Raw genomic sequence first — 44,252 nt, 5'->3', positions numbered from 1 at the left:
TCATGGAGTTGTTATTGACCTCTATACAGGCGGGTGATTATACGGCGTTCGCCGGAGCTATGCTGTATTTTTGTTAAATTAGCGTGAAAGAACGCTGAAATTTAGTTTTCACCCGCAATGATTTCGCGATCGTACCGGGCTTTTGTTATGCTTGCAGCTAGTAGCATTGGAAAGAGTCATTATGCAAGCCTGGTACTTACTTTATTGCAAACGTGGGCAACTTGAACGTGCCCAGGAACACCTTGAACGGCAGGCCGTCAATTGCCTGATGCCAACGATCGAGCTGGAAAAAATCGTCCGCGGTAAACGCACGACGGTCAGCGAGCCCCTGTTCCCAAATTATCTGTTTATCGAGTTCGACCCGGAAGTGATTCATACCACTACCATCAGCGCTACGCGCGGCGTGAACAGTTTTGTGCGTTTCGGCGCGCTGCCCGCTATCGTGCCATCTGCCGTCATTCATCAGCTGTCCATCTACAAACCGGAAGGCATTACCGATCCTGAAACGCCGCACGAAGGCGACAGCGTGCTGATTACCGATGGCGCTTTTGAGGGTCTGCAGGCTATTTTTACCGAACCGGACGGCGAAGCCCGCTCGATGCTGCTGCTGAATCTGCTTAACAAGCAGGTGCTCCAGAGCGTTAAAAACACTGACTTTTATAAAATCTGACGGCGCTTAAAAACCCACGCCAAAAAGTCTTCTGACGTTAGCATCAGTCACGTCTTCCAGCCATTGCGCCTCCTCCCCACGCCATTGCGCGATACGGGTCAGAATATGCGGCAGGTAGGCGGGCTCATTGCGGCGGGAAGCGGGTTTTGGCAGCATATCTCGCGGCAACAGGTACGGCGCATCGGTCTCAATCAGCAGGCGCTCTGCCGGAATATCGACCAGCAGCTCTCGCAGCTCCAGCCCCCGACGCTCATCGCATACCCAGCCGGTGATGCCAATAAATAAACCGTGCTCCACGCATTCGCGCATCTCTTCGCGGCTACCGGTAAAACAATGCACAACGGCCCCCGGGAGCTTATCAAGCCAGGGTAACAGCAGGGCCAGGAAGCGCTCGTGCGCATCGCGGCAGTGCAGAAATACCGGCATCGACAGCTCCGCGGCCAGCGCCAACTGAGCGCTAAACGCCGCTTCTTGCTCCTGAGGCGTCGAAAAATTGCGGTTGAAATCCAGCCCGCACTCACCCACCGCAACGACTTCCGGCTCGCGAGCCAGCGCATAGACCGCTGCCGCCGCCGAGTCCGTCCAGCTGCGACTGTCGTGAGGATGAACGCCGGCCGTTGACCAGCACCCGGAATAACGGCGCGCCAGCTGCTGCGCCTGCGCGCTTTCATGCAGGTTGGTTCCCGTCAACAGCATCCCGCTGACGCCCGCCGCCCGGGCCCGGGAAACCACCTCGTCGCGATCGCGAGAAAACTGCGAACTGGTCAGATTTACGCCGATATCAAACATCATCGCTCCCATACGGCAACCGCCCTGGCGGGCGGTTGAGCGTTATTCTTCTTTGCCCTGCGCCTCTTCGGCAGCGGCATCCTCATCACGCGTCAGGCGTTTACCGGTGTAGAACCGCGCGAAGAAGACCCCGACCTCAAACAGACAGTACATCGGAATCGCCAGCAGGGTTTGCGAGAACACGTCCGGCGGGGTCAGCAACATCCCGACAACGAATGCGCCAACCAGTACATAGGGACGTTTCTTACGCAGGTCGTCCGGCGTGGTGACGCCCATCCAGCACAGCAGGACGATGGCCACCGGAACCTCGAATGAGACGCCAAAGGCGATAAACAGCGCCATCACAAAGTCGAGGTAGCTGCGAATATCGGTAGAGACCTGTACGCCTTCCGGCGCCGCGTGGGTCAGAAAACCAAACGCCAGCGGGAAAACGACGAAGTAGGCAAAGGCCATGCCGATATAGAACAGCAGCGTACTGGAGACCAGCAGCGGCATAACCAGCCGACGTTCATGCTTATACAGCGCTGGCGCCACAAAGGCCCAGACCTGATACAAAATGACCGGAACCGACAAAATTATCGATACCATAAAGGTCAGCTTGATCGGCGTGAAGAAAGGCGAGGCCACATCCGTGGCGATCATGGTCGCACCAACCGGCATCTGCCGAATCAACGGCGCGGAAACCAGCTGATAGATATCGTTGGCGAAATAGACTAACGCCAGGAAAATCACCAGAATCGCAAGAATGCTGTTGATCAAGCGCTTGCGCAGCTCAATCAGATGCGTAATTAGCGGTTGAGTATCGTCTACGCCCATTTTTACTGTTTATCACTCGGTACAGGAGAGGAGGAATCGGAAGCCGACACGGCAGCTTTCACTTTCATCGCCGGGATTTCACTCTGCGAAGCGGGGAGTTCTTCAGACACGGAGTCAGGCGCATGCTCTGGCGCACTGGCCTGATGTTCAGCCGTCGCCGGCGTCACGTCCCTGCGCTGCTCTTCACTCCCTTTTACAACCGGGTTGTGAATGGTATTGGCTTCATCGCTGGCTTTTTCAGGATCGTGGGCGGAGTAGGATCGCTTCATAGATTCAGCCGCTTCACGCAGCTCATCCATTGAAGCTTTTAGCTCGGGCGTCAGGTTGTCCAGGCTGGCCTTTTCCACCTTTTTAAGGCTTTCCTGAAACTCCTGCAGTTTTAATTCCTGGGTAATTTCATTTTGTACGGTAGCCGCAAGCGACCGCAGCGTGCGGATCCAGCTCACCACCGTCTTTACCGCTACCGGTAGTCGCTGTGGCCCCAGAACGATGAGGCCAATCACGAATACCAGCAGCAGCTCACTAAAACCGATATCGAACACGAATTACACCTGCTCTTTGTCGTGGCGTTTAGTCTCGTCTTTCTTTGCATCATCCGGTTTATCAGCAAGGGTCTTCGCCGCAAAATCTGCATCCGGCGCGGATTTTTCCGGTTTCTCTTCGTCGCTCATGGCCTTTTTAAAGCCTTTGATCGACGCCCCTAAATCTGAACCGAGCGAGCTCAGCTTTTTTGTCCCAAAAAGCAGAACCACGATGACGACAACAATGAGTAACTGCCAAATACTGATACCACCCATACACATTCCCCTATGACAGATGATGAATTATTAGGACGCATTATACACATTATGCGCAGTGATAAAGGCGGCCGCCGTCAGTTCGTCTTTCGCCAGCCGATAAGCCAGGTTACGACCCCTGCGGCCATCAGCCAGCCTGGCATCATGCCCCACTCGGGACGATGAATGAAAAGCAGCGTACCACTCAGTAATAAAACCGCGCCTATACCGAACAGATAGCGGGACTGACCCTGGCGCACGTGCCGCACCTGGATGTCGCGCACGATGGTATCGACGCTATTCTGCAGCTGCTTGCTTTGCTGCAGGCTCTGGTACACCAGCTCAGGTATTTCCGGCATTCTTTCGATCCAGAACGGCGCTTTTTCTTTAAACGCCCGCACCAGAGCCGGAATGCCCACCTGATCTTTGATCCACGACTCAAGAAACGGTTTCGCCGTTTTCCACAAGTCTAACTGAGGATAGAGCTGGCGACCTACACCTTCTACGTAAAGTAATGTCTTCTGCAGCAGAACCAGCTGCGGCTGCACTTCCATATTGAAACGTCGCGCCGTATTAAACAGGTTCAACAACACGTGGCCAAACGAGATTTCCGCCAGCGGTTTTTCAAAGATAGGCTCGCAGACGGTACGAATAGCAAACTCGAACTCTTCAACATTGGTATCCGCGGGAACCCAGCCGGAATCAACGTGCAGCTCCGCAACTTTGCGATAATCGCGGTTGAAGAAGGCAATGAAGTTCTCCGCCAGATAGCGCTTATCTTCTTTGTTCAGCGAACCGACGATACCGCAGTCAATACCAATGTACTGCGGATCTTCCGGATGGTTACGGCTGACAAAAATATTGCCCGGATGCATGTCAGCATGGAAGAAGCTGTCGCGGAAAACCTGCGTAAAGAACACCTGCACGCCACGCTCGGCCAGCAGCTTCATGTTAGTCCCCTGCGCTTCCAGCGCGGCGACGTCGGACACCGGGATCCCGTAAATCCGCTCCATTACCATCATGCCTTCGCTACAGTAGTCCGAATAAACTTCCGGGACATAAAGCATTGGGCTCTCGTCGAAGTTGCGGCGAAGCTGGATAGCGTTAGCCGATTCACGCAGCAGGTTGAGCTCATCCAGCAGCGTTTTTTCATATTCGCGAACCACTTCCTGCGGGCGAAGGCGACGGCCGTCCGGTAACAGACGCGGCACCCAGCGGGCAAGACGGTAGATGAGCTTCATATCCGCTTTGATAACCGGCACGATATCCGGGCGGATCACCTTAATGACCACCTCTTTGCCGTTCTCTTTCAGACGCGCGGTATGCACCTGGGCAATAGAAGCGGAAGCGAGCGGTTCAACAGAGAAGTCATCAAACCAGGCTTCTACCGGCAGGCCGCCCATGGCTTGCTCAATCTGCTTTTTGGCCTGCAGACCGTCAAAGGGCGCGACGCGATCCTGCAGCATGGCCAGCTGATCGGCAATGTGCGGCGGAAACAGGTCGCGACGGGTCGAAAGCATCTGGCCAAACTTGATCCACACTGGCCCAAGCTCCTGTAATGCGAGGCGCAGTCGCTCGCCAAGAGGACGATCTTTATGGCGATTGGGCATCCAGAACAGCATCCGCCGCCAGATTCGCAGCGGCAGCGTGATACGCATTTTGGGAATGAGCTCATCAAGCCCGTAGCTCAAAAAGGTGTGGACGATAAAATACAGGCGCCGTAATTCTCCTGGCGTCATTTGCCCTCCAGCGTGTCCAGCCGTTTTTCCAGCGCGGCCAGGGTTCGTTCTACCGCAGCGGTTTCCTCTGCAAACCAGGCCAGCTCCAGCGGCCCCGGCGCCAGGCGCCACTCTTCGGTAATCGCTTCCGCGACATAGCGCTGCTGGCGTTGAGCGCCATGCAGAAGAAAGCGAGCACCGCCGCGGAATACTTTACTAAAGCCTTCCGCAACCACATCACCGGTATACGGGGCGAGCAGTTCAGCCGGATCGAACTCTGCCAGATCGCACAGCGTGACGGTATTTTGCACCACCTGCAGGTCGCCCTGCACTTCAAGATCGCCGCTGCGAATCAGCGCGGTAAGCTGCTGGCGATTGCGCAATTGCGGAAGCACGCTAAGGCGGGTACGTACGGTGCAGTCAGCCTCACCTTCCCACGCGCCCAGCACGTCCAGCTGACGTTCGCTAAAAACCAGCACCACAGGATCGGAAAACTCTTGCAGCTCGATGCGCAGCACTTTCCCCAGCAGGCGCTGGCGCGCGGGTTTCAGCGCCCGATCGCGCCAGAGGAAGGTGTTAAGGACCGTCTCAAGACCGGCGGTAACCAGTGGTTTGAAAGGCATAGGGACCCTCCTGTCAGAACTTATATCCGCGGTGTAGCGCAACGATGCCTGCCGTCAGGTTGTAGTAGTCGACGCTTTCAAACCCTGCGTCCTGCATCATGCCTTTCAGCGTGTCCTGATCGGGATGCATTCGAATAGATTCAGCAAGATAACGATAACTTTCGGCATCTTTAGCAACCAGCTCACCCACGCGCGGCAGGATATGGAAGGAATAGGCGTCGTAGGCTTTACTGAGCGGCTCAATAATCGGTTTTGAGAATTCCAGCACCAGCAGGCGGCCGCCCGGCTTTAATACGCGATACATTGAGCGCAGCGCTTTTTCTTTGTCGGTCACGTTACGCAGACCGAAAGAAATCGTAATGCAATCAAAGGTATTGTCCGCAAAAGGCAGCGCTTCAGCGTTTGCCTGGACGTATTCTACGTTGCCGACAATACCAATGTTACGCAGCTTTTCGCGGCCCATTTTCAGCATAGAGTCGTTGATGTCCGCCAGCATCACGCGGCCGGTTTCACCCACCAGGCGAGAGAATTTCGCCGTCAGATCGCCGGTACCACCAGCCAGATCCAATACGGTTTGCCCGCGGCGGACGCCGCTGCAGTCGATGGTGAAACGCTTCCACAAACGATGAATACCGAACGACATCAGGTCGTTCATTACGTCATATTTTGCGGCCACAGAATGAAATACATGCGCCACCATGTCAGCTTTCTGCTCTTTGGCGACAGTCTGAAAGCCAAAATGCGTCGTTTCTTGTGAATCCTCAACCATCTCAATGCCTGCTTGCTTATCAAGAAAATGTTCGTTGAGTGTAACAGGTTTAGCGCACTTCCCATACGCTTCAACGTGGCCGGGAGCCGCCCCCAAACATGGCAGTTGCCGTAGGATCGGATGAAATATCGTTATCTTCCGGCGGGTTACCCCCCTGCGCAAGGCGGTATTCTTCATCCTGGGCCGTCGCCTGTTCAACTAACTCAGGATTAATCTCACGCTTAACCTCGACGCCCAGTTCACGGAATGATTCCGCCTGTACCAGCAGGTTACCTCGTCCGGAGGCGAGCTTTTTCATCGCCTGACGGTAGTTATCCTGGGCTTTATCCAGGCCCTGTCCGATGGCGGACATATCATCGACAAACAGGCGCATCTTGTCATACAGCCGCCCCGCTCTTTCGGCAATTTTCTGCGCGTTACGGCTCTGATGCTCATAGCGCCAGAGATTGGCGATCGTACGCAGCGCCACCAGCAGCGTGGTTGGGCTCACCAGCATGATGTTGTTCTTCAGCGCTTCGCTAATGAGTTCAGGCTGACGATCGATAGCCAGCAGGAAGGCGGGCTCCACCGGGATAAACATCAGAACGTAGTCGAGCGAACGCAGCCCCGGCAGTTGCTGGTAGTCTTTACGCCCCAGCAGGCGCATATGGTTGCGTACCGAAGCGATATGCTCCTGCAGCGCCGCTTCACGGGTGTAATCATCTTCGGCGTTGAAATAGCGCTCATAGGCCACCAGGGTCATCTTGGCATCGATCACCACGTCTTTCCCCTGCGGTAAACGGACAATCACATCGGGCTGCATCCGCGAGCGGTTGTCCGTTTCGATGCTGACCTGGGTCTGATATTCATATCCTTCCCGCAGTCCGGACGCTTCCAGCACGCGGGTCAACACCACCTCACCCCAGTTGCCCTGGGTTTTGTTATCGCCTTTGAGCGCGCGAGTCAGGTTCAGCGCCTCCTGGGCCATTTGTGCATTCAGCTGCTGAAGATTGCGGATTTCATGAGCCAGAGTATGGCGCTCCCGCGCTTCCTGGCCAAAGCTATCCTGCACCTGCCGACGAAAGCCATCCAGTTGTTCGCGAAGCGGCGTCAGCAGGCCGTGCAGGCTCTGGCGATTCTGCTCATCCACCCGCCGGTTGCTGTGCTCAAAAATACGGTTCGCCAGATTCTCAAACTGTTCGCTAAGACGCTGCTCGCTGTTCACCATCTGGCGAATTTTGTCTTCCGCATGCAGCTGAGTGGATTCAAGGCGGGTGGTCACTTCGCGAAGATCGGCTTCCAGCGAGGCGTTGATATCGCGCAGGCTGCGCAGTTCGTTATTGAGCAGTTCACACTCTTCTCGCCAGTGTGACTCCTGCACCAGACGTTGGCGGGCCGCGCTCAGCTCAATATCCAGTTCGCGCCGCTCATCGATAAGATCGGCGCGAATTTGATCGGCGTGCGCTTTGGTCGCCAGCCAGCCGACAATCAGCCCGACGGCCAGCGCCACAACGGCACTAATAATAATTGAGATATCCACAACGCCCCCTGCGGCAACGACTTACGGCACAAAATAGAATTGTGCTGTACAAACGTCCAGTTTGAAAGGGTTTTCCTGCGAGGCGCTACGCAAAAAAGAAGGGCCGGAGAGTCCGACCCCTGGCAGAAGAAAGGGTAACTACAGCAGGCGGCGCGCCGCTTCCACGACAATTTTCACCGCGTGGCTTTCGGTTTGCTTCATGGTTTCCGCGTTCGGAATTTCCTGCTGGGTACGGTTGACGATAACTCCGGCAACCATCCCGGCGCGCAGGCCCTGGCTGGCGCACATCGTCAGCAGCGTGGCGGATTCCATTTCATAGTTCATCACGCCCATCGCCTGCCACTCTTCCATCGAGCCTTTAAAACGGCTCACAACGCGGCCGGAGAAGGTATCGTAACGTTCCTGGCCCGGATAGAAGGTGTCGGAAGAGGCGGTGACACCAATATGGGTGGTCGCACCGATAGACTTCGCCGCTTCAACCAGCGCGGTAGTACATTCAAAGTCAGCCACCGCCGGGAACTCCATTGGTGCAAAGTGCAGGCTTGCGCCGTCCAGACGGACGGACGCGGTCGTCACCAGAACGTCGCCGACATTAATATGTGGCTGAATGGCGCCGGTGGTACCGATGCGCAGGAAGGTACGGATGCCCAGCTGGGCCAGTTCTTCCACGGCGATAGAGGTCGATGGGCCGCCGATACCGGTAGAGCAGACAATCACTGCTTTACCATCCAGCTCAGCGCGCCAGGTGGTGAATTCACGGTGAGATGCCAGCTTAACCGGCTTATCCATCAGCGCGGCGATCTTTTCCACACGCTCCGGATCGCCAGGGACGATAGCCAGCGTAGCCCCTTGTAAATCGTTTTTGGTGAGGCCGAGATGAAAAACATCAGACTTGGACATAAAAAACTCCTCTGTGGGTCGAATTATCAGCAGAAGCAAAACGGTACTTTACAGAAGCTGTCGGCTCAATTTTGTGACTACAATCACCATGAATGAAATTCATTGCAATAACTTTCCATAAAAGAGTGATATACATCACATTAACAAGCTAAATCGCAGAAGCCTGAACAAAAGATAGCCTGTTTCGGGCACTGTGTTTGGTTAACGTCCTGTCCAGAGCAGCTATAGTTATTGATGCGCTAATAAATTGAGGGTACGGAGAATACCATGACGACAATTAAGCAAACCGGCTTTGCACCTGCAGCCACGCCGCACGCCTCAACTGCCGTTCACACATCAGATGAGAACATCGTCTCCGGGGAGACATCCATCCCTTCACAGGGAGATAACATGCCGGCGTTCCATGCTCGCCCGCGCGGCGTCGACGGTCCGCTGCCGGTCGTTATCGTGGTCCAGGAAATTTTCGGCGTGCATGAACATATCCGCGATATCTGCCGCCGTCTGGCAAAGGAGGGGTATCTGGCTATCGCACCGGAGCTCTACTTCCGCCAGGGCGATCCTAATGATTACAGCGACATCCCTTCTTTGTTCCAGGGACTGGTCAAAAAGGTGCCGGATTCTCAGGTGCTGGCCGACCTCGATCACGTGGCCAGCTGGGCCTACCGCCACGGCGGCGATGCCCATCGCTTGCTGATTACCGGCTTCTGCTGGGGCGGGCGTATTACCTGGCTGTACGCTGCGCATAATCCGCAGTTAAAAGCCGCCGTCGCCTGGTACGGCAAGCTGGTTGGCGAGAAAACGCTGAATTCGCCGAAGCATCCGGTCGATATTGCCGTCGATCTTAACGCGCCGGTGTTAGGGCTTTATGGCGCGAAAGACGACAGCATCCCGCAGGACACGGTGGAAACGATGCGTCAGGCGCTGCGGGCGGCCAACGCCACGGCGGAAATCGTGGTTTACCCGCACGCCGACCACGCTTTTAATGCCGACTATCGCGCCAGCTATCATGAAGAATCGGCAAAAGACGGCTGGCAGCGGATGCTGGCCTGGTTTGCGCAGTATGGCGGTAAGCGCGGTTAACGATCAGCTATTGCCGATATGGCGGCTCACCATCCCGGCAATAGTACCGTCCGCTATCCAGGAAGAGAGGCGGCGGCAAATAAATTCATAGTGCTGCGTCGCGTTGCGCGGTACGCATATCGCCTGGTGTATCTGGCTAAAGCTGTCGGGCAGAACGCGAAACTGCGGATTCTCCTGCGCGGCTTTCTCCAGAGGCTGGCGAATACCGGCCACCCAATCGCCTTCGCCGTTGATGAACGCCTGAATAGCCTCCTGTGAGGTGGCGTACTGGCGCATCGTCGCATGCTGCAGCGTGCGAATCAGATACAGCTCGTAGGCTGCGCCTTTGCCCACGTTAATCACCGCACCTGCGTGGTCCATCTCCTGCACCGATTGAATCTGGCTCTCTTTTTTCACCATCAGCGAGCTTTCGATAGTGACGTATGACGGCGTAAAGCGAAGCTTATCTTCCCGCGCCGGGTCGATAGCCAGAAAGGCGATATCCCATTGATCCTGCAGCGACGCGTCCACTACCTGCCCGGCCGTCGGCCAGGTCACAAACCGCGCTTCGCGCTGGCTCTCTGCCGCCAGTTTCTTTGCCAGCTCGACGGTGATCCCCCCCGGCGCCCCATCCGGCAGCAGTGTCGTAAGCACCGGATTACCCAGATTAATGGCAAAACGCAGATACCCTTTTTGATCGTGGTGTTCAATCATCTTTCACCTCAGGAGAGTTATCATAGCTTCGGTTCAGGGAACGCTTAACTGTAGTCAAAGACATCCGTCCTGAGCAACCGCCGGGAGCGGGTGAACGTTGTCCAGACGCTGCCGCCTCACGCCGAACAGCTCTTCACATTCGGTTTTGCCAGCAAAGAGAAGAAACCAAAAAAGGAGGCCGGGGCCTCCCACAAGTGTGATTTATATTACGCCTGGCGCAGATTTTGCGCGGCCTTGACCATGTTGGCCAGCGCGGCACGCGTTTCCGTCCAGCCGCGGGTTTTCAGGCCGCAGTCCGGGTTCACCCACAGGCGCTCTGCCGGGATACGCTGCGCGGCTTTTTCCAGCAGCGCTTCAATCCACTCCACGCTCGGCACGTTCGGGGAGTGAATGTCGTACACGCCCGGCCCGATTTCATTCGGGTAGTCGAACGCTTCGAACGACTCCAGCAGCTCCATATCAGAGCGCGAGGTTTCGATGGTAATCACGTCCGCATCCAACGCGGCGATGGAATCCATGATGTCGTTGAACTCGCAATAGCACATATGGGTGTGGATCTGCGTGTCGTCTTTCGCCACCGCGGCATTGATACGGAAAGCTTCCACCCCCCATGCCAGATACGCATCCCAGTCGCTACGCTTCAGCGGCAGGCCTTCACGCAGGGCCGGTTCGTCGATCTGGATGATACCGATACCGGCGGCTTCCAGATCCGCCACTTCATCGCGCAGCGCGAGGGCTATCTGTTTCGCAATCGTTTCACGAGAGACGTCCTCACGCGGGAAGGACCAGCAAAGAATGGTCACCGGGCCGGTCAGCATGCCTTTTACCGGTTTGTCGGTCAGGGACTGAGCGTATTTTGCCCACTCGACGGTGATCGCCTCCGGGCGGCTGATATCGCCGATGACCACCGGCGGTTTGACGCAGCGGGAGCCGTAGCTCTGTACCCAGCCGTTCTGCGTGAAAATAAAGCCGTCCAGGTGTTCGCCGAAGTATTCCACCATATCGTTACGCTCGGCTTCACCGTGTACCAGCACGTCCAGCCCCAGTCGCTCCTGCTCAACGATCGCCTGCTTAATGTGTTCGGCGATGCCGGTGCGGTAGCGGTTAGCGTCGAGATTGCCCTTTTTGAAGTCCAGACGCAGGCCGCGGATCTCGGTGGTCTGGGGGAAAGAGCCGATGGTGGTGGTTGGCCAGGCCGGCAGCTTAAAGCGGGCGCGCTGCGCTTCGGCGCGAACTTCGTAGACGCTTTGGCGCTGGCTGTCCTGAGCGGTAATGGCCGCCAGACGCTTCTCTACCGCAGCGTTGTGCACGCGGGTTGACTGGCGACGTGCCTGGATCGGCGCGCTCCAGTCAGCAATCGCCGCGGTGTCGCCGCTGTTCAGCGCATCGCGCAGCAGCGCCAGCTCCCGGCATTTTTGCAGGGCGAAGGCAAACCAGCTCTTCACTTCGGCATCGAGCCGCGTTTCCACGTTCAGATCGATCGGGCTGTGCAGCAGGGAGCAGGAAGAGGCTACCCACAGTTCACGTTTGCCGACGATATCTTTAACCTGCGCGTATTTCTCGCTCAGGTCGGCGCGCCAGACGTTGCGGCCATTGATCAGCCCCGCGGAGAGCAGCCAGTCGGCAGGCAGGCGCTTATGCAGTTCGGCGACATCATCCTGGCCGTGGACCAGATCCACATGCAGGCCCTGTACTGGCAGTGCGGTGATGGTGTCGAGGTTATCGGTAATGCCTTCAAAGTAGGTAGTCAGCAGCAGCTTAAGCTGACCGCTAAGGGCCGCGTAAGCCGGTTTGAAGGCGTCCAGCCACGCCTGCGGCAGCTCGAGCACCAGCGCCGGTTCATCAATCTGCACCCACTCAACGCCGCGTTTTGCCAGTTCAGTCAGCACCTGCTGGTAAACAGGCAGAATATCGTTCAGCAGGCTCAGGCGGTCGAACGGCTCGCCTTTTACCTTACCGAGCCACAGGTAAGTGACCGGCCCCAGCAGAACAGGTTTCACCTTGTGGCCCAGCGCCAGCGCTTCGTCCACCTCATCCAGCAGCTGGGTCCAGCTCAGTTTGAACCGCTGGCCCTTCACAAATTCCGGCACTATGTAGTGGTAGTTAGTGTTAAACCATTTGGTCATTTCCGCCGCCGCGGCCGGTTCGCCGGTCGGCGCGCGGCCGCGGCCTATGCGAAAAAGGGTATCGATATCAACGGAGCCGTCTTTGTTCTGATGACGAGCCGGCACGTTGCCAAGCCACAGGCTGGTGGTCAGAACATGGTCGTACCAGGCGAAATCGCCCACCGGTAGCAGGTCAATGCCCGCCTGCTTCTGTTGTTCCCAGTGGCGAGCGCGCAGTTCGCGGCCAACGGCCAGCAGTTCTTCGCGGCTGGTATTGCCCGCCCAGTAGCTTTCTTGCGCTTTCTTCAGCTCGCGGCGCAGGCCAACGCGAGGGAAACCGAGGGTGTGGTTAATAATTGTCATTTTTTGAGCCTCATAATTGCAATCCGAAAGATTTCGGATTTAGGGAGGGCGGCAAACTTGCTCATCCCCAGGAGCTTACTGAAGTAAGTGAGTGGGGTGAGGAAGTGCAGCCAACGCACCATAAATTCGAAAGATAAAGGATTTAGACGTCCAGATGTTTACACTTCTATATTTGGCAGTTACTGTATATTCCTCAAGCGCAAATTATTCATGCCGAAGTGAAGGACTTTCATGATCGAAATTAAACACCTGAAAACGCTCCAGGCGTTGCGGAATAGCGGTTCTCTGGCAGGCGCGGCGGCGGCCCTGCACCAGACCCAATCCGCCTTGTCCCACCAGTTCAGCGATCTGGAACAGCGCCTCGGCTTCCGTCTGTTTGTACGTAAAAGTCAGCCGCTGCGCTTTACGCCGCAGGGAGAGATCCTGCTGCAGCTGGCCAATCAGGTCCTGCCGCAAATCAGCCGCGCCCTGCAGGATTGCAATGAGCCGCAGCAAACCCGGCTGCGTATCGCCATCGAATGCCACAGCTGTATTCAGTGGCTCACTCCGGCGCTGGAGAGTTTCCGCGCCCGCTGGCCGCATGTGGAGGTGGACTTTCAGTCCGGGGTGATCTTCGACCCGCAGCCGGGCCTGCAGCAGGGCGAGCTGGATCTGGTGATGACCTCCGATATCCTGCCGCGCAGCGGACTGCACTATTCGCCAATGTTTGATTTCGAAGTGCGCCTGGTGATGGCGCCGGATCATCCGCTGGCGACAAAGGCGCGCATCGCGCCCGAGGATTTAGCGACTGAAATGCTGCTGATTTATCCGGTCCAGCGCGCACGTCTGGATATCTGGCGCCACTTCCTGCAGCCTGCCGGGATTAGCCCGCAGCTGAAGAGCGTCGACAATACGCTGCTGTTAATTCAGATGGTGGCGGCGCGAATGGGCATCGCCGCCCTGCCGCACTGGGTCGTGGAAAGCTTTGAGCGCCAGGGTCTGGTGGTCACCAAAACCCTGGGCGAAGGACTGTGGAGCCGACTGTACGCCGCGGTGCGCGACGGCGAGCAGCGTCAGCCGGTCACCGAAGCGTTTATTCGCTCAGCGCGGAATCACGCTTGCGACCATTTGCCGTTTGTGCGGAGTGCGGAGCGACCCAGCGTCGATGGACCCATAGCGAGGCCAGGATCACCAGAGCGCCAATAATAAAGCTCGGCCAGCGGGGCTGCGTCTGCCAGATGGCCAGGTTCACCAGCAGCCCGGCGGGCACGTGCATATTGTTCATGATGCCGAGCGTACCGGCATCGACCTGGGTGGCGCCGTAGTTCCACATAAAGTAACCAATCCCGGATGCCGCCACGCCAAGAAAGGCCAGGATGCCCCACTGTAGCGAAGTTTCCGGCATTTTCTGCGCGTTACCCAGCATCGACCAGGCAACCGCCGCCACCAGAAACGCCCCGATGTAGAACCAGGCGAAGGCGTTATGCTGCGGCATCGGACGCGTTTCCATCAGGCGCTTGTATCCCACCATGCCAATCGCGAAGCTGATGTTGGAGAGTTGAACCAGGATCAAACCGGTCCAGAAATGGTTGGTCACCTGGTCATAACGGATGATGCCCGCGCCGATTACCGCCAGCAGAGCGCTGCAGGCGTAGCCCCAGCGCAGGCGACGGCGGCTCATCACATCGTAAATCAGCGTGATATAGAGCGGCGTCAGGACGGTAAACAGCAGAAGCTCAGATACCGTCAGGTACAGATAGGCCTGGAAACTCAGCATATACATAATGCCGAGCTGCATCGCCCCCACCAGCATATACAGGCCGATGGTTGACAGGCTCTGCCCGCGGGTGCGCAGGAAGGGCAAAAACACCAGCGCCGCCAGGCCAACGCGCGCCAGCACAGCAAAATAGCTATCGACGTGGCCTGCCAGGTATTCGCCATACAGGCTAAAGGAAAAGGCCCACAGAATGGTGGTGATAATCAGTAGCGCCACAATGAATGTCTCATAGAGTAAAGAACACGCATTGTAGCGAAGTGACAGGTTGACGACTGCTCATTAATCAAACAATCGTCAATCTTTTTTAGTCAAGATAGAGTTTACGCAGGTAGTGGGGAACGGCGTCATCGACGTTGCTGCCAATCACTTCCAGCTCAGGATGCAGGTCTTTCAGCCGCTGGTGCGCGTTGGCCATAATGCAGCCCTTGCCCGCCATCGACAGCATTTCCGCATCGTTCATACCGTCGCCGAAGGCGATACACTCTTTCAGGCTATAGCCGAGCATTTTCGCCACGGCCTCCAGCGCATGCCCTTTCGACACGCCGCCCGCCATCACTTCGAGGCAGGTAACGGTAGAGAAGCTCACGTTCACCCGATCGCCCCAGCGGGCGTTGATCGCCTGCTCCAGCGGCAGCAGATGCTCATGCTTATCGCAGGTGAAAAAGACTTTGCTGATCCCTTCAGGATCCAGCTCGCCCGGCTCGTACAGCTTGTAGTTAAACACCGCCTCTTTGAAGAAGCGCATCTCTTCCGGACGATGGCGATTCATATACCACTCATCTTCACGATAGACGTTGGTCACAATCGCCGCATCGTTACGCATCATTTCGAACAGGTCGGCGGCGATATCGCGGTCAAGGTTGTGGGCGAAGATCTGCTTCCCTTCGCTATCGTGCACGCGAGCGCCGTTCGAGGTGATCATATAGGATTTAATGCCGAGATTATCGCGAATTTGCCCAACATCGATGTAGTGGCGGCCGGTCGCGAACACGAAGTTGATACCGCGAGCGGTAAGCAGCTTCAGCGTCTCTTTGGCGTAGGGAGTTAAGCAGTGATCGGGAGAAAGCAGCGTGCCATCTAAATCAGACGCAACAACCTGGTACATAAAAATTTTAACCTCTAAGCAGGGCGACGAGCGTTTCGCCGGATTAAGTGTGTCGACCAAAAAAATCGACGATAGCGTTTAGCGCGACCGAGCGCATTGCGTCCTTTTCAAAAAGGATCTCATGGTATGCCCCTTCTATGACAAACGGCTTATCCCCTTCACAGGGATGACCGCCAGCGGCGCGAAGTTCACAGTAGCGATCGTGCATACGGTTATCGACCACCCGTTCTTCTTCCGCCTGGAGCAATAATGTTGGCGTGACGTCTTTCTCCGCACCGGCCAACACCTCTTCGCCGGCGAGGATCCCCTCGCGCACCCAGTGGAACGTCGGCCCGCCGACCCGCAGCTGCGGCTCATCGGCGTAAAAGCGCAGGTTGCGGCGATAGCGTTGACGGCTGTGCGTCAGTACGTTAACCGCAAAGGGCAGCGCCCGCCAGCGGCCGGTACCGAGGGCATACTCTTCACGAATGCGCTGATGGCCCTCAGCCCAATCGAGAATATGGCGCACCATCCAGTCAGGCAGGCGCATAACGATGCCGAACATCGGCGCACAGAGCGCCATCGCGTCGCAATGCTGGTGGTAGCGCTGCAAAAATAGCGTCGCAATGGCGCCGCCCATGGAGTGTGCCAGTATAAACCGTTTCCGCCAGCGTCCGGGCGCCACTTGCTGCTGCCAGAACGCGGCGAGATCGTCGACGTAATCGCTGAAATTAACGACGTGCCCGCGGTGGGTATCTGAAAGCATGCGTCCGGAGCGCCCCTGGCCGCGATGATCGATAATCATCACGTCAAAACCGCTGCGGAAAAGATCGTAAGCCAGTTCGGCGTACTTAACGTAGCTTTCAATGCGACCCGGACAAATAACCACGACCCGGTCATGACTTTTGGCGCAGAAGCGAACAAAGCGCACCGGAACGTTATCCACGCCCGTAAATTCAGCCTCTTCCCGCTGACGCCAGAAATCGGTCAGTGGCCCCATGGTAAAGGCCGCAAACGCGTTTTCTCGTGTTTCCCAGTCCTTTTGCTGCAAAAACATCGGGCTTACACCCCTGATAACCGCTGAAAATCGTTTTTTTATCGTGCATCACACAATGCTTACACAATAGCGTATTGTGGCATAAAAACAGACAATCAGGGAGTTTCTCATGACGTTCGAGTGGTGGTTTGCCTATCTGCTGACATCTCTTATTCTCAGCCTGTCGCCGGGATCCGGGGCGATAAATACCATGACCACCTCAATTAACCACGGTTATCGCGGCGCGGCGGCTTCTATTGCCGGGCTACAGACCGGACTCGGCATTCATATCGTGCTGGTGGGCGTTGGCCTGGGTACGCTTTTTTCCCGTTCGCTGTTGGCCTTTGAAATCCTGAAATGGGCGGGCGCCGCTTATCTTATCTGGCTCGGCATTCAGCAGTGGCGAGCCGCGGGTTCTCTCGATCTGAATATCCTTGCGCAAGCGCAGAGCCGCGGCAAACTCTTTAAGCGCGCGGTGTTCGTCAACCTGACCAACCCAAAAAGCATCGTGTTCCTTGCCGCGCTCTTCCCGCAGTTTATCGTGCCGCACCAGCCCCAGGTGATGCAGTACCTCGTGCTCGGCGTCACCACCATCGTTGTCGATATTATCGTGATGATTGGCTACGCCACGCTGGCTCAGCGCATCGCCGCGTGGATCAAGGGGCCGAAACAGATGAAAGCGCTAAACAAGGTTTTTGGATCGCTGTTTATGCTGGTCGGCGCCCTGCTGGCCTCCGCGCGCCACGCGTGATGTACAGATAAACAGCAAATTACCGTACTGATAAAATATATGGCCCGCCCATAACCCTTGGGCGGGCCGCAGAACGCTTAGCGCGAAATAATCAGGTGAATACCAAACCCGGCAAATAGAGTACCGGCAATGCCGTCTATCCACTTCGCCATCCGCTGATAGCCGCGGCGCATGCCCGGTAGGGCGAACAGGCTGGCGACCACCGTAAACCAGGCCAGCGTCTCCAGAACAATCAGCAGGAAAATCCCCCAGCGCGCGCCGGAACTGACGCTGTCGCCGACAAACAGCGAGAACACGGAGCCAAAATAGATAATCGCTTTTGGGTTCGCCAGATTAGTCAGCAGCCCTTTCAGGAAGCTCCGGCCGCTGCGCGCCAGTTCGACCTGAGGCTCTACCGCCGCTGCCGCTTCGCTTTTTTTCAACGCGCCGCGCAGCATCTGGAAGCCCATCCAGCACAGATACAGACCGCCGCCGACCATAATAATGGTATGCAGCCAGGCCATCTTCTCGATAATCAGGTTCAGGCCGAGCAGCGCTACGCCCGCCCATACCATTACTCCGCAGGTGATCCCCAGCACGCCCATCATCGCCTCTTTGCGGGAGCGGCTAACGGCGGTTTGTGAAACAAAGAAGAAGTCCGGGCCAGGACTCATCAGCGCAATGATATGCACCAGCGCCACGGTGAAAAAAAGCGTCAACATAATTAACTCGCAGGGAAATAGTCAGGACGAAAACTATATTTACACTTTTTCGTCTGGCTGACTACTCATCATCGCCATCCACGTGCGCGCGGATCAGGGCCATAAACTCTTTACCAAAACGCTCGAGCTTACGCGTGCCAACGCCGTTGACGCTGAGCATCTCTCCGGCCGTCAGCGGCGTTTGCTCGGCCATTTCAATTAGCGTCGCATCGTTAAACACCACGTAGGGCGGGATATTCTCTTCGTCGGCAATCGCCTTACGCAGTTTGCGCAGCTTGGCGAACAGCTTGCGATCGTAATTACCGCCAAAGGATTTCTGCATCGCTTTCGGCTTCAGCGCCACAATACGCGGCACGGCAAGCTGTAGCGTCACGTCGCCGCGCAGAACCGGACGCGCGGCCTCGGTAAGCTGTAGCGCAGAGTGCTGGGCTATATTCTGCGTAACCAGGCCTAAATGAATAAGCTGACGGATAACGCTGACCCAATGCTCGTGACTCTGTTCGCGCCCAATGCCGTAGACCGGCAGCTTGTCGTGCCCCATATCGCGAATACGCTGGTTATTGGCGCCGCGCAGCACTTCCACCACGTAGCCCATACCAAAGCGCTGGTTGACGCGGTAAATCGTCGACAGCGCCTTACGCGCGTCCATTAAACCGTCGTACTGTTTCGGCGGGTCGAGGCAGATATCACAGTTGCCGCAGGGCTCCTGGCGCCCTTCGCCAAAGTAGTTGAGCAGCACCAGACGGCGGCAGGTTTGCGCTTCGGCAAAGGCCCCCATCGCGTTGAGCTTATGGCGTTCAATGTCCTGCAGCGGCCCGGCGGGTTTCTCCTCAAGGCAGCGTCTGAGCCACGCCATATCCGCCGGATCGTAAAACAGCATCGCCTCGGCAGGCAGCCCATCGCGCCCGGCGCGGCCGGTCTCCTGGTAATAGGATTCAATATTGCGGGGGATATCGAAATGCACCACAAAACGGACGTTCGGTTTGTTGATACCCATACCGAAGGCTACCGTAGCCACCACGATTTGCAGGTCGTCGCGCTGGAATTTCTCCTGCACGTCGGCGCGGATATGGTTTTCCAGACCGGCGTGATAGGCCGCGGCGCTGATACCGCGGCTTTGCAGGCGAGCGGCGGTGTCTTCCACTTTTGAGCGGCTATTGCAGTAGATAATGCCCGACTTACCGCGCTGGTCCTGCACGTAGCGCATCAGCTGATCCAGCGGCTTAAACTTCTCCATCAGCATATAGCGGATGTTGGGTCGGTCGAAGCTGCTGACCTGAATGAGCGGGTCGTTTAGATCCAGCAGGCGAACAATGTCGCGACGCGTCGTGTCATCGGCGGTGGCGGTCAGCGCCATAAACGGGATTTGCGGTATCCGCTGGCGCAGTTGCCCTAACGCGGCGTATTCCGGACGGAAATCGTGCCCCCACTGGGAAATACAGTGCGCCTCGTCCACTGCCACCATCGACAGATTCCAGTGCGTAAGATGCTCAAGGAAGTTATCCAGCATCAGGCGCTCCGGGGCGATATACAGCAGGCGAATCTGCCCGCTGCGGCAGCCGGCCATCACCTCCTGCTGCTGCTCCCGGCTCTGGGTTGAGTTCAGGCACGCCGCCGCCACGCCGTTAGCCAGCAGCTGATCGACCTGGTCCTTCATCAAGGAAATAAGCGGCGACACCACGACGGTGAGACCGCCCAGTACCAGCGCCGGAACCTGATAACACAGCGACTTGCCGCCGCCTGTTGGCATCACCACCAGGCAATCGCGCCCGGCCAACGCCGTATCGATAATGGTTTCCTGGCCCGGGCGAAACTGCTGGTAGCCGAAGGTCTCTTGTAAAACCTGCTTAGCCAGCGATTCCTGATTCAATACTTCCGCCTGCGCCACGTTGACCCCATATGCCTGAAAAGAAAACAGGCGCTATTTTCAGCGCCTGAGAGCCAGAGTGCAACGATTAAAACAGATCGTTGAGCATCAGCCCGACGCCGACGCGGGTCTGATTGAAGTTATAATCGATGAGCGACTCGCCATAACCGCTATAGACCTGAGTATAGACGCGCACGTGTTTGGTGATCGGATAGCTCACCCCAAGCTCGGCGCCGCCGTAGCCGGTATTCCAGTTATATTGCCCCTGGGCGCTGAGGATGGCGTCGCCCAGTTGATAGCCCACTTTCAGCCGGTAATACCCCATATATTTGGTGATATCCGGGTTATCGTCGGTGCTGCCAATCACGTACCAGGGCTTCACCTCAACCAGCCAGTTGCCGTTTTGCGCCATCAGCCGGGTATAGAGGCGGTTCCAGCTGCGGGAGGTGGGATCGGAACGGCCGTTAGAGTCGTGGTTATAACCCATCTCAACGTCGCGCAGCGTCCAGCCGGCGAACGAGTAATCGGTCGCAAACCCGAGGAACAGCTGCGGCTCATAGTTGGTTTCGCGAAACGGCGCGGACTCTTTGCTATTGGAGAGCTGCCACCAGGATTTTTGCGTATAAGAAGCGCCCAGCAGCGAATTCTCGCCGAGGATCCCTCGCCACAGCGGAAACGCCAGGCTGAGCTGGAACTTCACTTCATCTTTACGCGCATTTTCGGCCCAGTCGTAGCTACGAATCGCTTCTTTATTGAGATCGCTGGTCCACGTATAGAGCAGATAGTTGCTCTCGTAGGGATAGAGCAGGAACGGATTATCATGGTCCTGTAACAGATTGGCGATAATGCTCCCGCGAACGACCGGAGCGTCGTGGACCTGTTTATTCACCGGCGCGTCCTGCGCCAGAACGCCGGCCGGAAGCGCAACAAGCGCCAGCAGGCAGGCCAAAGAGATACGCATTGCTGTTCTCCTGGATGGATATTTATTATTTCTGTTTAACCCAGGCAGCATTCTACCTATTTATGCGGCATCTGACCTGTTATCCGTTCTTAAAGTAGAAATCAATATTTTAGAAGCATAAAATCAACATTTCATTAACTTATGGAAGTGTTGTTATGTCTGAACTGACCGCCGCCGCCGCCCTGAAGCTGGTGGGAGAGATCTTCGTCTACCATATGCCGTTTAATCGTGCCTTAGGGCTGGAGCTGGAGCGCTATGAAAAGGAGTTTGCCCAACTGAGTTTCAACAATCAGCCGATGATGGTGGGCAACTGGGCGCAGAGCATTTTACATGGCGGCGTGATCGCCTCAGCGCTGGACGTCGCTGCGGGGCTGGTATGCGTCGGCAGCACGCTGACTCGCCACGACACCATCAATGAAGAAGAGCTGCGCCAGCGCCTGTCGCGGATGGGCACTATCGATCTGCGCGTCGACTACCTGCGTCCGGGCCGCGGGGAACGCTTTACCGCCACCAGCAGCCTGCTGCGCGCCGGTAATAAAGTGGCGGTGGCCCGCGTCGAGCTGCATAACGAAGAGCAGGTATATATCGCCAGCGCCACGGCGACGTATATGGTGGGTTGATCGGCCTAAATCGAGTAACATCTCTCTCTTTGGCAATGGATTTGTACCGATGGACGCTAAACAAACGCGGGTGGGGATTCTTCTGGCCCTGGCCGCCTATTTTATCTGGGGTATCGCGCCGGCGTACTTCAAGCTTATCTACTATGTTCCCGCCGATGAAATTCTGACTCACCGCGTGATCTGGTCCTTCTTCTTCATGGTCGCGCTGATCAGCATCAGCCGTCAGTGGCCGCAGGTCAAAAGGCTGCTGAAAACGCCGAAAAAGGTGTTCCTGCTGGCGCTCTCTGCGGTGCTGGTGGGCGGCAACTGGCTGCTGTTTATCTGGGCGGTGAATAACCATCATATGCTGGAAGCCAGCCTGGGCTATTTTATCAATCCGCTGGTGAATATTCTGCTGGGGATGATCTTCCTCGGGGAGCGCTTTCGCCGGATGCAGTGGCTGGCGGTGCTGCTGGCCGCCTGCGGCGTGCTGGTACAGCTCTGGACCTTCGGCTCGCTGCCGATTATCGCCCTGGGTCTGGCCTTCAGCTTCGCTTTTTACGGCCTGCTGCGTAAAAAGATCGCCGTGGATGCGCAAACCGGGATGCTGTTTGAGACGCTCTGGCTGCTGCCGGTCGCTGCGATTTATCTGTTTGGTATTGCCGATAGCCCGACCAGCCACATGGGGCAGAATTCGTGGTCGCTGAACCTGCTGCTGATGGCGGCGGGCGTGGTGACCACCATCCCGCTGCTGTGCTTTACCGGCGCGGCAACCCGCCTGCGCCTCTCCACGCTGGGCTTTTTCCAGTATATCGGCCCGACGCTGATGTTCCTGCTGGCGGTGACCTTCTACGGCGAAGTGCCGGGCGCGGATAAGATGGTGACCTTCGCCTTTATCTGGGTGGCGCTGGCGATTTTCGTGATGGATGCGGTTTACACAATACGCCGGACGCGTAGGGCATAGAGCCAAACTGATACGCAAAAAAGGAGCCGAAGCTCCTTTTTTTTACAGCCAGTTTTTACGCTTAAAGTACAGATACGGCGCCAGGCCGGCGAGCATCATAAAGACAATCGCGCCGGGATAGCCAAAGCTCCAGTGCAGCTCGGGCATAAACTCAAAGTTCATCCCATAGCTGGATGCCACCAGCGTCGGCGGCAGGAACACCACGGAGACCACCGAGAAGATTTTAATGATGCGGTTCTGCTCGATGTTGATAAAGCCCATCGCCGCCTGCATCAGGAAGTTAACCTTCTGGAACAGCGATTCGTTGTGCGGCAGCAGGGATTCGATATCGCGCAGGATCTCACGCGCCTGCTCCAGCTGGCCTGCCGGCAGACGGGCTTTACGCACGAGGAAGTTCAGCGCGCGCTGGGTATCCATCAGACACAGGCGAACTTTCCAGCCGATATCTTCCTGCTCCGCCAGCGTCGAGAGCGCCTCGTCGTAGTCGTCCCCCTGACGGCCTTCCATGATCACCCGGCTGAGCTTTTCCAGGTCGCTATAGATGTTTTCAATTTCATCCGCCAGCTGCTCGATTTTGGTTTCGAACAGGTCCAGCAGCAGCTCGTAAGCGTTGCCGTCCACCATCGACTGGCTGCGGGCGCGCATGCGATACAGGCGGAAAGCGGGCAGCTCCCGTTCGCGCAGGGTGAACAGACGCCCTTCGCGGATAGTAAACGCTACGGTAGAGTTACCGGCGTGATCCTCTGCATCTTCAAAAAAGAAAAATGAGTGGATATGCAGGCCGTCTTCATCCTCAAAGAAACGCGCTGACGCTTCGATGTCCTCCAGCTCCGGGCGCGTCGCCAGGTTCTGGCCCAATTCCGTTTGCACGCGGCTTCGTTCATCGTCGTCAGGCTCGACCAGATCGACCCACACCGAACTGGCGAGGTGCTTGATCTCGTCGGCTTCAAGACGCGTTAAACGATTGTTTTCCAGTTGAAATGCGCTCAGCATGACCGGGACTCCCAATGCAAAAAATTATCGGACAGTTCGGTGGGCACACAGAAACAATTTGGGTTTCAGACCATTAAGCCTGACTCAGAGCGACGGGAATAGAACGGGTCGCCGACAACCGCTAAGGCTATCAGCATAAGAGGATAGCCTTAGGAGTTGTTCCTGATGGGCAGGAAATTGAGCCAGCATCTACTGGGTGTGTCCAAGGCGAATGTCCTCTTAGCGTAATCGTGCGCGCATGTTACGCCAGCGCAAAAACGGCGTCAACACGCAACGGAACGCTAAAGAGCAAATCAAGCTCCTTAACGTATAAAGGTAGCAGAATATTACAAAATAATGATACTTTTCTTACTGTTACACTGTTTCAAGCCGGGCATACGCCGCGACCAGCCATTTAATCCCCTGCCCCTGAAACGCAACCTGCAGGCGGCTGTGTTCGCCGCTGCCTTCGAGGTTCACGATGGTGCCTTCGCCAAACTTGGCATGGCGCACGCGCTGGCCCAGCTTATAGCCGGTGTCGTTTTCCGCCATCGGCGTGCCCATCCGCTGATGGCTGACCGGACGGCTCACCGTGGCGCGCAGCCGCACCTCTTCCACGCACGACTCCGGCAGCTCGCCGATAAAGCGCGACGGACGGTGATAAACCTCTTTGCCATACAGGCGGCGGGTTTCCGCATAGGTCAGCGTGAGCTTCTGCATCGCGCGGGTGACGCCGACGTAGGCCAGACGGCGTTCTTCTTCCAGGCGGCCGCCCTCATCAAGCGCCATCTGGCTCGGGAACATCCCCTCTTCCACGCCGACGATAAAGACCTGCGGGAACTCCAGCCCTTTCGCCGAGTGCAGGGTCATCAGCTGTACCGCATCCTGCCAGGTATCCGCCTGCCCTTCTCCCGCTTCCAGCGCCGCATGCGAGAGGAACGCCTGCAGCGGCATCAAATCTTCATCTTCTTCGTTGTAGCTGAACTGGCGCGTTGCCGTCACCAGCTCCTCTAAGTTTTCAATGCGCGTCTGGCCTTTCTCGCCTTTCTCCTGCTCGTACATCATGCGCAGGCCGGAGTCTTTAATCACCCGATCGGTCTGCACGTGCAGCGGCATATCGGCGGTTTCCTGCGCCATGGCGTCAATGAGCTCCATAAAACGCTGCAGGGCGCTGGCGGCGCGTCCGGCAAGCACTTTATCTTTTAACAGCTCACGACAGGCCTGCCACAGCGTCAGCTGACGGTCGCGCGAGGTCTGGCGCACCACGTCCAGCGTGCGATCGCCGATACCGCGCGTCGGGGTATTCACCACGCGCTCAAAGGCCGCGTCGTCATTACGATTGGCGATCAGGCGCAGATAGGAGAGCGCATCTTTGATCTCCTGGCGCTCGAAGAAGCGCATGCCGCCATAAATACGATACGGCATACTGGCCTGCAGCAGCGCCTCTTCCAGCACGCGCGACTGGGCGTTGCTGCGATACAGAATCGCGCACTGCTCCAGCGCCCCGCCGTTTTCCTGCCAGGTTTTGATGCGGTTGACGACAAAGCGCGCCTCATCAAGATCGTTGAACGCGCAGTAGAGCGAAATCGGCTCGCCGTCGGCGCCGTCGGTCCACAGCTTTTTCCCCAGGCGCCCGCTGTTGTTTTCAATCAGGGCGTTGGCCGCGCTGAGGATATTGCTGGTCGAGCGATAGTTTTGCTCGAGGCGGATAGTTTCCGCGCCGGGGAAATCGTTGAGGAAGCGCTGGATGTTCTCCACCTGCGCGCCGCGCCAGCCGTAAATGGACTGATCGTCATCGCCGACTATCATCACCTTGCCGGTATCGCCCGCCAGCAGGCGGATCCACGCGTACTGAATGTTGTTGGTATCCTGAAATTCGTCGACCAGGATATTGGTAAAGCGCTCGCGGTAGTGCTGAAGAATGTGCGGCTTGTTGAGCCACAGCTCGTGGGCGCGCAGCAGCAGTTCGGCGAAATCCACCAGCCCCGCCCGATCGCAGGCCTCCTGGTAGGCCTGATAAACCTTCTGCCAGGTCTGTTCAACCGGGTTACCGTAGCTCTGTATATGGTGCGGACGCAGCCCTTCATCTTTCTGGCCGTTGATGTACCACATCGCCTGACGCGGCGGCCACTGCTTCTCATCGAGATTCATCGCCTTAATCAGACGCTTGAGCAGGCGCAGCTGGTCTTCGCTGTCGAGGATCTGGAAGTCCTGCGGCAGGTTGGCGTCAAGGTGATGAGCGCGCAGCAGCCGGTGCGCCAGCCCGTGAAAAGTGCCGACCCACATACCGCCCTGGGTGGTCCCCATCAGTTGGCCAATACGATGGCGCATTTCCGCCGCCGCTTTGTTGGTAAAGGTCACCGCCATAATGGAGTAAGGGGAACAGTGCTCAACGCTCAGCAGCCAGGCGATGCGGTGTACCAGTACGCGCGTCTTACCGCTGCCCGCGCCTGCCAGAACCAGCATGTTAGTACGTGATGCCGCAACGGCTTCACGCTGTTTGTCATTAAGGCTGTCGAGCAGATAAGAAACGTCCATTGGCACCGCCGGAAATGAGACGCCCGGCAACGTTCAGTCCACCGGGCTACTGTTAATTTATACAGAACTACTGACGATTATATCAGCGAGGTCAGAGATGCCAACCGTGAAATTTCGATGTGCGGTAACAGGCGACTGTCGGCGGTGCGCATCAGGTCTGCGCCCTGCGGTTTGATCCAACAGGCCTGCATGCCGCAGCGAATGGAGCCCGCCACGTCGGTCGTCAGATCGTCCCCAACGTGCAGAACCTGCCCCAGCGGCAGCGCCAGCCGCTCGGCTGCGAGATGATACATATCGGCAAAAGGCTTAGAGCGCCCGTCCGGACCGGCGCGCAGCACGAAGCGGAAGTAGTCGCTCAGGCCAAAAAGCTCCGGCTGGGCATTACCGTTGGTAATGGCCACCAGCGGCCACTTTTCCGCCAGCTGCGCCAGCGTATCGTGCGTCTCCTGCGGGACATCGATCAGGCTGCGCCAGTGGGCGAAGTTCGCCATCGCTTCCTCGGCCCCCGTTTTCGCCATCGCCGCAGAAAGCCCGGCGTTGATCATCCCCAGCTCCAGCGCGCGGCGGCGCCACTCGGTGACATCGTGGTAAATTTCCGGCTCTGACGCCAGCAGCGTCTGGCGCAGCCGGTTGAGTTCGCTGGCGTCAAATTGACTCAGCGACGGGTGGTAGCTGCGCACAAAGCTCAGCGACTCATGCAGCGTTCGGTCAATCACCGAACGGTTGTCATAAAGGGTATCGTCCAGGTCAAATGTCAGTGCTGAAATCTGGCCCAGAGGTCGGTAAAAACGCATTATTTCCCCCGTTTGGCGCGCGGATGCGCCGCATCGTACACCGACGCAAGGTGTTGAAAATCAAGATGGGTATAAATTTGAGTAGTGGACAGATTCGCATGACCCAGCAGCTCCTGCACTCCGCGCAGATCGCCGCTCGACTCCAGCATATGGGTCGCGAAAGAGTGGCGCAGCTTATGCGGATGCACGTGGCTGTTGAGGCCCTGCTTAATGCCCCATTCGGCAAAGCGCTTTTGCACGTTACGCGCGGAAATTCGCTTACCCAGCTTTGATAAGAACAGGGCGTCTTCATCAGCGCCGAACAGGCCGCGCAGGTCGAGCCAGTGCTCAATCCACACCACTGCGTTGCGGCCAATCGGCAGGCGACGCTCTTTGCTGCCTTTGCCCATCACCCACACCTCGCCGGATTCCAGATCGAGGTGCTTAATGTCGAGATTCACCAGCTCCGAGAGACGCAGTCCCGCGCCGTACATCACTTCCAGCATCGCCCTGTCGCGTACCGCCAGCGGATCGTTAAGATCGATATCCAGCAGTCGGTTAACGTCGTCGACGTCGATATTTTTCGGTAAATGGCGCGGTGTTTTCGGCGCCGAAATCCCTTTCGCCGGATTCGCGGCCAGTTCGCCCTGGCTCACCAGCCAGTCAAAGAAGCTGCGTAAGGCGGAGAGACGTAAAGCCAGGCTGGCTGGCCCCAGCCCCTGGCGACGGCTGCGCACCGCCAGGCTACGGACCTGGGCAGCATCGCACTGCTGCCAGCTTTTCAGCCCGGCGCTATCCGCCAGCGCGATAAGCGTCTCGAGCTGGCGGCGGTAGTTCAACAGCGTTATCGGGCTCAGCTGACGCTCCACGCCGAGATAGCGTAAAAAGCGTTCTACGGGCGTAAACAGCGGCGAGTCGGTCATGCGCGCTCGATCCAGCGCTCCAGCAAACCCGGGAGCATCGACGCAATTTCATGCAAAAGCTGCGTTCCCTGACCTTGCTGATAGTGCTGAGGGTCGCGACTGCTGAACAGCATCACGCCGGGCGCTTCATCCCCCCCCAGCAGCGACATTGCCACCGAACCCACGGCTTTTGCTTCCGGCAACACCACCAGCAGTTCCGGGCCGTTTAATGGGCCAAGATAATGCCGCTGTTGCCCAAGCCGCTGGATGCGAATGGGCTCAAACGCCTGACGGCTTATCGCCAGATGGGTGAATTTGGAGGGCGCGCCGAGCCGCCAGCTGTCGGGAAACAGGCGCACCGTGGCGCCCGCCAGGCCCAGCTCGCGCGCCCAGCGATGAAAGCGGTTCAGCATTTCATCAAGGCTATCGGCCGCCGCCAGCCGCGTCTGCAGATCAAACAGGCGCTGAAACAGGCTTTCGTTAGCCGTCGCCTGGGCCATCAGCAGCGTCATATTCTCTTCCAGCACGTTGATATGGTTCCGCGCCCGCGCCATGTGCCATTCCACCAGCGAGACCGAACCACGTACCGGATGCGGCACCGACATATGCTCCACCAGCGCCGCATTACGAATAAAGAATTCAGGATGTTGCAACAGATAGTCCACCACTGCGCGATCGTTCAGCTCGCTGGCGAGTTCCTGCTGTTCTTCCCCGACTTGTTTCATAAATGAATAAATCCGTCATAGACATGTGCCGCCGGGCCAGTCATATACAGCGGTTGGCCCGGACCTTTCCAGGCGATATCAAGACGCCCGCCGGGTAATTCCACGCGGACCTCCTCGCCCAGTAACCCCTGCTGGATACCGACCGCCGCCGCCGCGCAGGCGCCGCTACCGCAGGCCTGCGTTTCACCCGCGCCGCGTTCATACACGCGCAGGCGAATATGGGAGCGGCTGACCACCTGCATAAAGCCGATGTTCGCCCGCTCCGGGAAGCGCTCGTGGTTTTCCATCACCGGACCGAGCGTTTCCACCGTCGCGGTTTCCACATCATCGACCTGAATAACGCAGTGCGGGTTGCCCATCGACACCACGCCGCACAATACTGTCTGTTCAGCGGCGCGCATGATATAGGTCTTTTCCGCTTTGTTGGCGCGGAACGGCACCTGCGACGGTTCGAAGTTTGGCTCACCCATATTCACGCGCACCAGATCGTCTTCCGTTACGCTTAATACCATACGGCCGTTCGAGGTACTGACGCGGATGTCACGTTTATTGGTCAGGCCTTTCAGGCGCACAAAGCGGGCGAAACAGCGCGCGCCGTTGCCGCATTGCGCCACCTCGCTACCGTCGGCATTGAAGATGCGATAGTGGAAGTCGAGCTCCGGATCGTAGGGCGGCTCAACCACCAGCAGCTGATCGAAGCCCACGCCAAGATGCCGATCCGCCAGGCGACGAATCAGTTCCGGTGAGAAAAAAACATTCTGAGTTACCGCGTCAACAACCATAAAGTCATTGCCAAGGCCATGCATTTTAGAGAACTGCATCATCTACTCCAGCAGCGCGGAACTGTCAGTAATTCACCTGGGTCGGACCACCGCTATCACCGCGATCGTTACGATCCGGCGTAGAGCTCTGGATACCGCTATCAACCGGTTTAGTCGGCGGAGGCGCCGTTTTATCCGCTGGCGGGAAATAGAGCGGCCCTTTCAGACCACAGCCGGTGAGGCTGAGGACCGCAAATAAAACGGCAAGCGCTGGGAAAACGTTTTTCATGGATAGTAGCCCGTAATTCATTCTTTCTGTTTTCTATCATCGCAGGAGAAGACGTAAAAGCAAGCGTTTAGGGCAGCTTTATGACATCTGTAAAGCGGCTTTCCACCAGGGTTACAGCGCAAACGCGTTGGTGGATATACGCTGAGGATTCATTTTAGCAGGGTCACTGCCAGCATTTTTTTAGCACCTGTATCGACTGCACAATATCCGCTTCCATCACGCCGGCAAATCCCAGCACCACGCCGTAATGATGGCGGCTTTCAGGCGTACCAGGGATCCACAATGCGCTCAGCGGCGTAATTTCCACGCCTGCCGCCTGGGCCTGGCTAACGAGACGGGTTTCTGTTTCAGCATCATCCAGGGTAATCGCCGCATGTAGCCCCGAGGCCACTTCCGGCATCACGCCAATATGGCTCAGATGCTGATTCCACTCGGCCAGCAGCAGATCGCGACGGCTTTTACTGATTCTGCGCATTCGCCGGATATGGGGCTGGAAATGACCCTCCGAAATAAAGCTCGCCATCACCTGCTGATCGTTCATTGGCGGCTGGCGGGTGGATAGCGTACGCAGCAGGTTCAGCGGTTCCACCAGCTGTTGCGGAACCACCATGTAGCCCAGGCGTAGCGCGGGATACATCACTTTGGAAAACGAACCGATATAAATCACCCGATGGCGGTTATCCAGCGCGGCGAGCGGCATCAGCGGCGTGCCGTTATAGCGATACTCGCCGTCGTAATCATCTTCCATAATCCACGCCTGATGCTTTCTGGCCCACTCCAGCAGCGTCATCCGCCGCGATAGCGAGAGCGTCGCGCCCGTCGGGTACTGGCATGACGGGCTCACATAGACCATCCGGGCGTCGGGATAGTCCGTCAACTGCGCTGTCTGAAGCCCCTCATCATCAACGTTAATCGCTTTAATATTCAAACCAAGGCAGGAGAATACGCCCGCCGCCGCCCAGTGGCAGGGGTTTTCCATAATGACGTCCTGCCCGGCGCGCAGCAGCAGCGCGGAACAGAGCATTATCGCCTGTTGTGCGCCAAGGGTAATAATCACCTGAGCCGGATCGCACTTCAGACCGCGCGAGGTATGCAGATAGCTGGCGATAAGCTCGCGCAGCTGTAAATCGCCCGCCGGAACGCCGTAACCCATTTGCGCAATAGGTCGCCGCCGCCAGAAGCGGTTTTGCAGGCGCGACCAGGTATCAAACGGGAAATGGTCAATCGCGGGCATACCGATGCGAAAAGCCTTCGGCGGGCCATCGTGCACAAAATGGCGATTAAACCGCGCCGTCAGCGGCAGGCGCGAGTCGACGCGTAAGGCAGGAATTTCAGGGACGTCGGGGCCTTCGTCAACCTCCTGCCCACGATAACGTATATAGGTGCCGTCTCCCTGGCGGGTTTCAATCAAATCATCGGCATACAAACGCTCGTAGACCGAGACCACCGTATTGCGAGAAACCCCCAGCAGCCGCGCCAGCTCACGCGTCGCGGGTAGTTTAGCCCCGTGAAGACCGGGCGTATTCACCATCTTCTCTCTCAGGGCGCGATAAAGCTGCTCGCTACGCTTTCTGCCAGCATCCAGCTTTATACCCGTTAAATCAAAAGGCAGAGCAACCGACAAATTGGCACCTTAATATCGTGGGTTTTTGGTCCTGTTATACATCCAATATGACAATTAGCATAGGCGCATTAATACTCATGATGAAAGCGACGCCTTTCATCGCTCTCTGAACCCTGAATGATTGAGCCTACTATGTCAGCATCAGAAATCACGATTTTTGCCGCTAAAAAAATCATTACGATGTGCCCGAACCGCCCGGAGACCACCCATGTCGCGGTGCGCGGCGACCGTATTTTAGGCACCGGCACGCTTGAAGAACTCACCGGCTTTGGCGAATACCAGCTGGACGAGACCTTTGCCGATAAAGTGTTAATGCCCGGCCTGATTGAAGCCCACTCGCACGTCACCGGCGGCGGTATGTGGCAATTCCCCTATGTGGGTTACTACGATCGCCCGGACCATACCGGTAAAGTCTGGAAAGGCTGCCGCTCTTTTGACGACGTCGTCAGCGCGCTGCAGGCGGTGGAACGTGAGATGACCGATCCGCACGCGCCGCTGATCGCATGGGGCGTTGATCCCATTTATTTCGGCAGCGAAAAGCTGGGCCGCGAACATCTGGACCGCGTCTCAACCACCCGTCCGGTCGCGGTTATCCATATGAGCATCCACCTGATGGGCGCCAATACCGCCGCGCTGCACGACTGCGGAATATTTGACGATTGCCAGATTGAAGGCGTGGTGAAAAATCAGGACGGTACGCTGCACGGCGAGCTGGTGGAGTTCGCCGCCATGGGGCCAATCCTGAATAAATATGGTTTCTGGGACGAACTCACCACCGAAATCGCCATCGCCAATTTCGGCAAGGAAGCGTTTCGCGCAGGCTGCACCAGCGCAGCCGATATGGGTCTGACCGATTTCAGCAATCCCGAGCTGATGACAAACTACATCCGCATGACCCGTGAAGAGGACTTCCCGATTCGTCTGCTGGTGGCCTACGGTCCTCCTTTCGTCAAAAAACCCTTCCAGGAAGCGCTGGATTTCGCCCCGGACGTCATGCGTCACGGGCACGAAAAAATGCACTTCGGCCCGATGAAAATCTTCCTCGACGGCTCTATCCAGGGTGGGTCAGGACGGATGCTGGAGCCCTTCTATTATCTGGATGGCCACAACGGCGCGTGGAACGCCACGCCGGAAGAGGTGGAGCAGCAGGTCTACGACATCATGTCCCGCGGCTACCAGGTTCACTGCCACTGTAACGGCGACGAGGCCTCGGAAGCGTTCATTAAAGCCGTCGAGAAAACCCTGAATCGTATTCCGGCAGTTAACCACCGCGCGGTGATGCAGCACGCGCAGATGCTGCGTGAAGATCAGTTCAAACGCATCAAAGAGATGGGCATGGGCGTGAACTTTTTCAGCAACCACATCTATTACTGGGGCGATCAGCACTACAGCAAAACCATGGGCCCGGAGCGCGCAATGCGTATGGACGCCTGCGGCAGCGCGGTGCGCCACGGTATTCCTTTCGCCTTCCACAGCGATTGCGGCATCACCCCCATCAACCCGCTGTTCACCGGCTGGTGCGCGGTGAACCGCCTGACGGCATCCGGGCGCGTACTGGGCGAAGCGGAGAAAATCTCCGTCGATCGCGCGCTGCACGCGATGACCCTCGGCGCGGCATGGACCATGAAAATGGACCATCTGATCGGCAGCATCGAATGCGGTAAATATGCCGACTTCACCGTGCTGGAAGACGATCCGCAGGCCATCGAGCCGGTTCAGCTTAAAGATGTGAAGGTATGGGGCACCGTGCTGGGCGGTAAGAAACAGCAAATCCAGTAATCCTGTTGCGAACATTATCCACCCGGCGGCGGCGTCGGGCGGATAGCTATTGCACAAAATCATTCACGTTGCATCAAGACAGCACCTAAGAGAATCCCCTGGAGCTTACTACAGGGGTGAACGCAGGCAGCTTGAAGGATGATATGTAGATTGCCTGAAATTAACCACAGAACACGATCATGACGACAAATTCAGTAATTAACTCTCACGGCATGTCGCGCAACGCGGCCGCCGATACGGCGATGAAATGGTTGCCGCTGCTGGTGCTGTGCCTAGCTCAGCTTTCGACATCCGGCGATAATGCCACGCTGAGCATCGCTACCGGCGCGCTGGTCAAAGACCTGCACGCGTCAATGGATCTCATCAGCATCGCCAACGCGATGTATTCGCTAGCCGCGGGCTCTCTGATGGTCGCCGCCGGGATGGCCGGGCTTATCGTCGGCTGGAAGAAAACCTTCCGCATCGGCTGCGCGCTGCTGTTTCTTGCCGAGCTGACCGCTTATTTCTCACCGAACATGCTGGTCTTCACCTACGGCGCCCGTCTGCTTTCCGGTATTGGCGGAAGCTTTATGATCCCTTCGGTGCTGGGGCTTATCGCCAGTAACTATAAAGGCCGCCAGCAGGCGATCGCCTTTGGCGCTATCGGCGCGGCAAGCGGCGTCTCCTTCGCCGCCGGTCCGTTGATTTGCGGCCTGCTGGTTGACCACTTCGGCTGGCGTGCGGCGTTTGCCGCTATTGCCGGCCTGTGCATCGTGATCTTCAGCGGCTCTTTCCTCGTCCCTACGCCGGCAAAACCTGAACGCAAAGTGGTGTTCGATCTGCCGGGCGTGGTCCTGACCGTTATCGGCCTGTTCAGCGTGATCCTCGGCTTCCTGAAAGTCTCGAGCTGGGGTCTGTTTACGCCGTTTAACGCGCCGTTCACCGTCATGGGTCTTAGCCCGGCGCCGTTCCTCGTCCTGTTTGGCCTGATCGTGCTGGCGATTATGCTGAAGTGGGAGCGCCATCGCGAAGCCACCACCGGCAGCGCGCTGATCCCGCTGTCGTTCCTCGCAACGCCGCAGGTGCGTAACGGTCTCTATCTGACGGCGTTTATCTTCCTCGCCTACGGTTCCGGTATTTTTGTGACCGTGAGCTTTGTACAGGTGGTTGCCGGGCTGAACGGTATTGAAACCGGTTTGCTAATCCTGCCGTTTGCGCTGGGCGTCGTGGTCTTTTCGCTGGGGCTGCCAATCGTCTGGAAAAACGCGAATCCGAAACGGATGTGCCAGAGCGCGCTGCTCATCGGCACGCTGGGCTCCGTGTTGTGCATCTTCGGCTTCGGCCCGTCCGATTTCAGCATGATCGTGCCGGTAGGGATGTGTCTGATTGGCGTCAGTATGGGCATCGTTTCCGCCTATTCCAGCTATATTGTTACCAGCGCCCTGCCGGCGCGCGATGCGCAGCAGTCCGGCGGCGTGCAGGCGACTTCGCGTAACGTCGGCCAGGCAATCGGCGTGGCGGTTTGCGGTATGGTGATGCTGACGGCGGTCACCATGACGGTACAGGATATGGCCAGCCACGACGCTTCGCTAAGCCAGGATACACAGCAGAAGGTGGCAAATCTTTCCGTTATTCCTTATCTCAGCGATACGGGTTTCTCAACGCTGATGCTGGACCAGGGCGTGAATCAGAAGGATGTAACGGAACTCAACCAGGTCTATAAAACCGCCCGCCTGAAAGCCACGCGAGCGGGTATGGTCGCCACCGCGGTCATGACGCTGCTGTTTTTATTCGGGACGCGCAATCTTCCCGTCCGCGCCAGGGGTTCTGATGACGCAGCAGGAGAAGAGCCGCGTGCGAAGAAGTCGAAAATCTGAGTTAAGATCGAAAGATAACTAACAAAAACGCGCCCCTCCCGCGAGGAAGGGCGCGTTTTGTCGTTTCTATCAAAAAGGAACACGCTGTGACCACCAACCCTACACCGACAAACTGGTTACCTTTGGTTGTCTTATGCTGCGCACAGTTTCTGGCTTCCGCCGATAACGTGACGTTAAGTATCGCCACGCAGGCGCTAATGAACGATCTGCACGCCACGCTTGGGCAGGTCAGTACAGCGAATACCATGTATCCGTTGATTGCCGGCACGTTTATGGTGGCAGGCGGAATGCTGGGGTGTATCTGGGGTTGGCGAATGCTGTTTCGCATCGGCTGCCTGATTTTTATCCTCGCCGAAGCCTGCGCCTTTTTTTCGCCATCGATCGCGCTCTTCACCTGGGGCGCGCGTCTGACCGCCGGGATAGGCGGTAGCCTGATGATCCCCGCCGTTTTTGGCCTGATCTCTGCCCTGTATCAGCAGCGACGACGGGTTGCCGCCTTTGGCGCGCTGGGCGCCTCCAGCGGCATTTCATTCGCCTGTGGTCCAATTGTATGCGGATATTTGCTGGACCACGTCGGCTGGCGCATCGCGTTTGCCTCGCTTGGCCTGCTGGCGCTGCTTATCCTGCTCTGCTCCGTCATCATCCCGGCATCAGAAAACAAACGCGCCGCTATCGCCTTCGATACCCCGGGCTTTCTGTTAGGCACCATCGGGCTGTTTCTGACGATTTTCGGTATTCTGCGCATCCCGGTCTGGGGACTGGTTATGCCCTTCGACCCGGCAGTGAGCGTTCTCGGCCTGAGCCCCGCCCCTTTCGTTATTCTCTGCGGCCTGATGGTGCTGGTGATGATGCTGCGCTGGGAACGTCATTTTGAAGCCACCACCGGCCACGCTCTGCTCCCCGCGGTTTTCCTGAAAACCCGCCTGGTGCGCCACGGGCTCTATCTCACTGGTTGGATATTTTTTGCCTACAGTTCGGCTATTTTTACCGTGGTGAGTTTTGCGCAGATTGTTAAAAGCGTATCGGCGATGGAAACAGGGCTGCTGATACTCCCTTTTGCGATATGTCTCGCTGCCTGTTCGCTGGGCCTGCCGCTGTTTATTCAGCAGCGAAACCCTCGCCGCCAGTGCCAGATGGGGCTGACGGCGGGGATCGCCGGCGCTCTGGTTGCCGCCGCGGCACTGCACGTGACGGGGTTTACCCCTGTACTGATGGCATCAGGGCTTTGTTTAATCGGCGCGGGAATGGGCACCATCGCGGCCAATGCCCCGATACTGGTCACCACTGGCGCAGGGAATCGGCACGCCGAACAGTCCGGCGGCGTTCAGGCCGCCTCGCGCGATATCGGGCAGGCATTAGGAATGGCGTTAATCAGTACCGTCATGCTCACGGTGTTGACCTTCCTGATGAAATATCAGGTACAGCACGACCTGGCTATGGGCCTGGCCGCCCGACAGGCCATCGGCCATCTCACGTTTATCCCCTGGACGAGCGATCGGACTTTCCATCAGCTTATCCAGACACAAAACCTGGCGCCCGGCGATCTCTCTGGCCTTCTTCAGCATTATCAACAGAGCCGGATGCTGAGCGCGCGTTACGGGCTGCTGGCGATGGCGATCGTGACGTCTCTACTGCTGATCCGCCTTCGCCATCTGCCGAAGTCATCGTAGATTGCGCTATACTGCCGCCACGATCAAAAAAGCGGGAAAGAACCATGAACGACAGTGAATTCCATCGCCTGGCCGATACCCTGTGGATGACCATCGAAGAGCGTCTCGACGACTGGGATGGCGACAGCGATATCGACTGCGAAATCAACGGCGGCGTGCTGACAATCAGCTTTGAAAACGGCAGCAAAATTATTATCAACCGCCAGGAGCCGCTGCACCAGGTGTGGCTGGCGACAAAACAAGGCGGCTACCATTTCGACTTGAAAGGCGACGAGTGGGTATGCGACCGCAGCGGCGAAACTTTCTGGGATCTGCTGGAACAGGCGGCGACCGCGCAGGCCGGTGAAGCGGTGAGTTTTCGCTAAACGCGCGTGATTCGAGTTCCCCGGATTGCGGCTAACGCCGTATCCGGGCGACAAAACCCATATCACCCCGTAGCCCGGGCAAGCGAAGCGCCCCCGGGAAATTTACCTGCGCCGAATGACAGGTCTACGCGGCGGGTCATGAGTAGTGCTGCAACATCGATGATGTCGCGGAATCCTCACCTGCAGCAAGGGTGGCCGCGGCAATCACCTGGCTGCGGAACGGGATCACCTGTTCGCGGCCGTCGACGTCGACGATTTGATAAAACTGCGGCAGGTTAAAGTTGATAAAGCTGGAGCCGTAGGTAAAGCGGTCATGCGACGAAGAGTAGAAGCGGCTGACGTCGCGTACCAGCTCTTCTTTGCTCCCTTCGCAGTGGTGATACACCTCGGCGCGGTTGCTCTCATCAAGGATATAGATGTTAAATCCGTTATCGTTATCCGCATCTTCAAAGAAGAACTGAATAATCCCTTCGCTGGCAAAACCATCCACCACCTGCGGCAGCCTGACGTGGTTGGTTTCCACCTGCACCGACAGGCCGTGCAGTTTGTTATGCGAAATCGCGCCATAGAATTCGATGGCGTTTTCCAGCTTCTGTACCGAGACGTTAAGACGCTCGAAGAAGAGCCCCCAGGTCTGCCCGGAAACGCGTAGCGCTTTAAAACGGCCGGTATCCTGGCGGGTGCTGGAAAGACGCAGCTCAACGCATTCAGACACCAGCTGCTGCACGCGAGTGCGGATCAGGCCGCGCAGATGCTGGCTATAGCAGAAAACTTCCACGCTATCCGGCGGCGCGGCGTCCTGGTGCATCTTGCCAAGAATGGTTTTCAGCGCTTCGATCATCGCCTGCTCGCCGTTAAAGTGCAGCGTACGCACCTCGTTCCACGAGTTGCGATACAGCAGATCGATGCTGCCAATCAGGCACTTTTGCTCTTCGCCGAAGCTGAAAACATCCAGCTTGCGGAAATCGAAATGCACTACCTGATTGCGGAAGGCCGCCGTCGGGTCATATTCGAGGTTGACGATAATCGCCAGGTGGCGAATTTCGCAGGGGCTATACAGCGCTTTCGGCGTCGGAGACGGCAGGCGCAGCGGGAAGTGATGCGCCACATCGGCCACCATTTCCTGCAGTTTCGCCAGGTCGACAATCCCGTTGCCCTTAATAAACAGGCGTGTGCGTGACGTCAGCAGGCCGTTAAACCAGGCCCAGGCCACCAGCTTATTAAGATAACGGTTATATTCCAGCGGCTGATGGCTGATGATCGATTCCATGTCCGGCGCGCGGTTATAGACATACCAGCCGGTACGGTTGGCACGACCCGGCGGCACGTGGATGAAAGTCAGATTCGGCTCAGACAGATCCGGCGAAATTTGCGGGTTTACCAGGGTCACTTTCCCCGGCAGCGCTTCAAAGGCGGCGTACAGCTTACGCGTCAGCACGCCAATATCCTGCGGGCTGGCGGAAACGCTCAGGTTATTACGGCGCGCAAAGCGAATCAGGTTGCGATAGCTCTGCATCATCGCATCAAGCAGTTCGTTGTGCGCTTTACGAACTTCGTCAATCTTCCAGTTGGCCCGGTTATCGAGCATCATCAGACGCTTTTCATCCCAGCCCCACTCTTTCACCAGGTGGCTGACGACTTCACGGCGCCAGCCGACGCAGGCGCGCTCGCGGCTCAGCTTCTCGCACACTTTTAAATAGAAACATCGACGCACCAGATCGAGGCGCGTTTCATCTTCGATGGCCTGCAGATAGAGCGTGACGCGCTCCAGCATCATGCAATAAGGGTCAAGGCCAAACGATACGATTTCACCGTCATGCAGGCGCTGCTTGATATCTTTCGCCAGCAGACGGTTGTTGGGGTACTCCCAGGAGTACGCTTCCAGCAGCAGCGTCTTCAGCACGGCCTTATAGGGCGAGTCGATACTTTTATACAGCTGCCACAGGCTGGCGCCGAAGTACTCTTCTGCCGAGAGGGAACTCAGGCCGCCGAGATCCAGCCATTCGTTCGGCGTCAGCACGCCCTGCGCGTAGAGGCTCATCACGTAATCGTCGTAATGCTCTTCTTCATCGCACGGCACCATATTCCACAGAATACGTTTCCCGGCAAGGCGCACCGCGGTACGGTAAAACTCATCCAGCAGCAGGATGTGTTGAGTTGAGCCGCAGTCTTCACCGCCCAGGCTACCGCTTTCGTTATGGCGGAAGCGGTTTTCGTCGATCAGGAAGAAGCTGACCTCAACGCCCAGCGACGCCGCCCAGCTCTCGAGCAGGCTACATTTGCGCTGCAGCAGCTGGCGCTCTTCGCTATCCAGCCAGGATTGGTGGCAAACCCAGATATCCAGGTCGGAAGAGCAGCTTTGGCCGACGGAAGACGTACTGCCCATAGAGTAAAGGCCGGTGATCGGCAGCTCGCCTTTCGGCGGCTCTTTGGCCAGCATTCCACGGTTGAGCTCGAGTTCATCAAGATAGTGACGTTGGGTTTCATCAGGCGTGTAGAGGCAAATGCCACGGGGAACGTTACCGTCAAGGTAACCCGGCATCAGCGGATGATGATAATGTAGTAATGTCGGCAGTAGACTGTAAACCTGCTGGAAAGCGGGTCCCATGGCAGCAAGGGCGCGATCCACGCGCAATTGGTTGATGGCATCCAGTCTCTGTTTCAGTGTCTCAATATAGAGGTACAAGACATATCGCCTGATGTTCAAAAACCCGACGTACAATAGTACGGAGAGTTTCAGTATTTCAACAAAAACCGTCACCATTCGTCGTCGGTGTGGTTGTGATGAACTGCTGACTGACAAATGGTTTAAAACGTGATCAATCTAACACCTTGCTGATTGACCGTAAAGAAAGATGAGCTACATACAAGTGTAGCACCCTTTACTACGTGTAAATTCTTCACTACGTTTGCGGCACCCCGCAAACGCATGAAAGGCTAAAAAAATGGCCGCGACCCTTAACCCCACAAAACTAACATCCCTAAGACAACAATGTTAGGATGGTTAGTGGTCGACTATGACGGTAACAAGCATGTTAGACAAAGTTTTGAGAATTGCCACACGGCAAAGCCCGCTTGCGCTATGGCAGGCACATTATGTGAAAGAGCGTCTGGTGTCCTGTCATCCGGGGCTTTCCGTTGAGCTGGTGCCTATGGTCACCCGCGGCGACGTGATCCTTGATACGCCCCTTGCAAAAGTGGGCGGTAAGGGCCTCTTTGTGAAAGAGTTAGAGCTGGCCATGCTGGAAGGTCGCGCCGACATTGCCGTCCATTCTATGAAGGACGTGCCGGTGGAGTTTCCCGAAGGGCTGGGGCTGGTGACCATCTGTGAACGCGAAGATCCGCGCGACGCCTTTGTCTCGAATCACTACGCTTCCATTGATGAACTCCCCCACGGCAGCATCGTTGGCACCTCAAGTTTACGCCGTCAGTGTCAACTGGCCGCCGCGCGGCCGGATCTCACGATCCGCTCTCTGCGCGGCAACGTTGGCACGCGTCTGGGCAAGCTTGATAGCGGCGAATACGACGCCATTATTCTGGCCGCCGCAGGGCTTAAGCGCCTGAACCTTGAGGCGCGTATTCGTCAACCGCTGTCCCCGGAGCAATCTCTGCCCGCCGTCGGCCAGGGCGCGGTCGGCATTGAGTGTCGCCTTGACGACGAATGGACCAAAACGCTGCTGGCCCCGCTGAATCATACGGAAACGGCCATCCGCGTCCGCGCTGAACGGGCGATGAACACCCGGCTTGAAGGCGGCTGTCAGGTGCCTATCGGCAGCTATGCCGAACTGATCGACGGTGAGCTATGGCTGCGCGCGCTGGTTGGCGCGCCGGATGGTTCACACACGGTACGCGGCGAGCGGCGCGGTCGCCCGGAAGATGCCGAAACGCTGGGCGTCGCCCTTGCCGAAGAACTTCTGGATAACGGCGCTCGCGACATTCTCGCCGTCGTCTACGCAGGAGAAGCGCCTCAATGAGCATTCTGGTTACCCGTCCGCTGCCGCAAGGCGAAGAGTTAGTCAGCCGCCTGCGCGCGCTGGGACGCGTGGCCTGGAGCTTTCCTCTCATTGAGTTTACCCCGGGCCGTCAGCTCTCTGAGCTGGGCGGCCAGCTGGCAAGCCTCGCCGCAGGCGATTTGCTCTTCGCGCTATCTCAGCATGCCGTCGAGTTTGCCCACGCTCGCCTCCAGCAGCAGGGGCTGTGCTGGCCCACGGCGCCCGACTATTTTGCCATTGGCCGCACCACCGCGCTGGCCCTGCATAAGGTCAGTAATCGACAAGTTCGCTACCCGTTAGATCGGGAAATCAGCGAAGTCTTGCTACAATTACCTGAATTACAAAACATTGCGGGGAAAAAAGCGCTCATCCTGCGCGGCAACGGCGGGCGGGAATTACTCGGTGACACACTTCGCGAACGCGGCGCTGATGTCACTTTTTGTGAATGTTATCAACGTAGTGCAAGGCACTACGATGGCGCAGAAGAAGCAATGCGCTGGCAGTCTCGCGGGGTTTCGACGCTGGTCATCACCAGCGGCGAGATGCTGCAGCAGCTCTGGACGTTAATACCACAGTGGTATCGCGAACGTTGGCTCCTGAGCTGTCGCATTTTCGTTGTCAGTGAACGTCTGGCCGAGCAGGCCAGGGAATTGGGCTGGCAGGATATCCAGGTTGCCGATAGCGCCGACAACGATGCGCTGCTACGCGCATTACAATAACTCTCAACATTGGAAGCCATAATGACGGAACAACAGAATCAATCCGCCGTGGTTGAAGAGACCAGGGAGGCCGTGGAAACGACGCCACAGCCAGAGAAGAATGTCGAAAAGAAAAACGGCGGCAGTAAAACCAGCCTCGCCCTGAGCGCAATAGCTATCGCTATCGCCCTCGCCGCTGGCGTAGGCCTTTATGGTCTGACGAAGACTCAGGCAACCCGCCAGAGCGAAGCCAGCGCCGGGCTATCCAGCCAGATCGCCGCGCTGCAAAAAGCGCAGGAGAGCCAAAAAAGCGAGCTTGAAGGCATCATCAAGCAGCAGGCCGACCAGCTGACGGAAGCGCAGCGTCAGCAGGATTCTCTGGCGAAGAAGCTGGAAGAAGTGCAGGAGAAGGTCGCGGTCATTTCCGGCAGCGATGCAAAAACCTGGCTGCTCGCGCAGGCTGATTTCCTCGTAAAACTGGCCGGACGTAAGCTGTGGAGCGATCAGGACGTGACGACCGCCGCCGCGCTGCTGAAAAGCGCCGATGCCAGCCTCGCCGATATGAACGATCCGAGCCTGATTTCCGCCCGTCGCGCCATTACCGACGATATTGCTTCGCTTTCCGCCGTGAGCCAGGTCGACTACGACGGCATCATTCTGAAAGTGAACCAGCTCGCCAACCAGATCGATAATTTACGCCTGGCGGACAACAACGACGATGACACCCCGATGGATTCCGATAGCGATGAGCTATCCAGCTCCATTAGCGAGTGGCGGGTAAACCTGCAAAAAAGCTGGCAGAACTTTATGGACAGCTTTATTACCGTTCGCCGCCGCGATGAGACCGCCGTGCCGCTGCTGGCGCCAAACCAGGACGTCTATCTGCGCGAAAACATCCGCTCCCGTCTGCTGGTCGCGGCGCAGGCGGTTCCGCGTCATCAGGAAGAAACCTACAAACAGGCGCTGGATAACGTCTCGACGTGGGTTCGTGCTTACTACGACACTGAAGATGCCACCACCAAAGCCTTCCTTGAGGACGTGGATAAGCTCAGTCAGCAAAGTATCACCATGAACGTACCGGAGAGCCTGCAGAGCCAGGCGCTGCTTGAGAAACTGATGCAAACGCGGGTACGTAATCTGATGGCGCAGCCGGCTGAAACCCAGGCCAGCGCCCCGGCTCCCGCGCCGGCACCTGCAGCCCACGCGCCAACGCCTGCGCCACAAGGAGAGTAACGCATGTTGAAAATTCTCTTACTCTTCGCGCTGCTGCTTGCCGGGATCGTGGTCGGTCCGATGATCGCGGGTCATCAGGGCTACGTCCTGATCCAGACCGATAATTACAACATTGAAACCAGCGTCACCGGGTTAGCGATCATCATGATCCTCACCATGGTGGTGCTGTTTGCCATTGAGTGGCTGCTGCGGCGCATTTTCCGCACCGGCGCGCATACCCGCGGCTGGTTCGTGGGCCGCAAGCGTCGCCGCGCGCGTAAGCAAACCGAGCAGGCGCTGCTGAAACTGGCGGAGGGCGATTATCAGCAGGTTGAGAAGCTGATGGCGAAAAATGCCGATCACGCTGAGCAGCCCGTTGTGAACTATCTGCTGGCGGCAGAAGCCGCCCAGCAGCGTGGCGATGAAGCCCGCGCCAACCAGCATCTGGAGCGCGCGACTGAGTTAGCCGGCGACGACCTGATACCTGTCGAAATCACCCGCGTACGCCTGCAGCTGGCGCGTAATGAAAACCACGCCGCCCGCCACGGCATCGACAAGCTGCTGGAGATCACGCCGCGTCATCCGGAGGTCCTGCGCCTCGCCGAGCAGGCCTACATTCGTACCGGCGCCTGGAATTCGCTGCTGGATATCATTCCATCAATGGCGAAAGCCAACGTCAGCGATGAGGAGCACCGTGCCGAACTGGAACAGCTGGCGTGGATTGGTCTGATGGATAAAACGCTGGCCGACGGCGGCAGCGAAGGTCTGCGCGACTGGTGGAAAAGCCAGAACCGAAAAACCCGCAGCCAGGTGGCGCTACAGGTGGCAATGGCTAATCGCCTTATCGAAAGCGACGACCATGATACCGCACAGCAGATTATTATCGAAGGTCTGAAAAAGCACTACGACGATCGTCTGGTGATGCCTATCCCGCGGCTGAAAACGAATAATCCGGAACAGCTGGAAAAGGTGCTGCGCCAGCAGATCAAAACGGTCGGCGACCGTCCGCTGCTGTGGAGTACGCTGGGACAATCGCTCATGCGTCACGGCGAGTGGCAGGAAGCCAGCATCGCGTTCCGCGCAGCGCTCAAGCAGCGCCCGGATGCGTTTGACTACGCGTGGCTGGCCGATACTCTTGATCGCCTGCATCAGCCGGAGGAAGCGGCGACGATGCGTCGCGACGGCCTGCTGTTAACCCTGCAAAACAATCCGCAGCAGTAATGCCCTTCTCGCCTCCATCGGGGGCGAGAATCTCTTCTCTTCCCGCCTGAGCGTTTCTCTATCCCTGAAAAGAAAAAAACGCCTGCTCTGAAACCAGAGCAGGCGTTAAAACAGGTCTGTTTGACAACAAATTGGGTGCTTCACTCAACGTAGTGTCCATGGTGTTTGATGAGGCTATATGCTTCATCCTTCACGCTGTCTCTTCGTTGGCTGTACACGCTCACCCCAGTCACTTACCTTTATAAGCTCCTGGGAATTCCCGTGCTGGCCGTCTCGACACATCATGAATGATTTAGCATATAAAATGCGACATCTGTCAGTGGACGATAAGCACC

41 protein-coding genes are annotated in these 44,252 nt (G+C 57.3%); 14 read left to right on the top strand and 27 right to left on the bottom strand.

Annotated elements, in window-relative coordinates:
* Positions 1-181: 181 nt before the first annotated feature.
* The gene (rfaH, locus tag HMPREF1144_RS02175; protein ID WP_004097595.1) at positions 182-670 is read left to right on the top strand and encodes a transcription/translation regulatory transformer protein RfaH; all 489 of its coding nucleotides are present in this window, start codon (positions 182-184) and stop codon (positions 668-670) included.
* 6 nt (positions 671-676) lie between these two features.
* Here rfaH and tatD read toward each other — a convergent pair whose 3' ends face one another.
* The 9 genes from tatD to udp all read right to left on the bottom strand — a co-directional run bounded on the left by tatD (position 677) and on the right by udp (position 8,580).
* Positions 677-1,471 (bottom strand): 3'-5' ssDNA/RNA exonuclease TatD, encoded by a 795-nt coding sequence (gene tatD / locus HMPREF1144_RS02170; RefSeq protein ID WP_009651721.1) that lies wholly within the window; start codon positions 1,469-1,471, stop codon positions 677-679.
* 30 nt (positions 1,472-1,501) lie between these two features.
* Positions 1,502-2,275, bottom strand: coding sequence for a Sec-independent protein translocase subunit TatC (gene tatC, locus HMPREF1144_RS02165; RefSeq protein WP_004097593.1), 774 nt, complete (start codon positions 2,273-2,275; stop codon positions 1,502-1,504).
* Between the two features lie 2 nt (positions 2,276-2,277).
* Entirely contained in the window at positions 2,278-2,817 is a 540-nt protein-coding gene (gene tatB, locus HMPREF1144_RS02160) for a Sec-independent protein translocase protein TatB (protein WP_009651722.1), read from the bottom strand.
* Positions 2,818-2,820: 3 nt separating this feature from the next.
* Positions 2,821-3,072: a Sec-independent protein translocase subunit TatA gene (gene tatA / locus HMPREF1144_RS02155; protein WP_004097589.1), complete on the bottom strand. Its 252-nt coding sequence runs from the start codon at positions 3,070-3,072 to the stop codon at positions 2,821-2,823.
* A gap of 77 nt (positions 3,073-3,149) precedes the next feature.
* Positions 3,150-4,790, bottom strand: a complete 1,641-nt coding sequence (gene ubiB / locus HMPREF1144_RS02150) for a ubiquinone biosynthesis regulatory protein kinase UbiB (protein ID WP_009651715.1) — start codon at positions 4,788-4,790, stop codon at positions 3,150-3,152.
* Positions 4,787-5,392: a ubiquinone biosynthesis protein UbiJ gene (ubiJ, locus tag HMPREF1144_RS02145; protein ID WP_004097586.1), complete on the bottom strand. Its 606-nt coding sequence runs from the start codon at positions 5,390-5,392 to the stop codon at positions 4,787-4,789. Before ubiJ ends, ubiB begins: the two co-directional genes overlap by 4 nt.
* Before the next feature lie 13 nt (positions 5,393-5,405).
* Positions 5,406-6,161, bottom strand: a complete 756-nt coding sequence (gene ubiE / locus HMPREF1144_RS02140; protein WP_004097585.1) for a bifunctional demethylmenaquinone methyltransferase/2-methoxy-6-polyprenyl-1,4-benzoquinol methylase UbiE — start codon at positions 6,159-6,161, stop codon at positions 5,406-5,408.
* A 70-nt stretch (positions 6,162-6,231) separates the two neighbouring features.
* Positions 6,232-7,680 (bottom strand): DNA recombination protein RmuC, encoded by a 1,449-nt coding sequence (gene rmuC / locus HMPREF1144_RS02135; RefSeq protein ID WP_009651716.1) that lies wholly within the window; start codon positions 7,678-7,680, stop codon positions 6,232-6,234.
* 138 nt (positions 7,681-7,818) lie between these two features.
* Complete coding sequence (gene udp / locus HMPREF1144_RS02130) at positions 7,819-8,580, bottom strand: uridine phosphorylase (RefSeq protein ID WP_004097583.1); 762 nt, start codon at positions 8,578-8,580, stop codon at positions 7,819-7,821.
* 267 nt (positions 8,581-8,847) lie between these two features.
* On the opposite strand from udp, the gene HMPREF1144_RS02125 reads away from it, so the two are divergent.
* Positions 8,848-9,660, top strand: a complete 813-nt coding sequence (locus HMPREF1144_RS02125) for a dienelactone hydrolase family protein (RefSeq protein WP_004097582.1) — start codon at positions 8,848-8,850, stop codon at positions 9,658-9,660.
* Positions 9,661-9,663: 3 nt separating this feature from the next.
* Here HMPREF1144_RS02125 and HMPREF1144_RS02120 read toward each other — a convergent pair whose 3' ends face one another.
* Both HMPREF1144_RS02120 and metE read right to left on the bottom strand, forming a co-directional pair.
* Complete coding sequence (locus HMPREF1144_RS02120; RefSeq protein ID WP_009651710.1) at positions 9,664-10,353, bottom strand: transporter substrate-binding domain-containing protein; 690 nt, start codon at positions 10,351-10,353, stop codon at positions 9,664-9,666.
* Between the two features lie 206 nt (positions 10,354-10,559).
* A complete protein-coding gene (metE, locus tag HMPREF1144_RS02115; RefSeq protein ID WP_009651709.1) occupies positions 10,560-12,821 on the bottom strand; it encodes a 5-methyltetrahydropteroyltriglutamate--homocysteine S-methyltransferase in 2,262 nt (753 codons plus the stop codon).
* A gap of 231 nt (positions 12,822-13,052) precedes the next feature.
* Between metE and metR the strand changes: the two genes are divergently transcribed.
* A complete protein-coding gene (metR, locus tag HMPREF1144_RS02110; protein WP_004097578.1) occupies positions 13,053-14,006 on the top strand; it encodes an HTH-type transcriptional regulator MetR in 954 nt (317 codons plus the stop codon).
* Here metR and HMPREF1144_RS02105 read toward each other — a convergent pair.
* From HMPREF1144_RS02105 to pldB, 3 genes are all read right to left on the bottom strand, one after another.
* Positions 13,894-14,793 (bottom strand): carboxylate/amino acid/amine transporter, encoded by a 900-nt coding sequence (locus tag HMPREF1144_RS02105; protein ID WP_004097576.1) that lies wholly within the window; start codon positions 14,791-14,793, stop codon positions 13,894-13,896. The two genes, metR and HMPREF1144_RS02105, sit on opposite strands and share 113 nt — an antisense overlap.
* 88 nt (positions 14,794-14,881) lie before the next feature.
* The gene (gene yigL, locus HMPREF1144_RS02100; RefSeq protein WP_004097575.1) at positions 14,882-15,682 is read right to left on the bottom strand and encodes a sugar/pyridoxal phosphate phosphatase YigL; all 801 of its coding nucleotides are present in this window, start codon (positions 15,680-15,682) and stop codon (positions 14,882-14,884) included.
* A 43-nt stretch (positions 15,683-15,725) separates the two neighbouring features.
* Positions 15,726-16,718, bottom strand: a complete 993-nt coding sequence (gene pldB, locus HMPREF1144_RS02095) for a lysophospholipase L2 (protein WP_004097574.1) — start codon at positions 16,716-16,718, stop codon at positions 15,726-15,728.
* 109 nt (positions 16,719-16,827) lie between these two features.
* Here pldB and rhtB point away from each other — a divergent pair, with 109 nt between their 5' ends.
* Positions 16,828-17,448: a homoserine/homoserine lactone efflux protein gene (gene rhtB / locus HMPREF1144_RS02090; RefSeq protein WP_004097572.1), complete on the top strand. Its 621-nt coding sequence runs from the start codon at positions 16,828-16,830 to the stop codon at positions 17,446-17,448.
* A gap of 77 nt (positions 17,449-17,525) precedes the next feature.
* Here rhtB and rhtC read toward each other — a convergent pair whose 3' ends face one another.
* The 3 genes from rhtC to pldA form a co-directional block, all read right to left on the bottom strand.
* Entirely contained in the window at positions 17,526-18,149 is a 624-nt protein-coding gene (gene rhtC, locus HMPREF1144_RS02085; RefSeq protein WP_004097571.1) for a threonine export protein RhtC, read from the bottom strand.
* A 61-nt stretch (positions 18,150-18,210) separates the two neighbouring features.
* Positions 18,211-20,037, bottom strand: coding sequence for an ATP-dependent DNA helicase RecQ (gene recQ, locus HMPREF1144_RS02080; RefSeq protein WP_004097570.1), 1,827 nt, complete (start codon positions 20,035-20,037; stop codon positions 18,211-18,213).
* Between the two features lie 67 nt (positions 20,038-20,104).
* Positions 20,105-20,977, bottom strand: a complete 873-nt coding sequence (gene pldA, locus HMPREF1144_RS02075) for a phospholipase A (RefSeq protein WP_004097569.1) — start codon at positions 20,975-20,977, stop codon at positions 20,105-20,107.
* A 155-nt stretch (positions 20,978-21,132) separates the two neighbouring features.
* On the opposite strand from pldA, the gene yigI reads away from it, so the two are divergent.
* Positions 21,133-21,597, top strand: coding sequence for an acyl-CoA thioesterase YigI (yigI, locus tag HMPREF1144_RS02070; RefSeq protein WP_004097567.1), 465 nt, complete (start codon positions 21,133-21,135; stop codon positions 21,595-21,597).
* Positions 21,598-21,646: 49 nt separating this feature from the next.
* Positions 21,647-22,540, top strand: a complete 894-nt coding sequence (gene rarD, locus HMPREF1144_RS02065; RefSeq protein WP_004097566.1) for an EamA family transporter RarD — start codon at positions 21,647-21,649, stop codon at positions 22,538-22,540.
* Between the two features lie 42 nt (positions 22,541-22,582).
* On the opposite strand, the gene corA is transcribed toward rarD, so the two are convergent.
* The 9 genes from corA to HMPREF1144_RS02025 form a co-directional block, all read right to left on the bottom strand.
* Entirely contained in the window at positions 22,583-23,533 is a 951-nt protein-coding gene (gene corA, locus HMPREF1144_RS02060; protein WP_004097564.1) for a magnesium/cobalt transporter CorA, read from the bottom strand.
* Positions 23,534-23,682: 149 nt separating this feature from the next.
* A complete protein-coding gene (ysgD, locus tag HMPREF1144_RS33960; RefSeq protein WP_349817343.1) occupies positions 23,683-23,739 on the bottom strand; it encodes a YsgD/CorL family protein in 57 nt (18 codons plus the stop codon).
* Positions 23,740-23,887: 148 nt separating this feature from the next.
* Positions 23,888-26,050 (bottom strand): DNA helicase II, encoded by a 2,163-nt coding sequence (gene uvrD / locus HMPREF1144_RS02055; RefSeq protein ID WP_009651713.1) that lies wholly within the window; start codon positions 26,048-26,050, stop codon positions 23,888-23,890.
* Positions 26,051-26,127: 77 nt separating this feature from the next.
* Complete coding sequence (gene yigB, locus HMPREF1144_RS02050) at positions 26,128-26,844, bottom strand: 5-amino-6-(5-phospho-D-ribitylamino)uracil phosphatase YigB (protein ID WP_009651719.1); 717 nt, start codon at positions 26,842-26,844, stop codon at positions 26,128-26,130.
* A complete protein-coding gene (gene xerC, locus HMPREF1144_RS02045; RefSeq protein ID WP_009651718.1) occupies positions 26,844-27,746 on the bottom strand; it encodes a tyrosine recombinase XerC in 903 nt (300 codons plus the stop codon). Before xerC ends, yigB begins: the two co-directional genes overlap by 1 nt.
* The gene (locus tag HMPREF1144_RS02040) at positions 27,743-28,450 is read right to left on the bottom strand and encodes a DUF484 domain-containing protein (RefSeq protein ID WP_004097556.1); all 708 of its coding nucleotides are present in this window, start codon (positions 28,448-28,450) and stop codon (positions 27,743-27,745) included. The genes xerC and HMPREF1144_RS02040 overlap by 4 nt, the downstream gene beginning before the upstream one ends.
* A complete protein-coding gene (dapF, locus tag HMPREF1144_RS02035; protein WP_004127458.1) occupies positions 28,447-29,271 on the bottom strand; it encodes a diaminopimelate epimerase in 825 nt (274 codons plus the stop codon). The genes HMPREF1144_RS02040 and dapF overlap by 4 nt, the downstream gene beginning before the upstream one ends.
* 25 nt (positions 29,272-29,296) lie before the next feature.
* On the bottom strand, positions 29,297-29,500 hold the full coding sequence (gene lptM / locus HMPREF1144_RS02030) for an LPS translocon maturation chaperone LptM (RefSeq protein ID WP_009651708.1): 204 nt from the start codon (positions 29,498-29,500) through the stop codon (positions 29,297-29,299).
* 163 nt (positions 29,501-29,663) lie between these two features.
* The gene (locus HMPREF1144_RS02025; RefSeq protein WP_009651706.1) at positions 29,664-31,124 is read right to left on the bottom strand and encodes a PLP-dependent aminotransferase family protein; all 1,461 of its coding nucleotides are present in this window, start codon (positions 31,122-31,124) and stop codon (positions 29,664-29,666) included.
* Positions 31,125-31,256: 132 nt separating this feature from the next.
* Here HMPREF1144_RS02025 and HMPREF1144_RS02020 point away from each other — a divergent pair, with 132 nt between their 5' ends.
* From HMPREF1144_RS02020 to cyaY, 4 genes are all read left to right on the top strand, one after another.
* Entirely contained in the window at positions 31,257-32,903 is a 1,647-nt protein-coding gene (locus HMPREF1144_RS02020; RefSeq protein WP_004097552.1) for an amidohydrolase, read from the top strand.
* Positions 32,904-33,082: 179 nt separating this feature from the next.
* Entirely contained in the window at positions 33,083-34,759 is a 1,677-nt protein-coding gene (locus HMPREF1144_RS02015) for an MFS transporter (RefSeq protein ID WP_004097550.1), read from the top strand.
* Positions 34,760-34,845: 86 nt separating this feature from the next.
* Positions 34,846-36,429 (top strand): MFS transporter, encoded by a 1,584-nt coding sequence (locus tag HMPREF1144_RS02010; protein WP_009651705.1) that lies wholly within the window; start codon positions 34,846-34,848, stop codon positions 36,427-36,429.
* A 44-nt stretch (positions 36,430-36,473) separates the two neighbouring features.
* Positions 36,474-36,794, top strand: coding sequence for an iron donor protein CyaY (gene cyaY, locus HMPREF1144_RS02005; RefSeq protein ID WP_004097546.1), 321 nt, complete (start codon positions 36,474-36,476; stop codon positions 36,792-36,794).
* Positions 36,795-36,930: 136 nt separating this feature from the next.
* Here cyaY and cyaA read toward each other — a convergent pair whose 3' ends face one another.
* A complete protein-coding gene (cyaA, locus tag HMPREF1144_RS02000) occupies positions 36,931-39,480 on the bottom strand; it encodes a class I adenylate cyclase (protein WP_009651720.1) in 2,550 nt (849 codons plus the stop codon).
* 346 nt (positions 39,481-39,826) lie between these two features.
* On the opposite strand from cyaA, the gene hemC reads away from it, so the two are divergent.
* From hemC to hemY, 4 genes are read left to right on the top strand one after another with little or no spacing between them, the layout of a single operon-like run.
* Positions 39,827-40,768 carry a hydroxymethylbilane synthase gene (hemC, locus tag HMPREF1144_RS01995; RefSeq protein WP_009651712.1) on the top strand — a complete coding sequence of 314 codons (942 nt, stop codon included), beginning with the start codon at positions 39,827-39,829 and terminating at the stop codon, positions 40,766-40,768.
* Positions 40,765-41,505 (top strand): uroporphyrinogen-III synthase, encoded by a 741-nt coding sequence (hemD, locus tag HMPREF1144_RS01990; protein WP_009651717.1) that lies wholly within the window; start codon positions 40,765-40,767, stop codon positions 41,503-41,505. The genes hemC and hemD overlap by 4 nt, the downstream gene beginning before the upstream one ends.
* Before the next feature lie 21 nt (positions 41,506-41,526).
* A complete protein-coding gene (hemX, locus tag HMPREF1144_RS01985; RefSeq protein ID WP_004097536.1) occupies positions 41,527-42,717 on the top strand; it encodes a uroporphyrinogen-III C-methyltransferase in 1,191 nt (396 codons plus the stop codon).
* A gap of 3 nt (positions 42,718-42,720) precedes the next feature.
* Positions 42,721-43,917 carry a protoheme IX biogenesis protein HemY gene (hemY, locus tag HMPREF1144_RS01980; RefSeq protein ID WP_004097533.1) on the top strand — a complete coding sequence of 399 codons (1,197 nt, stop codon included), beginning with the start codon at positions 42,721-42,723 and terminating at the stop codon, positions 43,915-43,917.
* Positions 43,918-44,252: the final 335 nt, after the last annotated feature.

It is taken from the genome of Klebsiella sp. OBRC7 (genome assembly GCF_000293135.1).
Classification (GTDB): domain Bacteria; phylum Pseudomonadota; class Gammaproteobacteria; order Enterobacterales; family Enterobacteriaceae; genus Klebsiella; species Klebsiella michiganensis.
This window is presented reverse-complemented; position numbering and strand designations above follow the sequence as displayed.

What these genes read in the sequence shown, in the direction of transcription:
- rfaH (WP_004097595.1), top strand. Translation starts at nt 182, where the DNA reads ATGCAAGCCTGGTACTTACTTTATTGCAAACGTGGGCAACTTGAACGT.
- tatD (WP_009651721.1), bottom strand. Translation starts at nt 1,471, where the DNA reads ATGGGAGCGATGATGTTTGATATCGGCGTAAATCTGACCAGTTCGCAG.
- tatC (WP_004097593.1), bottom strand. Translation starts at nt 2,275, where the DNA reads ATGGGCGTAGACGATACTCAACCGCTAATTACGCATCTGATTGAGCTG.
- tatA (WP_004097589.1), bottom strand. Translation starts at nt 3,072, where the DNA reads ATGGGTGGTATCAGTATTTGGCAGTTACTCATTGTTGTCGTCATCGTG.
- ubiB (WP_009651715.1), bottom strand. Translation starts at nt 4,790, where the DNA reads ATGACGCCAGGAGAATTACGGCGCCTGTATTTTATCGTCCACACCTTT.
- ubiJ (WP_004097586.1), bottom strand. Translation starts at nt 5,392, where the DNA reads ATGCCTTTCAAACCACTGGTTACCGCCGGTCTTGAGACGGTCCTTAAC.
- ubiE (WP_004097585.1), bottom strand. Translation starts at nt 6,161, where the DNA reads ATGGTTGAGGATTCACAAGAAACGACGCATTTTGGCTTTCAGACTGTC.
- udp (WP_004097583.1), bottom strand. Translation starts at nt 8,580, where the DNA reads ATGTCCAAGTCTGATGTTTTTCATCTCGGCCTCACCAAAAACGATTTA.
- HMPREF1144_RS02125 (WP_004097582.1), top strand. Translation starts at nt 8,848, where the DNA reads ATGACGACAATTAAGCAAACCGGCTTTGCACCTGCAGCCACGCCGCAC.
- HMPREF1144_RS02120 (WP_009651710.1), bottom strand. Translation starts at nt 10,353, where the DNA reads ATGATTGAACACCACGATCAAAAAGGGTATCTGCGTTTTGCCATTAAT.
- metE (WP_009651709.1), bottom strand. Translation starts at nt 12,821, where the DNA reads ATGACAATTATTAACCACACCCTCGGTTTCCCTCGCGTTGGCCTGCGC.
- metR (WP_004097578.1), top strand. Translation starts at nt 13,053, where the DNA reads ATGATCGAAATTAAACACCTGAAAACGCTCCAGGCGTTGCGGAATAGC.
- yigL (WP_004097575.1), bottom strand. Translation starts at nt 15,682, where the DNA reads ATGTACCAGGTTGTTGCGTCTGATTTAGATGGCACGCTGCTTTCTCCC.
- pldB (WP_004097574.1), bottom strand. Translation starts at nt 16,718, where the DNA reads ATGTTTTTGCAGCAAAAGGACTGGGAAACACGAGAAAACGCGTTTGCG.
- rhtB (WP_004097572.1), top strand. Translation starts at nt 16,828, where the DNA reads ATGACGTTCGAGTGGTGGTTTGCCTATCTGCTGACATCTCTTATTCTC.
- rhtC (WP_004097571.1), bottom strand. Translation starts at nt 18,149, where the DNA reads ATGTTGACGCTTTTTTTCACCGTGGCGCTGGTGCATATCATTGCGCTG.
- pldA (WP_004097569.1), bottom strand. Translation starts at nt 20,977, where the DNA reads ATGCGTATCTCTTTGGCCTGCCTGCTGGCGCTTGTTGCGCTTCCGGCC.
- yigI (WP_004097567.1), top strand. Translation starts at nt 21,133, where the DNA reads ATGTCTGAACTGACCGCCGCCGCCGCCCTGAAGCTGGTGGGAGAGATC.
- rarD (WP_004097566.1), top strand. Translation starts at nt 21,647, where the DNA reads ATGGACGCTAAACAAACGCGGGTGGGGATTCTTCTGGCCCTGGCCGCC.
- corA (WP_004097564.1), bottom strand. Translation starts at nt 23,533, where the DNA reads ATGCTGAGCGCATTTCAACTGGAAAACAATCGTTTAACGCGTCTTGAA.
- uvrD (WP_009651713.1), bottom strand. Translation starts at nt 26,050, where the DNA reads ATGGACGTTTCTTATCTGCTCGACAGCCTTAATGACAAACAGCGTGAA.
- yigB (WP_009651719.1), bottom strand. Translation starts at nt 26,844, where the DNA reads ATGCGTTTTTACCGACCTCTGGGCCAGATTTCAGCACTGACATTTGAC.
- xerC (WP_009651718.1), bottom strand. Translation starts at nt 27,746, where the DNA reads ATGACCGACTCGCCGCTGTTTACGCCCGTAGAACGCTTTTTACGCTAT.
- HMPREF1144_RS02040 (WP_004097556.1), bottom strand. Translation starts at nt 28,450, where the DNA reads ATGAAACAAGTCGGGGAAGAACAGCAGGAACTCGCCAGCGAGCTGAAC.
- dapF (WP_004127458.1), bottom strand. Translation starts at nt 29,271, where the DNA reads ATGCAGTTCTCTAAAATGCATGGCCTTGGCAATGACTTTATGGTTGTT.
- lptM (WP_009651708.1), bottom strand. Translation starts at nt 29,500, where the DNA reads ATGAAAAACGTTTTCCCAGCGCTTGCCGTTTTATTTGCGGTCCTCAGC.
- HMPREF1144_RS02020 (WP_004097552.1), top strand. Translation starts at nt 31,257, where the DNA reads ATGTCAGCATCAGAAATCACGATTTTTGCCGCTAAAAAAATCATTACG.
- HMPREF1144_RS02015 (WP_004097550.1), top strand. Translation starts at nt 33,083, where the DNA reads ATGACGACAAATTCAGTAATTAACTCTCACGGCATGTCGCGCAACGCG.
- cyaY (WP_004097546.1), top strand. Translation starts at nt 36,474, where the DNA reads ATGAACGACAGTGAATTCCATCGCCTGGCCGATACCCTGTGGATGACC.
- hemC (WP_009651712.1), top strand. Translation starts at nt 39,827, where the DNA reads ATGTTAGACAAAGTTTTGAGAATTGCCACACGGCAAAGCCCGCTTGCG.
- hemD (WP_009651717.1), top strand. Translation starts at nt 40,765, where the DNA reads ATGAGCATTCTGGTTACCCGTCCGCTGCCGCAAGGCGAAGAGTTAGTC.
- hemX (WP_004097536.1), top strand. Translation starts at nt 41,527, where the DNA reads ATGACGGAACAACAGAATCAATCCGCCGTGGTTGAAGAGACCAGGGAG.
- hemY (WP_004097533.1), top strand. Translation starts at nt 42,721, where the DNA reads ATGTTGAAAATTCTCTTACTCTTCGCGCTGCTGCTTGCCGGGATCGTG.